A 57,671-nucleotide genomic window follows, 5' to 3' on the forward strand; every position below is an offset into this window, starting at 1 on the left:
ACGGCAGAAGCGCGTTCGTGTTCCGGGAACCAGCTGGTCACCATACGGTTATTGGTCGGAAAGGCGGGCGCTTCAAAAATCCCGGTGATGGCACGCAGGCCAATCAGCGACATTAATCCTGTCGCAAAGCCCTGGAACAGGGTCGCCACCGACCAGCCAAAGATGGCGATAAAATAGGTAAGACGAGAACCAACCCGGTCAAGAAACCAGCCGCCGGGGATCTGACATAACGTATAAAGCCAGGCAAAAGCGGAAAAGACATAGCCCATTTCCGCTTTAGTGATACCAAACTCTTGCTGAATATGTGCGGAGGCCACCGCGAGGTTGGCCCTGTCGACATAACAAATAACAACCGTAATAAAGATCATCACCAGCGTCAGATAACGCCGACGACCGACTTTTGCAGCAGTAACTGAAATATCCATCGCAATCTGTCTCCAGATTTTGGGCATAGCGAGGCCGCTCACCATGCCCGGTAAATTACAGAGGGTGTCTTTAAAATTTTTATTAATAACTTAATGGCATTGCGCTAAATAATTCGTGCTGGGGGACAAAACGCATTAGCGTTTTTGAACAGCGCATGCGCTGGTCCCAAAGGGGCGATAACGCGGCAAGTTTTCGCATTCCCGTGTGTATATAAAAATATGTGACCGGAATAAGAAAATGCAGCCAGCGCACCACCAGTGCGAACTATGACGCGCATTTACCACTCGGCGACGGTGCCATCTTCATTCCGCCAAACCGGATTACGCCAGTCCGGCGCATTCTTACTCAACTCAATAACCTTCTCTTCATCAATATCCACACCCAGCCCTGGCTTCATCAATGGCTTAAAGAAGCCGCCTTCCATATTGAAATCTTCTTTATTTTTCACGAAGTCGAGTAATTCGGCGCCTTTATTGTAATGAATGCCCATACTCTGCTCCTGGAATACCGCATTGTGGGAAACGAAATCCACGTGCAGACAGGCCGCCAGCGCCACCGGGCCAAGCGGACAATGCGGGGCCAGCGCCACGTCATAGGCTTCGGCCATTCCGGCAATTTTGTAGCACTCGGTAATTCCGCCAGCGTGGGATAAATCCGGCTGTAATATAGAAATCCCCCCCGCTTCCAGTATGCGTTTAAATTCAAAACGCGAGAACATACGTTCGCCAGCGGCAATCGGAATATGCGTTTGCGCCGCCAGACGCGGATAATATTCCGCCTGCTCCGCCAGTACCGGCTCTTCAATAAATAACGGGCGATACGGCTCAAGTTCTTTAATTAATACTTTTGCCATCGGCGCACTGACGCGCCCATGGAAATCGAGGCCAAATTCAATTTCATTGCCAAAGGCTTCACGGATTTGCGCCACGGTATTCACGGCGGCATCTACCGCCCGGGAATTATCAATCACCCCCATCTCTTCACAGCCGTTCAGCTTGAAAGTATCGAAGCCGATGTTGCGCAGGGTTTTAATGCCGTCAATGACCTCAGCCGGACGATCACCGCCGACCCAGCTGTACGCTTTGATTTTGTCACGTACCAGGCCGCCCATCAGTTGCCAGACCGGCGCATTATGGACTTTCCCTTTGATATCCCACAGCGCCTGGTCAATGCCGGCAATGGCGCTCATCAGAATCGGGCCGCCACGGTAAAAACCAGCACGATACATCACCTGCCATAAGTCATTGATACGTGAAGGGTCCTGGCCAATAAGATAATCACTCAGCTCATGTACCGCCGCCTCAACCGTGCGGGCGCGCCCTTCAATGACCGGCTCCCCCCAGCCAACAACGCCTTCATCGGTTTCGATTTTCAGGAACATCCAACGCGGGGGTAAACGGTAAGTGGTGAGTTTGGTTATTTTCATTGCACTGCCTCTCGATACGCGTTAACAAAAGCGGTTGCCTGTTGCGCGGTGCGTTCCACGGGCTGCCCGGCACGATACAGATCGCTGCCCAGCCCGGCGCCCATGCAGCCAGCCTTAATCCATTGCGCCAGGTTTTCTGGCGTTACCCCACCCACGGCAAAGACCGGTACGTCCGACGGTAAGACCGCTTTCAATGCTTTGATGTAGTCCGGGCCAAAGGCCGAAGAGGGGAAAATTTTCAGTGCCTGCGCCCCCGCATCAAGCGCGGTAAACGCTTCGCTGGCGGTCGCGCAACCCGGGCAGATCGTCATGCCGTAGCTCACCGCGCGGCGAATGACGTCGGGCTGAATATTGGGGGTGACGATCAGTTTGCAGCCCATCTCAGCCAGTTGGTCAACCTGCTCCGGCCTGAGAACGGTGCCCGCGCCGATAAGTGCTTTGTCGCCATACGCCGCGACGATAGCCGGTATGCTTTTTTCCCACTGGGGTGAATTAAGCGGGATCTCTACCGCATCAAAACCAGCGTCAATGACCGCGCCGACGTGCGCCAGCGCTTCATCAGGGGTAACGCCTCGTAATATTGCGATAAGCGGAAGGTTAGTTTGCCACTGCATGAGCGATGCTCCTTATTCCTGTCTTAAATGCGGTGTCGCCGGAGATGACCATAGCCTTGCGGCCAACTGCCTCCAGCGCCTGTTGATAGCGGCCGGATAGAGTGTTTCCCGCAACGATGGTGACCTGATGCTCGGGATAGTGCTCAGCCATGCTGGCTACTTCGGCGCCAATCAGCAGGCCTGATAAAAACTCGCTAACCTGTTCACGCGGCAATTTACCGAGCACATGGGCGGCACGGACTTCGAACAGTTGCGGCAGAATAGCGGGCGTAGCGAGGCCGCGTTCGAGCCCGGATGTAAATGCCGCAGGTGACACCTCCTGCTCCGGCAGCCCCGCGCCCACCAGCGAATGGTGGAGCAACAAATGATGCAATTCACCCGTCATCACGGTGCGAAAATCATGAATCTGGTAGGCATCTGCACGCACCCATTTGCAGTGGGTGCCCGGCATCACATAAACAGAAGAGGGAGAAAGTTCGCGTGCGCCCAGGAGTTGCGTCTCTTCGCCACGCATTACGTTGTGGTTATCGTCGCGAGAAATGCACAGGCCGGGAATAATCCAGACATTGTCGCCAACGGCGGTTAACTGCTCGCCAATAGCAGAGAAAAAGGCAGGAACGGGTAAGTAAGGAGCCACTTTCCAGCCGACATTGCTGCCAATCATCCCTGCCATCACTACCGGCGTTTGCTCATTGCGCCAGCCGTGGGTAATTTCTGCTAACACCGCTTGTGGGGATTTGCCATTCAGGCGCGTAACACCTGCTTCTGATTGTCTGCTCTCCAGGCATTCTGCCTCCTGATAAAGCCAGGCGCGTAAGTTGGTCGACCCCCAGTCAATTGCGATGTAGCGAGATGTCATGTGATTTCCTTAAGCCTTCGGGTAGAGCTGGCGATCATGGTGAGCGCCGCCTGCTCTGCTGCATCACCGTCCTGATGCCGTATCGCATCGAACAGCGCCTTATGTTCCTGGAGCGTTTTTGGCATGTTGGCTTCATCGCACATCCAGGTTCGTTCAAATACCGCCCGCTGAAGCGAACTGATCGCCACGGTTAATTGCTGTAAGACCGGATTATGTACCGACGCCAGCACCGCTTCGTGGTAACGAATGTCCGCCTCATTGAACGCATCGCGATTCTGGTTATTCGCAATCATGTCGTTGAGCGCCGCCTCGATTTGCGCCAAATCGCTTGAGGTCGCGCGCTCTGCCGCCCAGCGAGCAATGGCCGGCTCCACGAGGTTTCGCACCTCGCTCATCGCACTGATGAGTCGCGGGTCATAGTCGTTTTCCAGTACCCATTGCAGTACTTCGGTATCGAGGTAATTCCACTGATTGCGCGGCGCCACAAATGCACCGCGATATCGTTTTATCTCGATGAGCCTCTTCGCCATTAATGAACGAAAGACTTCGCGAATGATGTTGCGCGAGGTTTCAAATTCCTCGCAGAGCTCTGCTTCTGCCGGAAGTGCTGAGCCGGGGACATATTTCCCGGCCACAATCTGGTGCCCTAACGTGATGACGATGCGGTCAGTTTTGGTGAGTGTCATGGCATGCCCTTATTTGCTGTGTATGCATGCCTACTTTACCTCGACCGGCGATTTTCACCTCATCCTTGCAGTACAAACAGCGCTTACTTTTCTTTCGATGAAATCGAATGTAGTACAATGAATTATTGTTGTACTACAATTTAGATCGCAAAATGAACGATAGATCACAAAATTAACCGCCTTTACTTCACCTTCACTTCACCCGAGCCGCTTATCGTCCTAATCAACATGAGGAGGGGATATGCAGCATTTTGATGTGGCGATTATTGGTCTGGGGCCTGCGGGAGCAGCGCTGGCGCGGCAGTTAGCAGGCAGAATGAGCGTGCTGGCATTAGACAAAAAGCAACAATGCGGGACGGGCGGATTTATGAAACCATGTGGCGGATTGCTGGCCCCGGACGCGCAACGTTCATTTATCCGTGCGGGTATTACGCTGCCGGTGCAGGTGCTGGCCGATCCGCAAATTTTCAGCGTACAGACGCTGGATGTGCAAACGGGAATTGAGCGGAATTATCAACGCAGTTACGTCAATATTGACAGACATGCCTTTGATTTATGGATGAAATCGTTAATCCCTGCGTCGGTCACTGTTCACCACGATGCTTTGTGTAAAAAGATCAGCCGACAGGACAGCCTCTGGCATCTGACATACGTGGTTGACGGTGAAACACAGGAAGCGACGGCAGATTATCTGGTGGGCGGCGATGGTGCGAACTCCATGGTGCGGCGTTTTCTGTATCCCGATCATGAGATCCGCAAGTACGTCTCGCTACAGCAGTGGTTCAAAGACCGTCACTCGTCACCGTTTTATTCCTGCGTGTTTGATAATGAGACAACGGATTGTTATGCATGGAGTATTTGCAAAGATGGTTATTTCATTTTCGGTGGGGCATTTGCCATGAAGGATGGCAGAGAGAGTTTTAACCGCCTCAAACAGCGCCTTGAACCCTTTGATTTCCGCTTTGGCGACGCGGTGAAAACAGAGAAATGCACAGTGCTGTGCCCGTCCCGCTGGGCGGATTTTGTCTGCGGTAAAGAGAATGCGTTTCTGATTGGCGAAGCGGCTGGATTTATCAGCGCCAGTTCGCTGGAAGGGATCAGCTATGCACTGGATAGCGCGGAAATTCTGGCAGAAGTATTATGCGGAGAAACAAAAAACCGCAACGCAGAATACTGGAAGAAAACGCGAAAATTACGCGTGAAATTGCTGGGAAAAGTCATCAAAAATCGTTGTCTGACGACACCATGGATACGCGCTCTGATCATGAAAAGTGGGGCTGGTCATATCCCGATGCAGAAAGCGACGCATACGCAGGCAAGGGCCTGATCGCCCCTGCCTGGCGGCAGATTAATTCAGCACAAACTTCTCAATGGCATACGCTACGCCATCTTCGAGGTTGGATTTGGTGACAAAATTGGCCACCTCTTTCACCGACGGAATGGCGTTATCCATTGCCACACCCACGCCAGCATACTCGATCATGGCGATGTCGTTTTCCTGATCGCCGATGGTCATGATCTCTTCCGGCTTGATGCCCAGAACCTCGGCCAGAGATTTCACCCCGGTACCTTTATTGACGCGCTTATCAAGCATTTCGAGGAAGTACGGCGCGCTTTTCAGTACGGTATATTTCTCTTTCACCTCTGCCGGAATGCGGGCAATCGCTTTATCGAGGATTTCCGGTTCATCAATCATCATCACCTTGAGAAACTGTGTGTTCGGATCCATGTTTTCCGGCTCACAGAACACCAGCGGGATAGTGGCGACGTAGGATTCGTGCACCGTGTAGAAGCTGATATCGCGGTTGGCGGTGTACAGCGTATTGCGATCGAGCGCGTGGAAGTGCGAACCGACTTCGCGGGACAGTTTTTCCAGATAGCGGTAATCGTCATAGCTCAGTGCCGTTTGTGTCACCGTGCTGCCATCATGGGCGTTTTGCACCAGCGCGCCGTTGTAAGTGATGCAGTAATCACCTTCCCGTTCCATATGCAGCTCTTTGACGTAGGCATGAACCCCGGCATAAGGGCGGCCTGTCGTCAGCACCACTTTCACTCCTTTTTCACGCGCCGCGGCGATCGCGTTTTTTACAGCAGGTGAAATTGTGTGGTCAGGCAGCAGTAAGGTGCCGTCCATATCGATTGCAATAAGTTTGATAGCCATGAGATCCCCGGGATAAATGAGTACTGCCTCATGCTAACGCGATTAAGCACACAAAAATAGAGCTACATTGCGCAACAGAAACACCCCTTTTACACCAATCCCGGGGAACGAAGGCTCACTCGCGGGTAAGAACTATTTTGCCGAACGCGCCGCGGTCAAGATGTTCAAATGCCTGTGCAAGCTCGTTGAAGTGGTAGCGATGCTCAATCACAGGTTTCAGCCCATTGACATCAACAGCACGCACCAGATCTTCAAGCGCACGGCGGTGACCGACACCAATCCCCTGGATCACCGGCGATTTCAGCAACAGTTCGCTGGCAGGCAGCGAGATTTCACTCCCGGCCAGCACGCCAATGACTGAGATTCGCCCATGAACCGCCACGGCTCGCAGGGAATGTTTCAGATTTTCCCCGCCCACGGTTTCAATAATATGGTCAATGCCGCGATCTTCAGTCAGCGTCAGTATCTCCTCCACCCAGTCGCCTTTTAGCCGGTTAATACCCTGAACAGCCCCCAGTTTTTTTGCCTGCGCCAGTTTTTCATCACTGCCGGACGTGACAAACACTTGCGCCCCCTGCGCTTTGGCGATTTGTAGCGCGAATATCGCCACCCCACCCGTCCCTTGTACCAGCACCGACTGACCGGCGCGTAAATTGCCCCGCTCCACCAGCGCGAACCAGGCCGTCAGCCCTGCACAAGGCAAGGTGCTGGCCTCTGCGTCATCCAGGGTTTCCGGGGCGGCAACCAGCCAGTTTTCATTCATAATCACGTATTCAGCCAGCATTCCCTGGAAATAACCTCCGAGGGTTCTGTAGGGCAAAATGCGTGCGTCCGCTTTTGGCTTGCCGTCGATCCACTCCGGGAAGAAGTTCGAAATAACGCGTGCTCCGGCTTTGAAACGCGTTACACCCTCGCCAGCACTGTCCACGACACCCGCCATGTCAGAAGCCGGTGTAAAGGGGAAGGTGCGGGAAATTGGCATGTTGCCTTCAATAACCATTTTGTCGCGATAGTTGAGCGCAACGGCATTCACCCGCACACGTACTTCACCCGGGCCAGGCTGAGGGAGGGGCTCCCGGATAAGTCTGAGGTTGTCGCGCCCGAGGGCGTCCATTGACCAGCGTTGCATCGTCTCTGCCATCCTATTTCTCCTGCCATCAAATGAGGTTCACTATCGATAGTCTAACGTTGACTAAGAGTCGCCAGTGGCGATAAGTTTTCTCTTTATTGATGCAAAAATGGATACAATTCATGAGCGATACGCTGAAAGATATTCCCGTTTTTGTGGCTGCCGTTGAAGCGGGCAGTTTTGCTCAGGCCGCGGTCCGCCTGCATTTGTCACGTTCGGCAGTGGGAAAAAGCATCGCCCGGCTTGAACAACGACTGGGGGTACGCCTGTTCCAGCGCACCACCCGCAGTCAGCGGCTGACCGATAACGGCGCGCTTTTTTATGAGCGTTGTCTGCGCGCGCTGGAGGAGATCCGCAGCGCAGAATCGCTGCTGGAGACAGGGAAGCAACAGGTGAGCGGCCGCCTGCGCGTGGCTATGCCAGTACTATTTGGTCGTCAGTGCGTCGCCCCGCTGCTGATAGCGCTGGCGCAGGAACACCCCGGGCTTGAGCTGGAAATGTCATTCAGCGACAGGGTAGTGGATCTCGTGGAGGAAGGGTTTGATATGGCGGTACGTAACGGCGCTCTGGCAGACAGCACCGTGTTGGCCGCCAGAAAACTGGGTGAGCATCAAATGGTTCTGTGCGCCGCGCCGGATTATCTGATGAAAAAAGGCCATCCAGAAACCGTTGCCGATTTACGTCAGCATACGGCCATTAACTATCTGCAAGCAGGCAGAATTTTACCCTGGCAACTTGCGGATAACGAAGGAAAGCCGCAAACTCTGGTTCTTCGCTCATCACTCAATATGGATGATTTACAGGCAATCTGCGACGCAGCGATAGCCGGACACGGCATTGCATGGTTGCCCTGCTGGATGGCAAGCAAAGAGATTCAGAATGGGAAACTCGTCCTGCTCTTCAGGCAGGCGCCGGATGTGCGCTTTGACGTTCATGCGGTCTGGCAGAAGACGCCACATCTGCCGTTGAGGATGAGAATTGCCATAGACACGCTGGTGAGCCGCTTACCGACGGCGATGTCGCTGGATTTTCCTGACCCCATAAAAAAGCCGCGCTAAAAGCGCGGCCCAGGTATGGCTGTAAAGCGACGATTAAATATCAATGTTCGCTGCTTTCAGGGCGTTCTCTTCGATAAAGGCACGGCGCGGCTCAACGGCATCACCCATCAGGGTGGTAAACAATTGGTCTGCGGCAATTGCATCTTTAACGGTCACGCGCAGCATGCGGCGGCTTTCTGGATCCATAGTGGTTTCCCACAGCTGGTCCGGGTTCATTTCACCCAGACCTTTATAACGCTGGATCGCAAGGCCACGACGGGACTCTTTTACCAGCCAGTCCAGCGCCTGTTCAAAGCTGGCGATAGGCTGCTTACGCTCACCACGTTCGATAAATGCATCGTCTTCAATCAGACCACGCAGTTTTTCACCCAGCGTGCACAGACGGCGATATTCACCACCGGCGATAAACTCATTATCCAGCGGATAGTCCGTATCAACACCGTGGGTACGCACACGAATAATCGGCTCGAAATGGTTCAGTTCCGCATTTTCGCGAATGTCGAACTTCCAGACGCTACCGTGCTGCTCTTTCTCGTTCAGCTCGGTGACCAGCGCATTCACCCAGCGGGTGACTGACTGCTCGTTGCCCAGGTCAGCTTCGGTTAGCGTCGGCTGATATACCAACTCTTTCAGCAGCGCGCGCGGGAAGCGACGTTCCATACGACCAATCATCTTCTGCGCGGCATTGTATTCAGAGACCAGTTTTTCCAGCGCTTCACCGGCCAGCGCAGGCGCGCCTTCGGTGGTGTGCAGGGTAGCACCGTCCAGAGCGATGGCGATCTGGTACTGATCCATCGCCTCATCGTCTTTAATGTACTGTTCCTGCTTGCCTTTTTTCACTTTGTACAGCGGCGGCTGGGCAATATAGACATGACCGCGCTCAATGATTTCCGGCATCTGACGATAGAAGAAGGTCAACAGCAGCGTACGGATGTGCGAGCCGTCGACGTCCGCATCGGTCATGATAATAATGCTGTGATAACGCAGTTTGTCCGGGTTGTACTCGTCGCGACCAATGCCGCAGCCAAGCGCAGTGATGAGCGTCGCCACTTCCTGAGAAGAGAGCATCTTGTCAAAGCGCGCCTTCTCAACGTTAAGGATTTTACCTTTCAGTGGCAGAATCGCCTGGTTCTTACGGTTACGCCCCTGTTTTGCAGAGCCGCCCGCAGAGTCCCCTTCCACAAGGTACAGTTCAGACAGTGCCGGGTCGCGTTCCTGACAGTCGGCCAGTTTGCCCGGCAGGCCCGCTAAGTCCAGCGCCCCTTTGCGACGTGTCATTTCACGGGCTTTACGCGCCGCTTCACGGGCACGCGCCGCATCGATAATTTTGCCAACCACGATTTTCGCGTCAGATGGGTTTTCCAGCAGATATTCCGCCAGCAGTTCGTTCATCTGCTGTTCTACGGCCGATTTCACCTCGGAGGAGACCAGTTTGTCTTTGGTCTGTGAGGAGAATTTAGGGTCCGGCACTTTCACGGAAACTACTGCAATCAGGCCTTCACGGGCGTCGTCACCGGTGGCGCTGACTTTCGCTTTTTTGCTGTAGCCTTCTTTATCCATGTAGGCGTTCAGAGTACGGGTCATCGCCGCACGGAAGCCTGCAAGGTGGGTACCGCCATCGCGCTGCGGAATGTTGTTGGTGAAGCAGTAGATATTTTCCTGGAAACCATCGTTCCACTGCAGCGCCACTTCTACGCCGATACCGTCTTTTTCGGTGGAGAAGTAGAAGATATTCGGATGGATCGGCGTTTTGTTCTTGTTGAGATACTCAACAAATGCCTTTATCCCGCCTTCGTAGTGGAAATGGTCTTCTTTACCGTCGCGCTTGTCTTTCAGGCGGATGGATACGCCAGAGTTCAGGAAGGAGAGCTCGCGCAGACGTTTCGCCAGAATTTCATACTCAAATTCGGTGACGTTAGTGAAGGTTTCATAGCTCGGCCAGAAACGCACCATGGTACCGGTTTTTTCTGTCTCGCCCGTCACAGCCAGCGGTGCCTGCGGCACACCGTGTTCGTAGATCTGACGGTGAACTTTATTATCACGCTGGATAACCAGTTCCAGTTTCTGCGACAGGGCGTTTACAACCGAAACGCCTACGCCGTGCAGACCACCGGAGACTTTATAAGAGTTATCATCGAATTTACCGCCCGCGTGCAGCACGGTCATGATGACTTCGGCTGCTGAGACACCTTCTTCCGGGTGAATACCGGTTGGGATCCCACGACCATCATCCTGTACGGAGACGGAGTTATCGCTGTGGATCGTGACAACAATGTCTTTACAGTAACCTGCGAGCGCTTCGTCGATAGCGTTATCTACCACCTCGAATACCATGTGGTGCAGACCGGTGCCGTCATCCGTATCGCCGATATACATACCCGGGCGCTTACGCACCGCATCCAGCCCTTTCAGGACTTTGATACTGGAGGAGTCATAAGAATTCGACATCAACGTTTCTCGCTCATTTTGTCTTGGGTTAATCCGTTATTTTACCCTTTTCCACGGTGAACATCTTCGAATTTTTGTCCGACATGTCCAGTACGTGTTCAGCGCTTATCGCGCTGACGAAAACCTGTGATTGCGTGGCTTTTAAGCGGCTGGCAAGCAGCCCGCGACGCGCATCATCCAGCTCCGAGGCAAAATCATCTATCAGGTACAAACAGCGGCGACCACTCTCGCGGGTTAAAAACTCCCCCTGCGCCAGGCGCAGCGCACACATCAGGAGTTTTAGCTGCCCACGGGAAAGCGTATCTTCCACCGGCGCACCGTCAGCACGTATACGGAAATCCGCCTTGTGCGGGCCATGTGCGGTGTAAGTCAGCAGGCGATCGCGTTCGAAGTTCTTCTCCAGCACTTCGGCATAATCCGTCTCTTTTTCCCAGCCGCGCTGGAAAGAAAAGGTCAGAGAGAACTCCGGTAAAAATTGTTTGCAGGTGTCGGCCATATCTTCGGCGATACCGGCACTGTATTCGGCACGCCACAGGCTGATTTGTTCCGCCAAAGGGATCAGTTCTTTATCCCACGGGCGCAACTGGCCGTAGTGGCTTACCTGCCGTAGCGCGGCATTACGCTGTTTAAGCAGCCGCTTAAGGTTGCTCCAGGCATTAAAGAAGCCGGCTTCATTGTGAAAACATCCCCAGTCGAGGAACGCTCTTCTGTATTTGGGGCCGCCGTTGAGTAAAGTAAACCCCTCCGGGGTAATCAACTGCATGGGCATCAGTAGCGCCAGTTCTGCCACCTTGTGGCCATCGGTTCCATCGATACGCACGGTGCTGTCGCCCTGTTTGTCTTTCGTCAGACCAATGGCAATTTCACGCTCCGCCTCCTGCAAACGCCCGTGCAGAATAAATGACTCCTGCTCATGGCGAATGACGCGGCCAATTTGCAAACTGCGAAACGCCCGACCATGGCCGAGCGTATAGATGGCTTCCAGCACGCTGGTTTTGCCGCTGCCGTTAGCGCCAACCAGGAAGTTAAAGCCGGGAGATAAAGCGAGATCCGCATTTTCGATATTGCGGAAGTCTTTGATTAGGAGGCGTGTCAGTGACATATCCGGGTTTCTTCAGGCCAGGGCGTAATCGGCGCAGCCAGTTTCAACTCGGACTGCGCGCAAACCCTGGAGCGTACACGAAGTACGTGACAGGGGCGAGCACTGTCCAGGTTGAAAATGGCAAGTAAGATAGCCCGATATTCTCTACAACCTCATAGGCATGACGACGTAAGCTGCGGATTGTGATGCCGCATCCTCAATCTGCACGCTCGAAACGGAATCCGTCAGCATAATGCGCACATTTTCGCACTTCAGCGCATTAAGTACGTCCAGCACATAACTGACGTTGAAACCAATCTCCATTTCGCTACCGGAATAGGTCACATCCAGAATCTCTTCCGCTTCTTCCTGCTCCGGGTTGTTAGCAGTAATTTTCAACTGGTTTTCGCTGACATACAGACGCACACCGCGGAATTTCTCATTCGAGAGAATGGCCGCGCGCGCAAACGCCTGTTTGAGGATGTCGCAACCGGCATCCAGGTGTTTGTCCGGATTTTTCGGTAATACGCGGCGATAATCCGGGAAACGGCCATCGACCAGCTTCGATGTGAAGATAAAGTCGCCGACATGTGCCCGGATGTTGTTGCTGCCAATCTGCACGGTCAGCGGATTGTCGCCGCCGTCGAGCATACGCATCAGTTCAATCACCCCTTTACGCGGCACGATCACCGAATGGTTGGGCAGGGGCTGACCGACAGGCATAGAACATACCGCCAGGCGGTGACCGTCAGTTGCCACGGTACGCAGCTCTTCGCCTTCGGTTTCAAACAGCATGCCGTTTAAGTAATAACGCACATCCTGATGCGCCATCGAGAACTGAGTGGCTTCAATCAAACGTTTCATTGTGGCCTGCGGCAGAGTGAACTCCACCTCGCTTTGCCAGTCATCCAGATTCGGGAAATCGGCGGCAGGTAGCGTGGAAAGGGAGAAACGGCTGCGGCCAGAACGCACCAGCATACGCTCGCCTTCAAGCTGGACGGCGATTTCCGCGCCCTCCGGCAAACCACGGCAGATATCAAAGAATTTCCGCGCCGGGACGGTAGTCGCGCCGGGCTCATGTGGCTGGACGAGCGCAACACGGGCCACCATTTCCATTTCAAGATCGGTACCGGTCAGCGAAAGCGTACCGTCTGCAACCTGAAGCAGCAGATTACCGAGAATGGGTAACGTCGGGCGACCGCCCAGCGGGCCGCTAACTTGTTGCAGCGGCTTTAAGAGATGTTCACGTTCAACGGTAAATTTCATAGCGTCACGATGATAATGTTCTGATTAAATTGGAAAAATCTTCTTTGATATCGTGGCTCTCTTCACGCAACTGCTCAATCTTGCGGCAGGCGTGTAGCACGGTAGTATGGTCACGACCACCAAACGCATCGCCAATTTCCGGCAGACTGTGGTTGGTGAGCTCTTTCGCCAGCGCCATCGCCATCTGACGCGGACGCGCGACAGAACGCGAGCGACGCTTCGACAGCAGGTCCGCGACCTTAATCTTGTAATACTCCGCCACAGTCTTCTGAATATTGTCGATGGTGACGAGTTTTTCCTGCAGCGCCAGCAAATCACGCAGCGCTTCACGCACGAAATCAATGGTAATCGCACGGCCGGTAAAGTTGGCGTTGGCAATCACGCGGTTCAGTGCCCCTTCCAGCTCACGCACGTTAGAGCGCAGACGCTTGGCAATAAAGAAGGCCACTTCACCTGGCAGACGAATATCATTCTCGTCGGCCTTTTTCATCAGGATCGCGACGCGGGTTTCCAGTTCAGGCGGCTCGATCGCGACCGTCAGACCCCAACCGAAGCGGGATTTAAGACGATCTTCAACGCCGTTGATCTCTTTAGGATAACGATCTGAGGTCAGGATGATCTGTTGATTACCTTCCAGCAGCGCGTTAAAGGTGTGGAAAAACTCTTCCTGAGATCGTTCTTTATTGGCAAAGAACTGGATGTCATCGATAAGCAGGGCGTCAACGGAGCGGTAGTAGCGTTTAAACTCTTCGATCGCATTGTTTTGCAGGGCTTTTACCATGTCCTGGACAAAACGTTCGGAGTGCATATACACCACTTTGGCATTGGGTTTACGCGCCATAATGCCATTGCCCACCGCATGCAACAGGTGCGTTTTACCCAAACCCGTACCGCCATAAAGGAACAGTGGATTGTAGGCGCCGCCCGGGTTATCCGCCACCTGACGCGCCGCCGCGCGCGCCAGCTGGTTTGACTTACCCTCAACGAAGTTATCAAAGGTATGTTTCAGGTTGACGTTGGAGCGGTATGTTGGCTCAGCCGGCGCAGGAACGTTGTCCCAGCCAGGACGTACCGCCGGCGCAACGCGCTGTGGCTGTACGTGAGTCGTCTGTACAGGCGCAGCGACATGGGCCGGTTCCCGGTGAACCTGAGTGACGGGCTTCGTACCGACTTCAAAGCGCAGCTGCGGAGCGTCCGCACCGCAGAAATCATTCAGCAGCCCATTGATATTATTGAGATATTTATCTCTTACCCAATCGAGCACAAAACGGTTTGGCGCATACAAAGCCAGCGTGTTATCGCTCAGTTCCGCCTGCAACGGGCGGATCCACATGCTGAATTCTGTGGCTGGTAACTCATCCTGCAATCGGGCAAGACACTGCTGCCAAAGCGAAAGTGACACGGCGGACTCCACTCGAACAAAAATCGATAAATAAAAGGCAGAAACATTAATGATTGTTGACACACGTCGATCAGACCCAACGAGGGTGACGTGCGAACCGCTATCTGCGGTTTTACACGCTTCCTTCTGGCTGCATCATTGCACCTTTAAGGAAAGTGTACTTTGCCCTGTTCACGATCCACGGATCGCGATCGGGACCGCGGATCATAGCCTAAACTGCGTCAGAGATCTTCTGTTTATCACAGATTCTTCACGATTTATCCACAGGGGGATTCGGAATCGGGTAAGTGTAATCGATCCCAGGTGCAGTGCGGGACGATTTACGCCGCATATTGGAAAATTTAATGAGTAATGCCGATTTCCTGCTTAATCGATCTAATGAAGATCCAGGCGGATCCTTGCGCTTTGCCCGCCAGGCCGTATAATCCTCCACCCGGCGTGCTTTGCTCGTTTTAGTCGTCGAGCACTGCTTATTTTTTACGCGAAACTGTGCAAAAATAAGCGTGTTATAAGGAAAGAGAATTGACTCCGGAGTGTACAATTATTACAATCCGGCCTCTTTAATCACCCATGGCTTCGGCGTCCGTCGTGCGATATTCGTTCGGATATCCAAAAAAGCCATTGAATTTATTCAAGTTTAGGTAGAAATCGCCATGAAACGCACTTTTCAACCGTCCGTACTGAAGCGCAACCGTTCTCACGGCTTCCGTGCTCGTATGGCTACTAAAAATGGTCGCCAGGTTCTGGCTCGTCGTCGCGCTAAAGGCCGCGCACGTCTGACCGTTTCCAAGTAATAAAAGCTAACCCCTGAGTGGTTAAGCTCGCTTTTCCCAGGGAGTTACGTTTGTTAACTCCCAATCATTTCACTTTCGTCTTCCAGCAGCCACAACGGGCTGGCACGCCGCAAATCACCATTCTCGGCCGCCTGAATTCGCTGGGGCATCCCCGTATCGGTCTTACCGTCGCTAAGAAAAATGTCAAACGTGCACATGAACGCAATCGGATTAAACGTCTGACGCGTGAAAGTTTTCGTTTGCGTCAACACGAACTCCCGGCAATGGATTTCGTGGTAGTGGCGAAAAAGGGGGTTGCTGACCTCGATAACCGTGCTCTTTCGGAAGCGTTGGAAAAATTATGGCGCCGCCATTGTCGCCTGGCACTCGGCTCCTGATAGGCCTGATCCGGGTCTATCAAATCCTGATTAGTCCGCTACTCGGGCCGCGTTGCCGTTTCAACCCGACATGCTCTCGCTATGGAATTGAGGCATTGCGCAGGTTTGGAGTGATAAAAGGCAGTTGGTTGACAGTGAAACGCGTATTAAAATGCCACCCTTTACACCCGGGTGGAGACGACCCCGTCCCGCCAGGACCCTTTAATACCAGAGAACACTAACGATGGATTCGCAACGCAATCTTTTTGTCATCGCTTTGTTGTTCGTGTCTTTCATGATCTGGCAAGCCTGGGAGCAGGATAAAAATCCTCAGCCTCAGCAACAGACCACGCAGACTACGACCACCGCAGCGGGTAACGCAGCCGACCAGGGCGTACCAGCCAGTGGCCAGGGGAAACTGATTACGGTTAAAACCGACGTGCTGGAATTGACTATCAACACTCGTGGTGGTGATGTCGAACAAGCACAGCTTTTAGGTTATCCAAAAGAGCTGGGTTCCAGTGAGCCGTTCCAGTTACTGGAAACGACGCCGCAGTTTATCTATCAGGCGCAGAGCGGTCTGACCGGTCGCGACGGCCCGGATAATCCGGCAAACGGCCCACGTCCTCTGTACAACAGCGAAAAAGATGCGTTTGTGCTGGCCGATGGTCAGAACGAACTGGCAATCCCGCTGACCTATACCGATGCTGCTGGTAACACCTTCACCAAAACCTTCACCCTGAAACGCGGTGAATACGCGGTGAATGTGGGCTACAACGTGCAGAACGCCGGCGAAAAACCGCTGGAAGTCGCCACCTTCGGCCAGCTCAAGCAGTCCATCAATCTGCCGTCGCACCGCGACACGGGCAGCAGCAACTTTGCATTGCATACTTTCCGCGGCGCTGCGTACTCCACGCCGGACGCGAAGTATGAAAAATACAAATTTGACACCATCGCCGATAACGAAAACCTGAACGTCAGCGCAAAAGGCGGTTGGGTAGCAATGCTGCAGCAGTATTTCGCTACTGCATGGGTTCCGCGTAACGAAGGCACCAATAACTTCTATACGACGAACCTGGGCAATGGTATTGCCGCTATTGGTTATAAGTCTGAGCCGGTTCTGGTTCAGCCGGGTCAAACCAGTACGCTGGGCAGCACCCTGTGGGTCGGCCCGGAAATTCAGGACAAAATGGCTGCCGTTGCGCCGCACCTGGATCTGACTGTGGATTACGGCTGGTTGTGGTTTATCTCTCAGCCGTTGTTCAAACTGCTGAAATGGATCCACAGCTTCCTGGGTAACTGGGGCTTCTCCATTATCGCAATCACCTTTATCGTTCGTGGCATCATGTACCCGCTGACTAAAGCGCAGTACACCTCCATGGCGAAAATGCGTATGCTGCAGCCGAAGATTCAGGCAATGCGTGAGCGTCTGGGTGATGACAAGCAGCGTCAAAGTCAGGAAATGATGGCGCTGTACAAGGCAGAGAAAGTAAACCCACTGGGTGGTTGCTTCCCTCTGGTTATCCAGATGCCAATCTTCCTTGCACTGTACTACATGCTGATGGGTTCCGTTGAGCTGCGCCATGCGCCGTTTGCCCTGTGGATCCATGACCTGTCTGCACAAGACCCGTACTACATCCTGCCGATCCTGATGGGCGTGACGATGTTCTTCATTCAGAAGATGTCTCCGACCACTGTGGCCGACCCGATGCAGCAGAAGATTATGACCTTTATGCCGGTCATCTTCACGGTGTTCTTCCTGTGGTTCCCGTCAGGTCTGGTGCTGTACTATATCGTCAGTAACCTGGTGACCATTATTCAGCAGCAGCTGATTTACCGTGGTCTGGAGAAACGTGGGCTGCATAGCCGCGAGAAGAAAAGCTCCTGATATTCTTCATGCTTCAAGCCGCAGATGCGTTGGCCTCGCCCCTTAGGGCCAGCGCAGGTGCAGTTCAAAACGGCTAGCCGTTTTGTCCGGCGACTTGAATTATTTCGAGTATCTAAGGTAAATTTAGCCAGAAGGCGGTCAATAGACCGCCTTTTTTACATCTACATAGAGAGTCACCATGAGCCATAACGACACAATCGTCGCCCAGGCTACCCCACCGGGACGCGGTGGCGTCGGTATCCTGCGTATTTCCGGTCTCAAGGCGCGTGACGTCGCGCAAGCCGTGCTGGGTAAACTGCCAAAACCCCGCTACGCCGACTATCTGCCGTTTAAGGACGCCGACGGCACCGCGTTAGATCAGGGTATTGCGCTGTGGTTTCCGGGCCCGAATTCATTTACTGGCGAAGACGTACTGGAACTGCAGGGCCACGGCGGCCCGGTGATTCTTGATCTGCTGCTCAAACGTATTCTCATGCTCCCTGGCATACGCATTGCGAAACCAGGCGAGTTCTCCGAGCGGGCATTCCTCAATGACAAGCTCGATTTAGCCCAGGCGGAAGCCATTGCCGATCTGATTGACGCCAGTTCAGAGCAGGCGGCACGCTCGGCGCTGAACTCACTGCAGGGGGCCTTTTCCGCCCGCATTAATCACCTTGTGGAAGCACTCACTCACCTGCGCATCTACGTGGAAGCAGCAATTGATTTCCCGGATGAGGAAATCGACTTTCTGTCTGACGGCAAAATTGAAGCTCAGCTCAACAGCGTGATGGGCGATTTAGATGCCGTGCGCGCCGAAGCACGCCAGGGCAGCCTGCTGCGCGAAGGGATGAAGGTAGTCATTGCCGGGCGTCCAAATGCCGGGAAATCGAGCCTGCTGAACGCGCTGGCGGGCCGTGAGGCTGCGATCGTGACAGATATCGCCGGGACCACGCGCGATGTATTGCGTGAGCATATCCACATTGATGGCATGCCGTTGCATATTATCGACACCGCCGGGTTGCGCGATGCCAGTGATGAAGTGGAACGCATCGGCATTGAGCGTGCCTGGCAGGAGATTGAGCAGGCAGACCGCGTACTGTTTATGGTGGATGGCACCACCACCAGCGCCGTTGACCCGGCGGAAATCTGGCCCGACTTTATCGCCCGTCTGCCAGCTAAACTGCCGATCACCGTGGTGCGTAATAAGGCCGATGTGACCGGCGAAACGCCGGGTATCAGCAATGTGAATGGTCACTCACTGATCCGTCTGTCGGCACGTACTGGCGAAGGCGTGGATGAGTTACGTAACCATCTCAAGCAGAGCATGGGTTTTGATACCAACATGGAAGGCGGCTTTCTGGCGCGTCGTCGTCATCTACAGGCGCTGGCAGACGCCGCCAGTCACCTTGAACAGGGCAAAGCGCAGCTGTTGGGCGCATGGGCTGGTGAACTACTGGCAGAAGAACTGAGACTGGCGCAGCAGGCATTGAGTGAGATCACCGGTGAGTTTACCTCCGACGATCTGCTGGGCCGTATTTTCTCCAGCTTCTGTATCGGTAAATGAGCCAGATGGCCGATGCTCTGTCCGCGCTCTACGAAGCGACCAGTGAACGTTCGCTGGTCGCCTGGCAGAAAGCGCCTGATTGCGGCGCGATCATGCAGCAAGACTATTACGACCCGCACAAACTGGCGCTGGCCAGCGGTATTCAGCCACCACTATCAGATGCCGTCGCCTCGTTGCGCCAGCAACTGGCAATAGAGGCAAACGGCGATATGCTGGCCGATGTTATGCCCGCCGACGGCCTTCACTTTACCTTCCTGCCTGTTACTTTGCCGCTTTATACCACCGCAGAGCCGCCGGATAGCATAACCACTTTACTGACGCTCTGGCAGCGCTGGCGACACCATACCGTCCGCATAAGTGAACTGCGGCTGGTTGCACTACCGGGCCAGATTTTACTGGCGGGCATGCCTGATGAGAAAAGCCAACAGGCGCGCCAGCAATTTTGTGAAGCGCTACTGGCATCCCCCTGGCGCAATCATCTGCTTGACCGCCATGCACACACTCCTCTGCCACCGCCATTCTGGCACACCACGCTATTACGTTATCGTGCACAATACCTGCCCCCATCATTACGATGCTTTTTCCTCGCTAATCGCCAGCAACGCTACGGCAGCGTAGAAGGGACGCTGAAACTGGCTCAGGTGAATTACAACTGGACACGTGTGTTGCCGATTGAATGAATTGTGAAGGAAATATGTAGATGGGCACATATTGACTAAAAATATTGTAAATGTGGCCAGATTGGTCTTTTCAGCGGCGTTTTTCCGCATTAAAACCTATGCGGTATGCGCGATAATGTTGATTATCGTTTCCTGCATCAGACCATTATCACGGAGGGAAAATGGCAACGCATTTTGCACGAGGGATCCTCTCAGAGGGAAGTTTAGTTTCAACGCGACTCTCCCAGGCCTGTCATAACAGCGCCCGGCAACTTCCTGAACACCAGCAGTCGCGCTATCTGGCTTCACGGGCACTGCTCGCCGAAATGATGTTTATGCTTTATGGCATCAGCGAACTCCCGGACATCATAATTGAGTCCAGCGGACGCCCGAAATTTTCTGATCCTGGTCTGCCACATTTCTCTCTGGCGTACGCTGGAAATATGGTTGGCGTGGCGATCACCACTGAAGGCGAGTGTGGTCTGGACATGGAGTTACAGCGCGCTACCCGCAGTTTTCACAGCCCCCATGCACAAAAACCCTGGCAGTTCAGCAGTAACGAACTGCTGTGGATCAATAATCAGAACGATCCCAACGAAGCGCAGGCACAGCTCTCAACCCTGAGACAAAGCGTGCTTAAGCTTCTTAATCAGATGCAGGATTCCCCTGCCATGCTGCAACTGCTGCCTGGTGCCGGGCGACTGCGCGTTCCCAATCTGGCTCAGGTCGAAGTGTTATGTGATGCTGAGGACATTTTGATCTGGTCGGTTGCGGTCACGCCGGCTATCGAGAGCCTCAAGATCTGGGAGTTTGATTGTAAAAATGGGTGGCGCTTTCTGCCGGACGTGCAGACACGCGCTAACGATCCCGCCTCCTGCCTGATGCGCTTCACCAGCTTACCAGCAGAAAAAGCCCTTATTATTAACTGATCCGATCGCAAGGAGTCATTATGTCTGCATCACTTAAGGTTGTGACGTTACTGGGTAGTTTGCGTAAAGGATCGTTTAACGCGATGGTTGCGCGGACGCTACCCAAACTGGCCCCTGCGGGGATGGACATTTTACCATTACCATCCATCGGCGATATTCCGCTTTATGATGCCGATCTGCAGCAGGAAGAGGGTTTTCCCGCACGCATCGAAGAGATTGCACAACAAATTCACGAGGCGGATGGCGTGGTCATTGTGACCCCGGAATATAACTATTCCGTACCAGGCGGGTTGAAAAACGCCATCGACTGGCTCTCACGTCTTCCTGAACAACCGCTGTCCGGCAAACCGGTGCTGATCCAGACCAGTTCAATGGGCGCGATAGGCGGCGCGCGTTGTCAATACCATCTGCGGCAAATTCTGGTCTTTCTTGATGCCATGGTGATGAACAAGCCGGAATTTATGGGCGGCGTGATTCAAAGCAAAGTGGATCAACAAACAGGAGAGGTGGTCGATCAGAGTACGCTCGATCATCTGAGCGGGCAGTTGACGGCCTTTGGCGACTACATTCAGCGCGTAAGACGCTGACAAAAAAGCCCGGTAAGCACAGAGGCTACCGGGCTTTTTCTTTCGATGGCAATTAATGCGCGTCGATAAAGACGATTTTCAGCACGAACAGCACCGCAACCACAACCACACACGGGCTGAGGTCGCGCAGGCGACCGGTGAACAGCTTCATCACACAGTAAGAGATAAAGCCCAGCGCGATACCTTCGGTAATTGAGAAGCTGAAAGGCATCATTACGGCGGTGATAAACGCCGGCACTGCTTCGGTCAGATCATCCCACTTCACGCGAGAAAGGCTGGAGGTCATCAGGACACCAACATAAATCAGCGCGCCCGCAGCAGCATACGCAGGAACCATTCCGGCCAGCGGTGACAGGAAGATAACCAGCAGGAACAGGATGCCAACGACAACAGCTGTCAGACCTGTACGGCCCCCCACAGAGACCCCGGAAGATGATTCAATGTACGCGGTCACCGAAGAGGTACCGATGAACGAACCCGCCACGGAAGAGATACTGTCGACATACAGCGCCTGCTTCATACGCGGGAATTTACCGTTCTCATCAACCAGACCCGCTTTATCGGTCACACCGAGCAGAGTGCCGGAGGAGTCAAAGAGGTTAACCAGCATAAAGGAGAAGATAACGCCTGCCAGGCCAATGTTGAACGATCCGGCCAGGTCAACGTTACCCACTACGCTCGCCACGCTCGGCGGCGCAGAAATAATCCCGTGATACTGCACATCGCCCATCATCCAGCCCAGCAGGGTGGTCACGACAATAGAAATCAGTACCGCAGCGTGAATATTGCGGGAAGCCAGAATAGCAATAATGAAGAAGCCCAGAATACCCAGCAGAACGCTGTGAGACGTCAGGTTACCAATGGCCACCAGCGTATCTTTGTTCGGGACAATCACACCGGCGTTTTTCAGGCCCATCATACCGATAAACAGACCAATACCGCTGGTAATCCCTACACGCAGGCTGACCGGAATGTTAGCAATCATCCAGTAACGCACACGGAAGATAGTCAGCAACAGCAGACCGACTGCGCCCCAGAAAATCGCGCCCATCCCGACTTGCCAGGACAGCCCCATCGCACCAACAACCACAAACGCGAAGAAGGCGTTCAGGCCCATTGCGGGTGCCAGCGCAACCGGCAGGTTAGCAAACAGCCCCATCAGGATACTGCCGAACGCGGCAATCAGACAGGTGGTGACGAATACCGCACTGGTGTCCATCCCGGCGACACCCAAAATCTGCGGGTTAACAAAAACGATGTAAACCATCGTCAAAAAAGTGGTGAAACCGGCGATCACTTCGGTGCGTGCCGACGTGCCATGTTCACGCAGTTTAAACACGCGCTCAAGCAACCCTTGGCTCGACGCCTGGGTAGTGTGTTGTTGGCTCATTATCAATTTCCGAACAAGGAGGGAAAATTCGTCGCTATCCTATACCAAAATGAGACAATGTTGACGGTTATCACACACTTTTTTTCATTGAATTTGCTTATACGGCAACGATTGCGTGGGCTAATTAGCCTTAAGTAAACGATAAACTTGCAATATACAGGAAATGGCATGTCCCAAATTGAAGCACTGTTTTTCGACTGTGACGGCACCCTGGTTGACAGTGAAGTCATCTGTTCGCGCGCATATGTGCATATGTTTAAAGAGTCTGGCATTACCCTCGACCTTGAAGAGGTGTTCAAGCGTTTCAAAGGCATGAAACTTTACGAGATCATCGAGGTGACAGGTGAAGAACACGGCGTGACACTGGATAAGACGAAGCTGGAGCCGGTTTTTCGCAGCGAAGTCGCGCGGCTGTTTGATTCCGAGCTGGAAATCATTCCGGGGGCGAAGGAGCTACTTGATGCGGTCAGCGTGCCAGTCTGCGTAGTCTCTAACGGCCCGGTAAGTAAAATGGAACACTCTCTTGGCAAAACCGGTCTTCTGCACCATTTCCCGGAGCGCCTGTTCAGCGGTTACGATATTCAACGCTGGAAGCCCGACCCGGAACTGATGTTCCATGCGGCAAAAGCGCTGCATGTGAATACGACACGCTGCATTCTGGTTGACGATTCGGTGGCCGGTGTGCAATCGGGTATCGCTGCGGGCATGGAAGTGTTTTATTTCTGTGCCGATCAGCACAACAAACCGATTGACCATCCTCAGGTGACCACGTTCACCGAACTTTCGCAACTTCCGGCATTGTGGAAAGCGCGCGGCTGGAACATTACGCGCTAACGGTAAACGCCTCCCCCGATGCGGGAGAGGCGTAATGCATCACTTAAACAATTTCTGCACAAACTCGGCATAGGCTGGACGCCAGACATCCATTTCGTGATTCAGACCCGGGTACATCTTGTAGTCGAATTTAATGCCTTGTTTCTCAAGATCGCTTTTCAGACCGGCGATGTCTTTACCCGTGACGGAATCTTTTTCACCCACCACCACCGTAAAGTTATGCAGCTGTTTATTGATCTCCTGAGGTTTGTTGAGCTGCGCGGTAACACCAGCATCCGGAACGGTAGTGGTCGTTACGCCACTCAAGGTCGCCAGCCAGCCAAAGCTATCAAGATGGTTCATACCTGATACCAGCGCCTGATAACCGCCCTGCGATAAGCCAGCCAGCGCGCGCCCGCTTGCATCTTTACGCACATTGAATCGCCCATCGACCATCGGGATAATGTCATGCATCAGTTCACGATCGGCTGCTTTGGCATTCAACGGATAGAAGGTCTTGCGGCGCTCTTTCGGCGGATAGTTTTCCGCAATCGCCTGCACAATATCCGTTTCCGTATCCGGCACCACCACCAGCATCGGTTTGATTTTTCCTTCGGCCAGCAGATTATCCATGATCTGCGGCAGGCGTCCCTGATCGATAGCGGAAAGCCCTGTGTCACCAAAACCATGATAGAAGTAGAGTACCGGGAGCGGTTCACCTTTGCCGTTATAGCCAGGCGGTGTCCAGATATAGACGCGACGCTCTGAACCTAACTCTTTCGAGTGATAGGTCACGGTCAACAGATCGCCATGCGGAACGGCGCGATCGTCAAGTATGCTTCCCGGCACCAGGATAAGGCTGGTATTGACCTGACGCTGCGGCTTCTGAAAACGGCTTCCCGTGTCCACCGAGCGGAAGCCATCCACATCAAAGTAGTATTCGTACAAATTCGGCGCCAGAGATTCGCTTTTCCAGGACCAGACGCCGCTCTCATCTTTGCTCATATCATGGGAGACAGAGTTATCCGGGGTGGAACCGGTAACCACTGACACCCGTTTTGCTGATGGCGCAAACAGGCGATAGGTAATGCTTTTATCGGCATTTACCTGGGTCACATATTGACTAACCGGCACCGACAAATCCGGGGTTGCAGGAAAAGGCGCAGCAATGGCGGGAATGGCAGCGCTGCCAAGCAGTGCGGTGATGGCGAGTGTCAGACAGGCGATGTTTCTTTTCATATCAAATCCCTCATATTATTTTGTCGTTCACGCAGTGATATTGTGCGGGCATTACCACCAGACCTCAGCCTGAATGCCTGCGGCAAACTGGTTGTTTTTCTCATCAGCGAAGCTGAAATTATCCAGTTCGTTGTCCAGCGCATGGATGTAGGTACCATAAAAACGAATTTCCGGGCGTGACGTCAGCATGCTGGTGTTGACCTTAAGCGTATGGTAAAGCGTGGTTTTATACCCAGCCTCTTTGAACTTCGTACCGTACTGATTTTTGTTCTGCTGATTGAAATAGGCCAGTTCGACGCCCGTCTGGTTGTATTTGTCCCAGATATACGCCGGACGCACGACCGCGCGATAGCTGGTGAAATCACTGTGGGCACCAGTCTCATAGCTATAGACATCTTCGCCTCGTGAATAAACCAGCGCGTTGGCTACGATCACATCGTCACGCAGATAGGTTTCACCCTGCGAGACCAGGCGAATCGCCGTACCGTTGGTGTGATCGCCATAGTAACGTCCATTGAATGCGATGTACGGGCTGGAACCGCTGTAGCGGGCAAAGCTGCTTGCCAGTGAGTTATTGGCCATCAGGAAGCTGAATTCGTTATAACCACCGCTTTTGAATTTTTGCGTTAACGCCGTACCAAACATCCAGGTATCTTTCCATTTGTAATACCCGTTGTCGTTCACGTTCTCTTTCTGCGTATCCGTTGAGTTCGCCATCGCGTAACGGCCATTGACCATCAGCTCGGCTTTATCCCACAACGGAATGGCTTTGTAGCGGACATCAACGGTGTTGGTATTGAGTTTCTGTGAGTGGCTGAGTGAACGGTCGTACTGGTCAATATCCTCACGCAACAGCGCAATATCGAGCTTACCGCTGCCAAGCTTCATGTTCTCAATCCCGGCGCCGCCAGAGGAGTCAGTACGCTGCGTTTTCCAGTCGAGCATCTGTACTTCATATTTCGGAAGCTGGTGCTTACCCACCCACATATCCGCTTCCGGAGCGAATGGCAGGAAACCACTGGTGGTGAGGTAAATATCGGAAAATTGCAGGTAGTTTTCGTTGGTGCTGTTATCACCAAACCAGCCAGCAGAATAGGACTGCCCAACGTTACCATCGAGCATGACGACCGCTTTTGCGCTCTTTCCATTTTCGTTATAAACGCGCTGGGAGAACTGCAAATCAAACCAGCTGGTGTATTCATTGCCAAAACGCCCAAGCGAGCCGATAGCCCAGGATTTCGGTGATCCATTCGTGGTAGTCGCCCAACCGGAACGGAAATAGCCGTTGTAACTAAAGCCAATTTCATCTTTAACGAACTTGCTGAGATCTTTCATCGACATAGATGAAACATCGTCAGTTTTCGATGGTTGAGCGCCCGATGATGGCGCTGTCTGAACCAGCACAGCGGCAGGAGCCGGAGTCGCTTTCACCGTATTTGCCGCCGTTGATACAGGCGCAGAAGAGGTCCGGGCAAAGTAAACCGCCTGCTTATTCTTCTCTTCGTCTTTGTAGCGCTGTAGTTCCTTTTTCGTTTCGCTGAGATCCTTCTCCAGCGCCGCAAGACGCTGTTCGATGGTCATATTTCCGCTCGCGGCCATCGCAGGGGTAGCTGAGGATAAAAAAGATGATGCCAGAATTAAGGGTATTGTTTTTTTCATGGTTTCCATCCAACCATTTTTTGGATAAAAAAAAACCTGAACCCACCCGAGACGAATCAGGTATGGGTTCAGGTTTTGCCTGTCTAAAGCAGTAACAATCCTGTACTGGATACATCTTTGCGACTGACTGTTTTTTCATCAGCCCAAAAAACAAAAAACCTGGCACCTCCGAAAAGAGATGTCAGGTTTAGCCCGCAAAGCGGTAGCAATCCAGTTTAAGCCCACAACATAGCGATTTTTAACCCGCCAGCAACGAGCAAAAGAATAAATTGTGATTTACCGCGAATTTTTAATTCAGCATTTTATTCGTGGCTCATTTTTACGGGCCGGATACAGAAAGCGCATTGAGCATTCGTAATCTATTCCGGGATCAGAACTGCAGGTTTGCAGATGAGTGAAGGTGAAACGCTCGTCTGAGGGGACAGATAAACGGCGGTTCTGGTGAACAAACGCCAGCAGTTATGTCGCTGGCGTTATTTGTTAAGCGCGGGCATTACTCTTTCGGGTCTTTCCCGGCGAGCAATTTATCCAGTTCATCGCCGCCTACGTGACGGAAATCCTGGCCTTTAACGAAATAGAAAATGTATTCGCAGATATTCTGGCAACGATCGCCGATACGTTCGATAGAACGGGCACAGAACAGGGCGGTCAATACGCTCGGAATAGTACGCGGGTCTTCCATCATGTAGGTCATCAGCTGACGCACGATACCTTCATATTCCTGGTCGACTTTTTTATCTTCACGGTAAATACGCACCGCTTCGTCAATATCCATACGCGCGAAGGCATCCAGCACGTCGTGCAGCATCTGCACGGTATGGCGACCCAGAGATTCCAGGCTCACCAGCAGCGGCTGGTGCTGCGAAGAGAATTTCTCCAGCGCAGTACGGCAGATTTTATCGGCAACATCGCCAATACGTTCCAGCTCAGCGATCGTTTTGATGATCGCCATCACCAGACGCAGGTCGCTGGCGGTCGGCTGGCGCTTGGCAATAATGCGCACACAGGCTTCATCGATAGCCACTTCCATCATATTCACCTGCTTATCACCCTCAACAACGCGCTGAGCCAGCTCGCTGTCCTGGTTATGCATCGCAGTGATCGCATCAGAAAGTTGTTGCTCTACCATCCCACCCATGGTCATGACCTGAGTACGGATACTCTCCAGCTCAGCGTTGAACTGGCCCGAAATATGTTTGTTAAGATTGAGGTTGTCCATGGTGTCTCCTGATGCCCAACTATTTTTGGACTATAACAAGGCGGCAACTGAGCGAATCCCCGGGGTACATCACGCGGTACGACCGGGGTGAACAAAGGCAGCCAACACAGTTAGAGCCTGAAAGCTGTATGGCAAATCAACCGTAGCGGCCAGTAATATAATCTTCGGTTTGCTTTTTCTTCGGCTTGGTGAACAGGTCATCTGTGTTGCTGAACTCAATCAATTCGCCGAGATACATAAACGCCGTGTGATCGGAACAACGCGCAGCCTGCTGCATGTTGTGGGTGACGATTACCACGGTGTAATCCTGCTTCAACTCGGTGATCAATTCTTCGATACGACCAGTCGAAATGGGGTCCAGTGCCGAGCAAGGTTCGTCCAGCAATAAGACTTCCGGACGGATCGCAATCCCGCGGGCAATACACAGACGCTGCTGCTGACCACCGGAAAGAGAGTACCCGCTCTGGTGCAATTTATCCTTGGTTTCGTTCCATAATGCGGCCTTGGTCAAGGCCCATTGCACACGTTCGTCCATATCGGCGCGAGAGAGTTTTTCAAACAGACGCACACCGAAGGCGATGTTGTCGTAAATTGACATCGGGAACGGCGTTGGCTTCTGGAAAACCATCCCAACTTTTGCACGCAGCAGGGCGATGTCCTGGGTATTGGTGAGGATGTTATCCCCATCCAGCAGAATCTCGCCTTCTGCACGTTGCTCCGGATACAGTTCAAACATTTTATTGAATGTACGCAGCAGCGTAGACTTACCGCAGCCTGACGGCCCGATAAACGCCGTTACCTGGTTTTTAGCAATGTCCAGGCTGATGTTTTTCAGGGCATGGAATTTGCCGTAATAGAAGTTCAAATCGCGAACCTGAATTTTGCCCGGCGTTGTATCAACCATACTCATTTATCTCTTTCCTCACTCGGCACCGCGTTTCACCGCGCCGTAAAAATTAGTGTTTCTTCGCCGCGAAAATGACACGCGCCAGAATGTTCAGCAACAGCACACACAGCGTGATAATCAGAACACCGGCCCAGGCCAGTTGCTGCCATTCAGCAAACGGGCTCATCGCAAACTTGAAGATGGTGACCGGTAAGTTTGCAATCGGCCTCATCATGTCCGTGCTCCAGAACTGGTTCGATAACGCGGTAAACAGCAGCGGTGCGGTTTCACCCGCGATACGCGCAACCGCCAGCAGTACGCCAGTCATGATCCCGGAGACAGAAGCTTTCACGGTAATAGCGGAAATCATCTTCCACTTCGGTGTCCCCAGCGCGTAAGCCGCTTCGCGCAGACTATCCGGCACCAGTTTCAGCATGTTCTCGGTGGTACGAATTACAATCGGCACCTGCAGCAGCGCCAGCGCAATCACACCCGCCCAGCCAGAGAAGTGTTGCATCTGCGCCACCACAATGGTGTAAACGAACAGGCCAACAACAATAGACGGTGCGGAAAGCAGAATATCGTTAATGAAGCGGATAATTTCGGCCAGAATCGATTTACGACCATACTCAGCCAGATAGATCCCCGCCATGATACCCAGTGGCGTACCAACGGCGGTCGCCCAGAAGATGAGCAGCGCGCTTCCCGCCAGCGCATTCGCCAGCCCACCACCCGCCGTATTCGGCGGCGGCGTCATTTCGGTAAAGAGCGCCAGAGACATCCCATCAAAACCACGTCCGATGGTCGACAGCAGGATCCAGACCAGCCAGAACAGACCAAATGCCATGGTTGCCATCGACAGCGTCAGAGCGATACGGTTTTTGGTACGGCGCTTAGCCTGCATCTTGCGACGGGATTCAGCCAGCTCTGCGGTGGTTTGCATTTCAAGCGTAGCCATTATCGGGCCCCCTCATTTTTCGCCAGGCGCATAATCATGAACTTTGAAATTGCCAGCACGATAAAGGTAATAACGAAGAGGATCAGCCCCAGTTCCATCAGGGCTGCAACGTGCAGACCGGATTCAGCTTCAGCGAATTCGTTCGCCAGCGCGGAGGTAATACTGTTACCGGGCATATAGAGCGATGCGCTGTCGAGCTGGTAGGTGTTACCGATGATAAAGGTCACCGCCATGGTTTCGCCCAGTGCACGCCCCAGCCCCAGCATAATGCCGCCGATAACGCCATTTTTGGTGAACGGCAGGACAATGCGCCAGATAACTTCCCAGGTGGTGCAGCCGATGCCGTAGGCAGACTCTTTCATCATCACCGGGGTTTGTTCGAATACATCACGCATAACGGCGGCGATGTACGGAATGATCATAATGGCGAGGATAACCCCCGCAGCCAGGATACCAATACCAAATGCCGGGCCAGAGAAGAGGGCACCAACAAACGGAATAGAGGACATGACGTTACCGACCGGTTCCTGGAAATATTTGGCAAACAGCGGCGCGAAAATAAACAAGCCCCACATGCCGTAAACGATACTGGGAATAGCCGCCAGCAGTTCAATTGCAATCCCAAGAGGGCGTTTCAGCCAGCCGGGCGCCAGTTCCGTCAGGAACAATGCGATACCAAAACTTACCGGAACGGCGATCAGCAACGCGATAAGGGACGTTACGAGCGTGCCGTAAATCGGCACCAGAGCACCAAAGGTTTCATTCGGCGCATCCCATTCTTTGTTCCACAAGAAGGAAAAACCAAATTTCTGGATACTCGGCCATGAGGAGAAAATCAGAGACACGATAATGCCGCCGAGCAGCAATAGCACAATCAGCGCAGCCAGTTTTACCAGCGCGCTGAAAATCATGTCACCTTTTTTACCCGGTGGGTTAAAAGCCGGCTTGGTTGCAGCCATAAGATACTCTTTACGTTAGACATCATTTTGAACGACGCCCGGTGGCAATGACGCTTACCGGGCCTACGAAAACAGCATGTTACCGAATTTTGGTAGGGCGGATAATTATCTTATCCGCCATCGTTGAGAAAACCTTGATTAGTACAGTGCTTTACCGCTGCTGTCTTTCACGTTGGTTTTCCATGCAGCGCGAATCTGTGCAACAACGCTCTCAGGCAGGGTAGCGTAGTCCAGGTCATTAGCCTGTTTGCCACCGTTTTTGTATGCCCAGTCGAAGAATTTCAGTACTTCTGCGCCCTGCTCAGGGTTTTTCTGCTCTTTGTGAACCAGGATGAAGGTGGTGGACGTAATTGGCCACACATCAGCACCTTTTTGGTTGGTCAGGTCTTGCGCGAAAGATTTGCTCCAGTCGATGTTTTTCGTCGCATTGGAGAAGCTTTCTTCGGTCGGGCTAACCGGCTTGCCATCAGCAGACAGCAACTTTGTGTAAGTCAGGTTATTCTGCTTAGCATAAGCATATTCAACATAACCAATTGAGCCCGGCAGGCGTTGTACGAATGCCGCGATACCGTCGTTACCTTTACCGCCCAGACCGGTCGGCCAGTTAACAGTAGAGCCAGCGCCGACAGATGATTTCCACTCTTCGTTAACTTTTGCCAGGTAGCTGGTAAACACGAAAGAGGTACCAGAACCATCAGCGCGACGCACGACAGCGATGTTCTGAGAAGGCAGTTTTTTACCCGGGTTCAGCTTAGCAATTGCCGCGTCATCCCATTTTTTGATTTTGCCCAGGTAGATATCGCCCAGTGTTTTACCATCCAGCACCAGCTCGCCAGATTTGAAACCTTCCAGGTTAACAGCCAGGACAACGCCACCGATAACAGTCGGGAACTGGAACAGGCCTTCCTGAGCCAGTTTATCGTCAGCCAGCGGAGCATCAGAAGCGCCGAAGTCAACGGTATTTGCAGTGATCTGTTTTACGCCGCCAGAAGAACCGATACCCTGGTAGTTAACCTTGTTACCCGTTTCTTTTTGGTAGGTATCAGCCCATTTGGCATACACCGGCGCCGGGAAAGTTGCACCCGCACCTGTCAGGCTTGCAGCGGCGTTAACTGCAAATGCACTCAGTGAAAAGGTCGCGGCGACAACAGTTGCGACAGTGGTACGCATAACGTTCATAATGTCTCCTGCAAGAATCGTAAATCGTTGTTTAAGTGGCTACGACGAGCAAAATAGGACACTTTGATGACAGTTATATGCAATGATTGTTACTGTTTGATGACAACGACGGTTTTCACATTGATTAACCGTATCTTGTATGATTTATCAGCAAGATAACGTGTTTAATGACAGTGAGATGTCAGCAAGATTTTCGTTTTATGACATTAAGAAAGTAGTAGATGCCAGCGAGATGTCCCAGCAAAAAGCGACAAAAAATAGCCGTAGATCAATTCATTTGCGTCCGGGTTGCGTCAATGCCTGACGCCGATAATGCGCAATTCGGAGTGAAACTCGCCACTGTATCAGTTTCGTCAGTTCTGGCCCGTTCATGACCTGCCGTGCTAGCCATAAGAGAAGTAAACTCCCGCCCCAACAACCGACACTTAACCAGGAGAAAGAGGCAAACAACAGCCATCCTGCCACCAGCACATTGCAAACACATAACAGCGACCAGACGGCTAAAAATAATCTCAGCGATAGTGCTCTGCCTTTATCCGCACCTGATAACGCCACCACAAGCAGAACAAAGACAACAAGGCCTGCGATAACGCCCCAGCCACCGGTAACGGTTCTGAACGCAATCGCAAGACCGGCATAGCTCAACAGCAATGTATAAAACAACACCAATATGCTGCCGAAATAGGTCGTTCCACGGATGTAGTAAGCCTTCGGCATTTCCTGAAAGGCCTCCGCCAGCTGTTTTAACTGGGCAAGTTTACGGCCTGATATCCCTGCGTCGACCTTGTCGCAGTAGTCGACGAGCGCCAAAAATTTGAGCCCGATTATGCGTTTCAACAGATTCATCATCCTGAAAAAAAAGAGGCTGCCACCAGGCAACCTCTTTTATGCGTTATGACGTGCTTACGACTTTATTCCACGGTCACCGATTTTGCCAGGTTACGCGGCTGATCCACATCAGTGCCTTTAATCAGCGCAACGTGATAGGCCAGCAACTGTAGCGGAACAGTGTAGAAGATAGGGGCAATAACTTCATCAACATGCGGCATATCAATGATATGCATGGTATCGCTGCTGACAAAGCCTGCATCCTGATCGGCGAAAACATACAGGACACCGCCACGTGCGCGGACTTCTTCAATGTTGGATTTCAATTTTTCCAACAGTTCATTGTTCGGCGCAATGACGATAACCGGCATATCATCATCAATCAGGGCCAGTGGGCCATGTTTCAGTTCACCAGCGGCATATGCTTCTGCATGAATATAGGAGATCTCTTTGAGCTTCAGCGCGCCTTCCAGGGCGATTGGGTACTGATCGCCACGACCAAGGAACAAGGCGTGATGCTTGTCAGAGAAGTCCTCTGCCAACTGCGCGATGCGTTTATCCTGAGACAGCATCTGTTCAATACGGCTCGGCAGCGTCTGCAGACCATGGACAATACTATGTTCGACAGAGGCATCCAGCCCTTTCAGATGGCTCAGTTTTGCCACCAGCATCAGCAGCACGGTTAACTGAGTCGTGAAGGCTTTGGTTGAAGCCACGCCAATTTCCGTACCCGCATTGGTCATGATGGACAGATCGGATTCACGCACCAGCGAAGAGCCAGGAACGTTACAGATAGCCAGCGATCCCAGATAGCCCAGCTCTTTAGAGAGACGCAGCCCCGCCAGCGTGTCTGCCGTTTCACCAGACTGAGAAAGCGTGATCATAAGGCTATTGCGACGCACGGCAGATTTGCGGTAACGGAACTCGGAAGCGATTTCGACATCGCACGGGATACCGGCCAGCGATTCAAACCAATAACGAGACACCATGCCGGAGTTGTACGAGGTACCACAGGCGATGATCTGGATGTGCTCAACCTTGCTCAACAGATCATTAGCGTGTGAGCCCAGCTCGCTTAAATCTACTTCACCGTGGCTAATGCGCCCGGTCAGGGTGTTTTTAATCGCATTCGGCTGTTCGTAAATCTCTTTTTGCATATAGTGACGGTAAGCGCCTTTGTCGCCCGCGTCATATTGCAGATTGGATTCGATCTCCTGCCGCTTAACCAGCCCGCCCGTTTTATCAAACACCGTCACGCTACGGCGTGTTACCTCAGCAATATCCCCTTCTTCAAGGAAGATAAAGCGACGAGTTACCGGCAGCAGAGCCAGTTGATCGGAAGCGATAAAGTTTTCACCCATACCCAGCCCGATAACCATCGGACTGCCAGAACGTGCAGCCAGCAGAGTGCCTGGATCGCGGGAATCCATGATCACTGTGCCGTACGCGCCGCGCAGTTGCGGAATAGTACGCAGTACAGCATCACGCAGCGTACCGCCTTGTGCCAGCTCCCAGTGCACTAAATGAGCAATCACTTCTGTATCGGTCTCAGAAACAAAAGTGTAGCCACGCGCTTTCAACTCTTCGCGCAGCGGTTCGTGGTTTTCAATAATGCCGTTGTGTACTACAACGATGTGTTCAGACACATGCGGGTGTGCGTTGCCCTCGGAAGGTTCACCGTGAGTCGCCCAACGGGTGTGAGCGATACCGGTACCACCGTGTAACGGATGTTCTTCTGCGGCCTGAGCCAGCATCTGTACTTTACCGAGACGACGCAGACGGGTCATATGACCTTCTGCATCAACCACTGCCAGACCGGCAGAGTCATAGCCACGGTATTCCAGGCGACGTAAGCCTTCCAGAAGGATTTCAGCAATATCACGCTGCGCAACTGCGCCAACAATTCCACACATAATTAAATTTCCTGATTATGGCATTGTGCCATGCGTTGTCGCTGACCTGTTTTCACCCTTCTTCTTTCACGTTATAACTGCGTTGGCTGCATGTATTCGCCACGTTCACTTATCTCAGTAAGCGCCCATGACCTATACATTTACCGCCTTGCCACAACACGAAATCTGTTGGGTAATGCCCTTTACGGGCGCCCCGAGCCTTGTAGAGAGTGGGGTTATTTTTATGGTACTGCTTATCGGGCGGGGGATTATGTTATCCCCTCATCCCTGTTTGCCGGATTTCTCCGGCAGGAAAATTACTTTTTCTTCACCGGACGCTGCCAGCCCTTTTTATGGACCTGCGGCACACGGCTTAAAACCAGTTCGTTATCGGCGACATTGCGGGTAACTGTCGTGCCCGCTGCAATGGTCGCCCCTTTACCTACGCTCACCGGTGCCACCAGTTGGGTGTCGGACCCGACAAACACATCATCGCCAATAATAGTCTTGTGTTTGTTGGCGCCATCATAGTTGCAGGTTATGGTCCCTGCACCAATATTGACGTTGTCACCAATTTCCGCATCGCCAAGGTAAGTCAGATGACCCGCTTTTGAGCCTTTGCCCAGACGCGCTTTTTTCATCTCAACGAAGTTGCCTACGTGCGCGCCCTCCTGTAATTCAGCGCCCGGACGCAGACGAGCAAACGGGCCAATCGTACAGGCGGCTTCAAGCGTGGCGTTTTCCAGCACGCTGTAAGGGCTGATTTCACAGTCATCGCCAATTACGCTGTTTTTAATGACGCAACCCGCACCAATTTTTACGCGATTGCCGAGTTTGACGTCACCTTCAACAATCACGTTAGCATCAATCTCAACATCACGCCCATGCGTCAGGGTTCCGCGCAGATCGAAGCGTGCCGGATCGCGCAGCATTACACCTGCGAGAAGTAGTTTTTCAGCCTGCTCAGTTTGATAGACACGTTCGAGCCGGGAGAGCTGGAGGCGGTTGTTTACACCCTCTACTTCGCTCAGGCGCTGCGGATGGACGGCTGCGATTTCATGGCCTTCCTTATAAGCAAGAGCAATGATGTCGGTGATGTAATACTCACCCTGCGCATTATTATTGGTGAGCTGACTCAGCCAGCGTTTCATATCGCCGCCGTTAGCTATCAAAATACCGGTATTGATTTCCTGAATCTGACGTTGCTGCTCAGTCGCATCTTTATGTTCAACAATGCCGGTTACTTTACCGTTCTCACGCGTAATTCGACCGTAACCACTTGGATCGTCAAGCTTCACGGTGAGCAAACCAATACCGCCTTGCGGCTTCGCTTCACGCAGGCGGGTGAGGGTATCGATAGAGATCAGGGGCACATCGCCATAAAGCATCAGGATATCTTCGTCGTCGGCGAAGAAGGGCGCAGCCTGCTGCATTGCATGCCCGGTGCCCAGTTGCTCAGCCTGTAATACCCAGTTGAGTTTGTCGTCAGGCAGCGTTTGTTTTAACAGATCGCCGCCGTGCCCATAGACAAGGTGTACATGATCGGCGCCAAGATTATTCGCCACATCAATGACATGCTGAACCATCGCTTTCCCTGCAAGGGTATGCAGCACTTTCGGAAGATCGGAATACATGCGTGTGCCTTTGCCAGCGGCAAGGATCACCACACTCATTTTCGTGTTCAACATACGCGTCCTGACTTTAATTTGAGTGGAAGTTTTACTGTTTCACCTTGAAAATTCTACATTTTTTTCAACGCGAAATGGCAAGAAAGTAAAATGCACAACCTACCTTACCAGAGCCTAATTTAGGGCATTTTTTTTGCTTTTACATGGTACTTTATCTGCAAAAATGGCGCTTCCTGCGTGGGTATTGTGAGCATGGCGATGTTTTTGCTATTTTTTTTAGCGGTAAATAAAGTCTTGAGCAGTATATATTCATTAAAAGTACAGATTATGCCCATAAAAAAAGCCAGCCTGATAATCAGACTGGCTTTTTGACTTTAAGCCGGTGTTACATCGCTTTTTTGGTCAACTCGATAACGCGCAGTTTCGCAATAGCTTTCGCCAGTTCGGCAGACGCCTGAGCGTAATCCACGTCGCCGTGCGAGCTCTTAATGTGCTCTTCGGCTTTACGTTTCGATTCCAGCGCTCGTGCTTCGTCGAGATCCTGGCCACGAATAGCGGTATCAGCCAGTACGGTCACGTTGCCAGGCTGCACTTCAAGAATGCCGCCGGACAGATAGATAAACTCTTCATGACCGTGCTGTTTCACGATGCGGATCATACCAGGCTTAATGGCGGTGAGCAGCGGTGCGTGGCCCGGGTAAATACCCAGTTCACCTTCGCTACCCGTTACCTGGATTTTTTCGACCAGACCAGAGAACATTTGTTGCTCTGCGCTGACGACGTCCAGGTGGTAAGTCATTGCCATATCACCCTCCGATTAAGGCGTTAAAGTTTTTTGGCTTTTTCCACGGCTTCGTCAATGGAACCGACCATGTAGAACGCCTGCTCCGGCAGGTGATCGTATTCGCCTTCCATGATGCCTTTAAAGCCACGGATGGTGTCTTTAAGGGAGACGTATTTACCCGGAGAACCGGTGAATACTTCTGCCACGAAGAACGGCTGGGACAGGAAGCGCTGGATCTTACGTGCGCGTGCTACCACCAGTTTGTCTTCTTCCGACAGCTCATCCATACCCAGGATGGCGATGATGTCTTTCAGTTCCTGGTAACGTTGCAGGATAGACTGTACGCCACGCGCGGTGTCGTAGTGCTCCTGACCAACAACCAGAGGATCCAGCTGACGGCTGGTGGAGTCCAGCGGGTCAACGGCCGGGTAGATACCCAGAGACGCGATCTGACGGCTCAGTACCACGGTTGCATCCAGGTGCGCAAAGGTGGTGGCTGGTGACGGGTCAGTCAAGTCATCCGCAGGTACGTATACCGCCTGCACGGAGGTAATAGAACCGGTTTTGGTGGAGGTGATACGTTCCTGCAGAACACCCATCTCTTCCGCCAGAGTCGGCTGATAACCTACTGCTGATGGCATACGACCCAGCAGTGCAGATACCTCAGTACCGGCCAGGGTGTAACGATAGATGTTGTCAACGAACAGCAGTACGTCACGACCTTCGTCACGGAATTTCTCTGCCATGGTCAGACCGGTCAGTGCAACGCGCAGACGGTTTCCCGGCGGCTCGTTCATCTGGCCATACACCAGGGATACTTTGTCGATAACGTTGGAATCGGTCATTTCGTGGTAGAAGTCATTACCCTCACGAGTACGTTCACCTACGCCCGCAAACACAGAGTAACCGGAGTGCTCGATCGCGATGTTACGGATCAGCTCCATCATGTTTACGGTTTTACCTACACCCGCACCACCGAACAGACCAACTTTACCGCCCTTAGCGAACGGACACATCAGGTCGATAACTTTGATACCGGTTTCCAGCAGTTCCTGAGAGTTTGACAACTCTTCATAAGAAGGTGCTGCACGGTGGATCGCCCAACGCTCTTCTTCACCGATGTCGCCTTTCATGTCTACTGGTTCGCCCAGTACGTTCATGATACGACCCAGTGTTGCTTTACCTACCGGGACTTTGATCGGATGAGCCAGGTCCGTTACTTCCAGACCACGACGCAGACCATCAGAAGAACCCATTGCGATGGTACGTACAACGCCACCGCCGAGCTGCTGCTGAACTTCCAGCACCAGACGCTCTTCACCATTCTTTACCTCAAGTGCATCGTACACTCGTGGTACGGCATCCTGAGGGAACTCGACGTCCACCACGGCGCCGATTACCTGGATAATTTTTCCAGTAGCCATCTTGAATCCTCTACGAAATTCGTAAACCTGGTTAAACCGCGGCGGCCCCCGAGACAATCTCGGTGAGTTCCTGAGTAATGCTGGCCTGACGAGCTTTGTTGTAAACCAACTGCAGCTCTTTAATCAGGCTGCCGCCATTATCGGTCGCGGCTTTCATCGCCACCATACGTGCGGCCTGCTCGCTGGCCAGGTTTTCAACAACACCCTGATAAACCTGAGATTCCACATAACGACGCAGGAGAGTATCCAGCAGCGCCTTCGGATCAGGTTCATACAGATAATCCCAGGATTTACGCTTCAACTCTTCATCTTCTTCTGCCGGTAATGGCAGCAGTTGGGTGATGGTTGGAACCTGAGACATGGTGTTGATAAATTTGTTGCTGACAATATAAAGCTTATCCAGACGACCTTCGTCGTAGGCCTGCAACATCACTTTAACCGAGCCGATCAATTCGGACAGAGATGGGTTATCACCCATACCGGTCACCTGAGCGACAACGTTGCCACCAACGGAATTAAAGAAAGAGACCCCTTTAGAGCCGATCATCGCGAGGTCGCTCTGAACGCCTTTATCGGACCATGCTTTCATATCCGCCAGTACTTTCTTGAACAAGTTAATGTTCAAGCCGCCACACAGACCACGGTCGGTCGACACCACCAGGTAGCCCACGCGCTTAACGTCGCGTTCTTCCAGGTAAGGGTGCTTGTATTCCAGATTACCGTTCGCAAGGTGACCAATCACTTTGCGCATGGTATCTGCATAAGGACGGCTGGCCGCCATGCGATCCTGCGATTTACGCATTTTGGAAGCGGCGACCATTTCCATCGCTTTAGTGATCTTTTGCGTGTTCTGGACGCTTGCGATCTTACTACGTATCTCTTTTGCGCCGGCCATGAGCTTCTCCTCAATGCCTTGCGGCCCGCCCTAAGGCAGGCCACCAGACGTTACCAGGACTGGGTTGCTTTGAAGGAATCGAGGATGCCTTTCAGCTTGCCTTCGATTTCGTCGTTATAGCCACCGGACTGGTTGATCTCTTGCATCAACGGAGCGTGGTCACGGTCAACGTAAGCCAGCAGAGCGGCTTCGAAGCTACCGATTTTCGCCAGTTCTACATCCGCCAGATAACCACGTTCTGCTGCGAACAGAACCAGAGACTGCTGCGCAACGGACATCGGCGCATACTGTTTCTGTTTCAGCAGTTCGGTCACTTTCTGACCGTGGTCAAGCTGTTTACGGGTTGCATCGTCAAGGTCAGATGCAAACTGGGAGAACGCTGCCAGTTCACGATACTGCGCCAGCGCGGTACGAATACCACCGGACAGTTTCTTCATGATCTTGGTCTGCGCTGCGCCACCAACACGGGATACGGAGATACCCGGGTTAACCGCAGGACGAATACCGGCGTTAAACAGGTTGGTTTCCAGGAAGATCTGGCCATCAGTAATAGAAATTACGTTGGTCGGAACGAACGCGGAAACGTCACCTGCCTGCGTTTCGATAATCGGCAGAGCGGTCAGAGAGCCGGTTTTCCCTTTCACTTCACCTTTGGTGAAGGCTTCAACGTATTCGGCGTTAACACGCGCAGCACGCTCCAGCAGACGAGAGTGGAGGTAGAATACGTCGCCCGGGAATGCTTCACGTCCTGGCGGACGACGGAGCAGCAGGGAAATCTGACGGTAAGCAACGGCCTGTTTAGACAGGTCATCATAAATGATCAGTGCATCTTCACCGCGGTCGCGGAAGTATTCGCCCATGGCGCAACCGGCATATGGTGCCAGGTATTGCAGTGCGGCGGATTCAGATGCGGTTGCAACCACAACGATGGTGTTAGCCAGTGCACCGTGTTCTTCCAGTTTACGTACCACGTTAGAAATGGTGGACGCTTTCTGGCCGATTGCCACGTAGACGCACTTGATGCCGGAATCACGCTGGTTGATGATGGCGTCAATGGCCAGAGCGGTTTTACCGGTCTGACGGTCACCGATGATCAATTCACGCTGACCACGACCGATTGGGATCATGGCGTCAACGGATTTATAACCGGTCTGAACCGGCTGATCCACGGACTGACGTTCGATAACGCCCGGTGCGATAGCTTCAACAGCGGAGAAGCCGTCATGCTCCAGCGGACCTTTACCATCAATCGGTGCACCCAGGGTGTTCACAACGCGGCCCAGCAGACCACGGCCAACCGGAACTTCCAGGATACGACCCGTACATTTAACCTTCATGCCTTCGGCGAGGTCAGCATACGGCCCCATCACAACTGCACCTACGGAGTCGCGCTCCAGGTTCAGTGCGATAGCGTAACGGTTACCCGGCAGGGAAATCATCTCACCCTGCATACAATCGGCCAGGCCGTGAATGCGGATAACACCGTCACTTACAGAAACAATAGTACCTTCGTTGTGAGCTTCACTCACAACATTGAACTGAGCAATGCGCTGCTTGATCAGTTCGCTGATTTCGGTGGAATTCAGTTGCATGCTCCAGTCCCCTTAAGACTGCAAGACGTCTGCGAGGCGCTCAAGACGGCCGCGTACGCTGCCATCAATGACCATATCACCCGCACGGATGATAACACCTGCCATTACAGACTTATCGATTTTGCAATTCAGCTTAACTTTGCGTGACAGACGTTTTTCCATCGCGGCGCTGATTTTCGAAAGCTGTTCTTCACTCAGTGCGGTCGCAGAAGTCACTTCGACTTCTGCGATAGCCTCGCTGGCTGCACGCAATTGAACAAACTGCTCAAGAACATCAGGAAGCACTTTAAGACGACCATTTTCAGCCATCACCCGAATCAGGTTCTGACCATTGTCGTCAAGTTGCTCCCCACAGACTGCGATAAACGACTCGGCAAGCGTTTCCGGCGCAATAGCACCGGAGAGAAGCTCTGCCATATGTTCGTTTTTCGTCACCTCGGCCGCGAACGCCAGCATATCCTGCCAGCGATCGACACCCTGGTGTTCGACAGCAAAGTCAAAAGCTGCTTTGGCGTAGGGGCGAGCTACCGTTACAAATTCAGACATCGGCCCCTCCCTCCTTACAGTTCAGCGACCAGTTTATTCACGATGTCGCTGTTAGCAGCTTCATCCACGGAACGCTCGATGATCTTCTCGGCGCCGGCAACAGCCAGCAGAGCCACTTGTTTACGCAGCTCTTCGCGAGCACGTTTACGCTCGGCGTCAATTTCCGCCTGAGCCTGCGCCACGATTTTGTTACGTTCCTGCTCGGCTTCTGCTTTCGCTTCGTCCAGGATCTGAGCGCGACGTTTATTCGCCTGCTCAATGATGACCTGAGCTTCTGCTTTCGCTTTTTTCAGCTGGTCGGTCGCATTGGCCTGTGCAAGGTCCAAATCCTTCTTAGCTCGTTCCGCAGAAGCCAAACCGTCAGCGATTTCTTTCTGACGTTTTTCAATGGCTGCCATTAATGGCGGCCATACATACTTCATGCAGAACAGAACGAACAGGACAAACGCGATGGCCTGGCCGAGGATTGTTGCGTTTAGATTCACAGCACAATGCCTCTTATCTGGTTAACGTTCTAAATACTTGCTGTAAAAAGCAACCCTTACTACGCGACAGCAAACATCACGTACAGACCCAGACCTACAGCGATCATCGGGATTGCGTCCACCAGACCCATAACGATAAAGAACTGAGTACGCAGAAGAGGAATCAGATCAGGTTGACGCGCTGCGCCTTCCAGGAATTTACCCCCGAGGATGCCGATACCGATCGCAGCACCGATTGCCGCCAGACCCATCATAATAGCGGCAGCCATGTACAGCAGATCCATATTCAGGTTTTCCATGACAGTCTCCAGATTGTTTCAGTTAAAACGTAGTAGTGTTGTTAAAAATCAATGCTCTTCAGACGCCATCGACAGATAGACGATCGTCAGAACCATGAAAATGAAGGCTTGCAGCGTAATAATCAGGATGTGGAAAATGGCCCACGGCACATTCAACAACCACTGTGACCACCACGGCAACAGACCAGCAATCAGAATGAAAATCAACTCACCGGCATACATGTTGCCGAACAGTCGCAGACCGAGAGAAACCGGTTTGGACAGCAGGCTAACACCTTCCAGGATAAGGTTGACCGGGATAAACACCGGGTGGTTGAACGGCTGGAGTGTCAGCTCTTTAGCAAAACCACCCAGGCCTTTCATTTTGATGCTGTAGAACAGAATCAGGATAAATACGCCCAACGCCATCGACAGTGTGATGTTCACGTCTGCAGACGGCACTACGCGCAGCGCAGGCAGACCCAGTACATTCTCAGCGATGTACGGCAGCAGGTCGATAGGCAATAAATCCATCAAGTTCATCAGGAATACCCAGACGAAGATCGTCAGGGCCAGTGGCGCGATAAGCTTGCTTTTGCCGTGGTACATGTCTTTCACGCTACCGTGGACAAAACCAATAACCAGCTCAATCGCGGTCTGAAATTTCCCCGGGACGCCGCTGGTGGCCTTTTTGGCTACGCTACGGAACATCACCAGGAACAACAGACCCAGAACCACCGAGAAAAACATGGAGTCAATGTTGAGCGTCCAGAAGGTGGCCGGGGGGTTATGCGGATCCACCAGCGAAAGCGTACGAAGGTCAATCTGAAGGTTATTCAGATGGTGGCCTATGTACTCCTGCGGTGTTGAGATTTCTCCTGCAGACATGATGCCTCTTACCCTTTGTTGTTAATTACAGCGGGTGCCAGTATCTGAACAACCAGCACCGAAACCCACGTGACTATCAGCGGTAAAAACACCGCCTTTAAAACCGCCAGCGCCACCACCAGCAACACGAATGTTGCTAACACCTTGAACACTTCGCCGAAGGCAAAGGACCAGGCCACTCGGCCTTTAGCTGGTGTATGCGCCTGATGACGCCAGGCAAAAATCATAAACAACATATTTGGCAGAACGACTGCCATACCGCCGCACACGGCGGAAGTGCCCCAGAAGGGGTCTTTGAGGCTAAACAGCAATCCGCTTGCCATTACCGCCAGAAACTGAATAAGCAGAAGTCTGCGAGCAACGTTTCGACCCAAGAGCGACACAGACATCACTTTTAACTCCTGCTCACTTCGGGGTAGGCCGCGTGTCGTATAAAACGTTCTTTAAGGCCCAGAGTCAAGCATCAAAAAGCGGTCAAATTATACGGTGCGGCCTCGTGATTTCAAACAATAAGTAGCGAAAAGGTGAATAAATGTTTAAATAATTTTCCCGAGGGCTATTTTTCAACTTTTAGCGAAACTGTGAACCATTATGCAAAACGCCGAATAACGCGAAACACCTGCCACCAAAGCGTGCACCAGATCACAAATTAAACATTTATGCGCTCGCCAAAATATTGGCATCGGGAATTTGCACCTTTTCATCTTTTTGATATTGCAGATGATTACTGACAACTCTTTTTAAAACAGCTCGGTATACAATAAAAACCTTTCATTGACATTCATAATAATCTTTTAACATCCATCAATATGTACAATCGCCGATTTTTAGCAGGCTGATATTTTCACTGTTGACTATTTTCATGGTTAAGCAAAAAAGCAGCGTTAAATCTTAGAAAAAACGAGGTGAAATATGCGTTAAATGTAACCGAACGTATCACTGTTTTTTACGCCGTTTTTTAACATTCAGAAAACAGCACGAATTCTACATTTTTTGATAAAAATTAAATTTTGTTTGCCTTAATGACCACGAGATGACGGTCTCCCTCAAGGTGAGGGACATCTAATTTGATGACAGATTCCACTGAAAACTCCCCAGGCAAAGTGGCCATTTCATCATTCGGAATCAATCCTTTAAGTGCATAGAACTTGCCTTGAGTTCCAGGCAGATGCTGGCACCAGTCCACCATGTCATTCAATGATGCGAATGCCCGGCTGATGACTCCATCAAAAGGCGGCTCTGCCGGAAAATCTTCGACCCGGCTCTGAACCGGAGTGATGTTCGTTAAATGAAGCTCATGCTGAACCTGACGCAGAAAACGGACGCGTTTACCCAGGCTATCCAGCAGGGTGAAGTGTGCGTCAGGAAGAACAATAGACAACGGGATCCCCGGCAGGCCAGGTCCTGTACCGACGTCGATAAACCGCTCCCCCTGCAAGTGTGGCGCAACCACGATACTGTCCAGGATATGGCGAATCAGCATTTCGTTCGGGTCACGTACAGAAGTCAGGTTGTATGCTTTATTCCATTTGTGGAGCATTTCGACATAGGCCACCAGTTGGTTTTTCTGGTGATCGGTGAGCGAAATACCTGCTTCATTGAGCAGACGAGAAAGTTTATTGAGCACGGTGATTACCTGTCTGAAAATATGCCCGGCGGCGTTCACGCCTACCGGGCTTTAAATCTGCTGCGCTGCATGGCAGCGCGCTATCTGGTAGTAAGTTGATGTTTAGCTAAACCTGTCAGGCGCTACGACGCAGCATACCCTGCTTTTTCAACCAGACCAGCAGAATAGAGATCGCAGCTGGCGTGATCCCGGAAATACGGGACGCCTGTCCGATGGACGCTGGTTTGTGATCGTTTAGCTTCGCGATCACTTCATTCGACAGGCCACTGACCTGACGATAATCCAGCGATGCAGGTAACAGCGTATTCTCGTTACGCTGCTGTTTTTCAATTTCATCCTGCTGACGAGCGATATACCCTTCGTACTTCACCTGAATCTCAACCTGCTCAGCCGCCTGTTCATCGCTCAGCCCGGGAGCAAACGGCGCCAGCTGTACCAGCTGCTCGTAAGTCACTTCCGGACGACGCAGCAGATCTTCACCGCTGGCTTCGCGAGACAACGGCGCAGTCAGGTTTTTATTCACTTCCGGCGCGTTTTCCGACGTTGGGTTCACCCAGATAGATTTCAGGCGCTGACGTTCACGTTCGATATTTTTGAGTTTTTCGTTGTAGCGCGCCCATCGTTCATCGTCCACGAGGCCAAGCTCACGACCGATTTCGGTCAGACGCAGATCGGCGTTATCTTCGCGCAGCATCAGGCGATACTCAGCACGAGAAGTAAACATGCGGTACGGTTCTTTGGTACCCAGAGTACAAAGATCGTCCACCAGTACCCCCAGATAAGCCTGAGAACGAGCCGGTGCCCAGCCCTCTTTCTCAGCGGAGAAGCGGGCAGCGTTAAGACCGGCTAACAACCCCTGAGCCGCAGCTTCTTCGTAGCCAGTGGTGCCGTTGATTTGCCCGGCAAAAAATAGCCCGTGGATAAATTTGCTCTCAAGGGTTGGTTTCAGGTCACGGGGATCGAAGAAATCGTACTCAATGGCATAACCAGGGCGAACGATTTTTGCGTTTTCCATCCCCTGCATCGAGCGGACAATTTTCATCTGTACATCAAACGGCAGACTGGTGGAGATACCGTTCGGGTAAATTTCGTTAGAGGTCAACCCTTCCGGCTCCAGGAAGATCTGGTGCTGGTTGCGATCGGCAAAGCGCATCACTTTGTCTTCAATAGACGGGCAGTAACGCGGGCCGATCCCTTCGATCACGCCAGCATACATCGGGCTGCGATCGAGGTTATTGCGGATGACCTCGTGAGTTTTCTCGTTAGTGTGGGTGATGTAGCAAGGTACCTGACGCGGATGCTGCGCGGCATTACCCATAAACGAGAAAACCGGCATTGGGTTGTCGCCATGCTGCTGCGCCAGAACACTGAAATCAATGGTGCGTGCGTCAATGCGCGGCGGAGTACCGGTCTTCAGGCGGCTTACGCGCAGCGGCAATTCACGCAGACGGCGAGAAAGCGGAATGGAAGGCGGATCGCCCGCACGGCCACCACTGTAGTTATCCAGCCCGATATGAATTTTGCCGTCGAGAAATGTCCCTACGGTCAATACAACAGCTTTAGCACGGAATTTCAGGCCCATCTGGGTAACGGCACCCACGACGCGATCGTTTTCTACAATCAGATCTTCCACAGCCTGCTGGAAGATCATCAGATTTGGCTGGTTTTCCAGGGCGGTACGCACAGCCTGACGGTAGAGCACACGATCTGCCTGTGCTCGTGTGGCACGAACTGCCGGGCCTTTACTGCCGTTTAGTATCCTAAACTGGATACCTGCCTGATCGATCGCTTTCGCCATCAGACCGCCGAGTGCATCCACTTCTTTTACCAGGTGTCCTTTCCCAATACCGCCAATGGCCGGGTTGCAACTCATTTGCCCCAGCGTGTCGATATTGTGTGTCAAAAGCAGAGTCTGTTGACCCATACGCGCTGCGGCCATGGCGGCCTCAGTGCCTGCATGACCCCCGCCAATGATGATGACGTCAAAAGGATCCGGATAAAACATGGTGTATTGCCTCGCGTAAAGCGGTTAGAAAGTGGATTGATGCCTGGGCCGTGGATTCTACTCAACTTTAGCTCAGTGAGAAAGCATCAGGATCCCGGGTATTAAAAAGAAGATCTTTATATAGAGAGATCTGTTTTACTGTGATCTCTTATTAGGATCGCTCTGGCCTGTGGATAACCCGTATCCTGATATGAAGATCATGACGTTAGCCTGGATCATTAACTGTTAATGATCGGTGATCCTGGCCAGTATAAGCTGGGATCAGAATGGGTAGTTATGCACAACTCAAAAACTAAGCGATGATTATACTTTGGATAACTACCGGTTGATCAACGGTTTTAAGCATAGTTATCCACACTCGATCGCGCGATCTTTAATCGTTTTTGAGTAAAATAATCCAGGATCCGAGCCAAATTTCAGCCGGATCTTCAGGAATGTCGTGCTCAAGGATGTTGATCTTCGCGGTTTCACCTAACTGTTTTGCTCCACAGGCCTTCAATGAAACCTCGAGTTTTTCAATCGCGCCGCAAAACGTGTCATATTCGCGGCTGCCAATACCAATCGCGCCGAAACGTATGGCGGAAAGGTCAGGTTTTTGTTCATTAAGATCGTCATAAAACGGCTGGAGGTTATCTGGCAAATCGCCTGCGCCATGGGTAGAACTCACCACCAGCCAGGTTCCTTCCTGCGGCAGATCTTCCAGTAACGGGCCGTGCAGGGTTTCGGTTGTAAAACCTGCATCTTCCAGTTTTTCCGCCAGGTGTTCTGCTACATATTCTGCGCCACCCAGGGTACTGCCACTAATAAGCGTAATATCTGCCATGAAGTCCACTCCGGTTATGAGTTGCGTATTGTACGCTCTGAATGGGCTGGGATCTACCTGTGGACAATATGGGTATTAGCGGTGGGGAAAAACGCCCTGTTACGGGCGGATCGTACGCATGATGGGGTTTTGCAGAGAGATCAGCGTTTCCGTGGACTGGATTTCATCAATTGTTTGGATCTTGTTGATAAGCACCTGTTGCAGTGCATCGATCGAGCGGCACATGACCTTAATAAAGATACTGTAGTGACCAGTGGTGTAGTAGGCCTCGGTGACCTCTTCCAGACTTTCCAGCCGGGCCAGCGCGGAAGGGTAATCTTTGGCGCTTTTGAGGATAATGCCGATAAAACAGCAGACGTCATAACCTAATTGTTTAGGGCTGACGTCAATTCGCGCGCCGGTAATAATCCCTGCCTGTTTCATTTTCTCTACGCGAACGTGAATCGTACCCGGGCTGACACCAAATTGTTTGGCAAGCTCTGCATAAGCGGTACGCGCATTCGCCATTAAGGCGTCAAGGATGCCGCGGTCCAGATTGTCGATCTGATAATTTTCCATAGGTTTTTCTTATGATGAATAAACATTCTTTCTATTTTAGCGGTGTATTTTGACGAATAAAAACTATGAAGGGCTTTTTTATTGTTGATTATTGAATAAAGGCCTGACTTTGTTGCTTAATCGTTTGCAACAGAGCAAAGGAGTTAAAAGATGAAATCCGCTTACATCAGCAAACAACGTCAGATCGTATTCGTGAAGTCGCATTTTTCCCGCCAGCTGGAAGAAAAACTGGGGCTAATTGAAGTTCAGGCACCGATTCTAAGCCGTGTAGGAGATGGGACTCAGGATAACCTGTCGGGCTGTGAAAAAGCGGTACAGGTAAAAGTCAAAAATCTGCCGGATGCGCAATTTGAAGTGGTTCACTCTCTGGCCAAATGGAAACGTCAAACGCTGGGGCAACATGATTTCAGCGCGGGTGAAGGGCTGTACACGCATATGAAAGCCCTGCGACCAGATGAAGATCGCCTCTCTCCAGTCCATTCCGTATATGTTGATCAATGGGACTGGGAACGCGTACTGGGTGAAGGCGAACGCCACACCGGCACACTGAGATCGACTGTTGAAGCTATCTATGCCGGGATCAAAGCAACCGAAGCAGCGGTGAGCAAAGAGTTTGGCCTGACCCCCTTTCTGCCCGAGCAGATCCACTTCGTGCACAGCGAAGAGCTGCTGAGTCGTTATCCGGCACTGGATGCAAAAGGGCGCGAACGCGCAATAGCTAAAGATCTGGGCGCAGTATTTCTGATGGGTATTGGCGGGAAGCTCAGCGATGGTCAGCGCCATGATGTACGAGCACCAGATTACGATGACTGGAGCACACCCGGTGAGAAGGGGTTACACGGTCTGAACGGCGATATCCTGGTATGGAACCCGGTACTGGAAGATGCGCTTGAGCTCTCTTCTATGGGGATCCGCGTTGATGCTGACGCACTGAAACGCCAGCTTAAAATCACCGACGATGAAGATCGGCTGCGTCTCGACTGGCACCAGGCGTTGTTGCGCGGTGATATGCCGCAAACTATTGGTGGTGGTATTGGCCAGTCGCGTTTGACGATGCTGTTGCTGCAGCTGCCGCACATCGGGCAGGTTCAATGCGGCGTATGGCCTGCACAGGTTCGTGAGAAGGTCGACGCGTTACTGTAATTAACGACGCCACCGCCTGAGCAGACGGCTACGCATCCCGGTATCAAAGCGCCAGATATGATCGAAGATACGCATGATGCCGGGTTTTCCGTGCGCTGACATCGCCACCGCATGAAAACGATGCTGGTGCACCGCCTGCAGTTCCTTGACCTTGCCAATCACATCATCCGGCAGACGCTGGGCGATAAAGTCAGAGATAACTACCGCATCGGCGTCATACCACTCTCCACCCTGCATGCGTTCGATAATGGCGCGAAAACAGCTCGCTAAGTCCGTACCGCCGCGAAAGCGCTGGCTCAGAAAGCGGATTGCATGTTCCAGTCCCTGCTGACAGGTTAGTTCGTAGCGTACGACCTCGCTGGAAAACAGCATAATGAAACAACGCCGTTTATCTGCCAGCGCCACGCGCATCAGCGCCAGACAGAAGGCTTTTGCGCACTGTTCATTGAATCCACCCATCGAACCGGATGTGTCTACACAGACAATGAACGGCCCGCGCGGCTGTTCATCAAAATCCTGATGAATAACCGGGCGCTCTACCACTCTTTCCCGCCAGGCATCACCGTGAAGGCGGTAGGTCAGGAGCTGTTTTTCAACCAGCCGACGATAGAACTCATATTCCAGTTCAGTAATGCCCAGCGTCGCCAGTTCAGGCGGTAACAGACGCAGGATATCGTCACTTTGATGTAGCCCGTCAACCTGCTCTGGCACGGTTGATGGTTCACGCACCAGCATACGAAAGGTTTCCATTGGCGCATCTTTACGCGGAACAGATTTTGCCTCGCGGGAGCGCCCAAGTTGTTCCGCCAGTTGCTTGAGTTCCGGCTGTTCCGTCAGAAAATCACCGTATTTCACGATGAGCTGGTAGTCACCGCGCTTAATTTGCCCGGCGCTCATATCCCATAACCGCCCGGCTGCATTTTCGTTTTCAATCAGTATCGGTTCAAGCTGGCCGCTTAGCGTCATGCGTTCCTGTACTTCACTGAGTAATTGCTCGCGCTCTTCTTCCAGTAGTTGCTGATTAAAGGCGGTTGTCTGCACCACCAGACTTAATCGCCAGCGCTGTAAGAAAAGCGTTTGCAATGCCGGGGTAAAGGTCGGATTGTCCTTCGCCATTGCGCTTGCCTGAGCGGCGAAAGGCGAGCGAAGCTTATCCAGAAGCGTCAGAATTTGCGGCAACTGAACGATGAATTGTGAAGTGGAAAGTAACTGGCTCTGCTGATAGCAAAGCACTTCTTCGGTAAGTTCTGGCGGTACCTGTGTCTCTTTCAGGTGATTTTTCAGCGCTTCGCGCCAGCGCGGCACATCTTCGGTAATAACGTTCCGGAGTTTGGGAAACTTCTCGAAGAGAACAGCCAGCTGGGGTGAGGCCAGTAAGGCGACGATAAGCTCTTCAACTATCGTCTCCTCACTGATGGCCAGCAGGGCATTCAGCGCGTCCAGCGTTAGCATTGAAGTGCCTGTTGTATCTGTACACGGACGTCCTGCAGGCTGGCTTCAATGCGGCCTAACCAGTCGGCGGGGATGAACAGACATTTTTGCTGTTCGCTAAAACGGGTGTGCTGCTGGTGCCAGAGTGTGTCCAGCGCTTCCAGTTGCTGCTTTATTTCTTCTGGTACATGGGTTGCCGCTCCGCCCGGTAAAGCGAGACGGGAACCCTGCAGGCTGATATCACGGATCAACAGATGCAGGCTGGTGTCGACTTCAAGATTAAGGATCTGCGCGAAACCAATGCCGTTAAGTTTGCCACGGATCTCGCCGCCTTTTGCCAGCCACTGGGCCAGCGCGGCTCGTTCGATAGTCACATGATTGACCTGCATGTCATGCAACTTTAATGACTGCTGGAGCAATAACGTCAGTGTGCTGTCTTGCAGATCTTCCGGTAGATCGTAATGCGGACGACGACTGAACATGCCGCCCTGCCGCGAAACTTTGAGAGCCGTTTTATCACTTTGCTGCTGCTGGAGCTGAATGTTGCGCTGTGCGATAGCGCCCAGTTGCGTCAGCATGGATTGCTGCTGCCACGCATGCCCGGTCATCAATATTTCCAGTTGATTTTGCATCAGGCGCATACTTTCAGCGTCATGCCACAGGCAGTCTTTCAGCAAAATTAAATCCACAGGGGCAACCGCATCGCGTCCGCTGAAAAAGGCGCTGGCCTGGAGCAGGCGAATGGCTTTTTTCCAGCGGCGGTCAGAAACATAAGGTGCTGTAGGTAAGTTATCAAGCTGCTGGCGTAACATGAAAATCAGATCGAAAACGGCGTCGGGTAATTTCACCTGCACGATTTCCTGCTGCCAGCGCGTATACTCCTCATCGCTGATTTGCAGGTCAGCCGAAACCGGGTTGCCGCTTTCATCCTGCTGGCTGATGAGCATGGAGCGGAAATTACTTTTCTCCTGCACTTTATCGAGCCACAGACGAATCAACATGCGGTCATAAAGTGCTTCGAGGCTGCTGTCAGCCTCGGGCAGTTCGTTAGACGCCGCCACCAGCAAACGCATGGGGATTTTCTCTTCCAGCGCGCCGTTGCGAAAGCGACGCTCATTAATGGCGGTTAATAACGTATTAAGGATAGCCGGGCCGGCTTTCCAGATTTCGTCCAGAAACACAATCTCAGCTTCCGGCAGATAGCCGTGCGTTAAACGTTCATAACGCCCTTCATCTTTTAGCGCCTGAATTGAAAGAGGACCAAACACCTCTTCGGGTGTGGAGAAGCGGGTCATAAGGTATTCAAAGGCGCGGGCATTTTTAAAGGCGAATTTCAGGCGGCGGGCGATCAGGCTTTTAGCGATGCCCGGCGGGCCGAGCAGAAAAACGCTTTCACCACTTAACGCGGCCAGCAGGCACAGGCGAATAGCGTGGCTACGCTCAAAAAGACCTTTTTCCAGCGCGCTGCTCAGGCGGGAAATTCTTTCTGCTAATAAATGTGAGTGAGCCATAATTGATTTGCATCCTTTCGCCGCGATTCCGGCTTGCAATTGCGAGTATAGACGTTTCGATAAAGGCTTGTAATAGACTGAACAACAGCATCATTTTCTTTGCGCCAGGTTAATACGGTCGCAATTAGGGGGTACGATTTCATAAATAATCGTGCATACTGTGCGCTTTTTGTGGGCCAAGGGACTAAGCACACATTTGTCATTCAAACAAAAGATTAGTCTATGAGCACTGATAATAAGCAATCGTTGCCCGCGATAACACTCGCGGCTATTGGGGTTGTCTACGGTGATATTGGGACCAGCCCGCTTTATACACTTCGTGAATGTTTGTCCGGTCAATTTGGTTTTGGGGTTGAACGCGACGCCGTCTTCGGCTTTTTGTCGCTCATCTTCTGGCTGCTGATACTGGTCGTCTCGGTTAAATACCTTACCTTTGTCATGCGTGCAGATAACGCGGGTGAAGGTGGGATCTTAACGCTGATGTCGCTGGCAGGACGGAATACCTCCGCCAGAATGACCTCAACGCTTGTTATCATGGGGCTTATTGGTGGCAGTTTCTTCTATGGAGAAGTGGTCATTACCCCCGCCATCTCAGTGATGTCGGCAATAGAGGGGCTGGAGATCGTCGCACCATCGCTGGATTCGTGGATTGTTCCGCTTTCCATTCTGGTGCTCACGCTGCTTTTTATGATCCAAAAGCATGGCACAGGGCTGGTGGGGAAACTCTTTGCCCCCATTATGCTGGCCTGGTTTTTGATTCTGGCGGTGCTGGGCGCGCGCGGTATTATCAACAACCCTGAGGTGTTACAGGCGCTCAACCCTGCATGGGCGGTCAATTTCTTCCTTAAATACAAAGCGGTCTCGTTTGTTGCGCTGGGTGCGGTGGTACTTTCTATCACTGGGGTAGAAGCCTTGTATGCGGATATGGGCCATTTCGGTAAGCTGCCCATTCGCCTTGCGTGGTTTATCGTGGTATTGCCATCACTGGCGCTGAATTACTTCGGTCAGGGGGCGTTACTGCTGGAAACACCGGAAGCTATCAAAAACCCGTTCTTTTTGCTGGCTCCTGAATGGGCGCTGATTCCGATGTTGATCATCGCGACACTGGCGACGGTTATTGCGTCTCAGGCGGTCATCTCGGGCGTATTCTCTCTGACGCGTCAGGCAGTGCGTCTGGGCTATCTCTCGCCAATGCGCATTATCCATACATCTGAGATGGAGTCCGGGCAGATCTACATTCCCTTTATTAACTGGCTGCTCTACTTCGCGGTCGTTATCGTGATTGTGAGTTTTGAACACTCCAGTAACCTGGCGGCGGCGTATGGTATTGCGGTGACCGGTACGATGGTGCTGACGTCGATACTTTCTATGACTGTGGCGCGCAAGAACTGGCACTGGAATAAAATGGTTGTGGGTCTGTTGCTTACGATGTTCCTGTGTATAGATGTGCCGCTTTTCTCGGCAAACCTTGATAAATTGCTATCTGGCGGCTGGTTACCGTTGAGTTTAGGTCTGGTTATGTTCATCGTGATGACCACATGGAAGAGTGAACGTTTCCGTCTGCTGCGCCGTATGCATGAACATGGTAACTCACTGGAAGCGATGATTGCCTCGCTGGAAAAATCACCACCGGTGCGAGTACCGGGTACTGCGGTATATATGTCCCGCGCGCTGAATGTAATCCCGTTTGCTATGTTGCATAACCTGAAACATAACAAGGTACTGCATGAACGTGTGATCCTGCTGACGCTGCGTACAGAAGATGCGCCCTATGTACACAACGTGCGTCGTGTGCAGATTGAGCAACTCTCACCGACATTCTGGCGCGTGGTGGCCAGCTATGGCTGGCGCGAAACGCCAAATGTGGAAGAGGTGTTCCACCGCTGTGGCCTGGAAGGGCTCAGTTGCCGCATGATGGAGACATCCTTCTTTATGTCTCATGAGTCGCTGATTGTAGGTAAACGGCCCTGGTATTTACGGCTGCGTGGCAAGCTATACCTCCTGTTGCAACGCAATGCGCTGCGCGCTCCGGACCAGTTTGAAATTCCACCCAACCGGGTTATTGAACTCGGTACGCAGGTCGAAATTTAATGCCTTTTAAAACCCCTCATTAAGAGGGGTTTTTGTTATTTCTTCCCCACAATTTTATTTAAGTTAGATAACTTATGTTTTCTTTCTGCAACGCGCGCGAAACGTTTCGATTTCGATCACACTTCTGTAATGCCATGGTGGTTTTCTGAACATTCTCAGATCTACACTGAGATCAGCGAAACGTTTCGCTAATGGAGCATAAAAATGAAAAAAGGTACTGTTCTCAACGCTGAAATCTCGTCGGTTATCTCCCGTCTTGGGCATACCGATACGCTGGTGGTTTGTGATGCAGGCTTGCCTGTGCCGAAAAGCACTGCGCGTATTGATATGGCGTTAACCCAGGGGGTTCCGTCCTTTATGCAGGTACTGGAAGTGGTTACCACCGAGATGCAGGTTGAAGCAGCTATCCTCGCGTCGGAAATTGAACAGCATAATCCACAGCTCCACGAAACGTTGCTCAGACATATTGAGCAGCTGCAGCAACACCAGGGGAATACCATAGAGGTTCGTTACGTTTCACACGAACAATTTAAAAAACACACCGCGGACAGTCAGGCGGTGATTCGCAGCGGGGAATGTTCCCCGTATGCGAATATTATTCTCTGTGCTGGCGTCACCTTCTGAGGCCATCATGGACGCATTACTGCAACTCAAAGGGATCGATAAAGCATTCCCGGGCGTTAAAGCCTTATCCGGCGCCGCGTTAAATGTTTATCCAGGTCGCGTCATGGCGCTGGTGGGCGAAAATGGCGCGGGCAAATCTACGATGATGAAAGTCCTGACCGGGATCTATACCCGTGATGCCGGTTCATTACTGTGGCTGGGTAAAGAGACCACCTTTACCGGACCGAAATCCTCTCAGGAAGCCGGCATCGGTATTATTCACCAGGAACTCAACCTGATCCCGCAACTCTCCATTGCCGAGAACATCTTTATAGGTCGTGAATTCGTTAACCGCTTTGGCAAAATCGACTGGAAAAAGATGTATGCCGAAGCCGATAAGCTGCTGCTTAAACTGAATCTCCGCTTTAAAAGCGACAGGCTGGTGGGGGAACTTTCCATTGGCGATCAACAGATGGTTGAGATTGCGAAGGTCCTGAGCTACGAGTCGCAGGTCATCATTATGGATGAACCGACCGACGCCCTGACCGATACCGAAACTGAGTCTCTCTTCCGCGTTATTCGGGAACTGAAAGCGCAGGGGCGCGGGATTGTCTATATCTCTCACCGCATGAAAGAGATCTTCGAGATTTGCGATGACGTGACCGTGTTTCGCGACGGCCAGTTTATCGCCGAGCGTGAAGTTGCAACGCTGACCGAAGATTCACTTATTGAAATGATGGTTGGGCGCAAACTGGAAGATCAGTACCCACGCCTCGATAAAGCGCCGGGTGATATCCGCCTGAAAGTCGATAATTTGTGCGGCCCGGGTGTGAATAATGTGAGCTTTACCCTGCGCAAAGGGGAAATTCTGGGCGTGGCGGGTCTGATGGGCGCCGGGCGCACCGAGTTAATGAAAGTGCTTTATGGCGCGCTGCCGCGCACCAGTGGGAGCGTCACGCTGGATGGCCATGAAGTTGTGACCCGTTCACCGCAGGATGGTCTGGCGAACGGAATCGTCTACATCTCCGAAGATCGTAAGCGCGATGGTTTAGTACTCGGCATGTCAGTTAAAGAGAACATGTCTTTGACAGCGCTGGGTTATTTCAGCCGTCCGGGGGGCAATTTAAAACATAAAGAAGAGCAGCAGGCGGTAAACGATTTCATTCGTCTGTTCAATGTTAAAACCCCATCAATGGAACAGGCTATTGGCCTGCTTTCCGGCGGTAACCAGCAAAAAGTGGCTATCGCTCGGGGTTTGATGACGCGCCCGAAAGTACTCATCCTTGATGAGCCGACCCGCGGTGTTGACGTTGGTGCAAAAAAAGAAATTTATCAGCTTATTAATCAGTTTAAGGCCGACGGCCTGAGTATCATTCTGGTGTCATCGGAGATGCCAGAAGTACTGGGCATGAGTGATCGCATCATGGTGATGCATGAAGGGCATCTCGGCGGCGAATTCACGCGCGAGCAGGCCACTCAGGAAGTGTTGATGGCTGCCGCAGTGGGCAAGCTTAATCGTGTGAATCAGGAGTAAAAAAGATGACTACCCAGGCTGTTTCTGGTCGCCGCTATTTCACCAAAGCGTGGTTGATGGAACAAAAATCGCTGATCGCTTTGCTGGTGTTGATTGCCATTGTGTCGACCATGAGTCCGAACTTTTTTACCGTCAACAACATGCTGAATATCCTGCAGCAGACCTCCGTTAACGCCATTATGGCGGTTGGCATGACGCTGGTCATTTTAACTTCCGGGATCGATCTGTCCGTCGGTTCTCTGCTGGCGTTGACCGGTGCGGTTGCCGCGTCGCTCGTAGGTATGGAAGTGAATGCGCTGGTAGCTGTCGCCGCCGCTCTGGCGCTGGGAGCTGCGATTGGCGCGGTAACCGGTACTATCGTGGCGAAAGGGCGTGTTCAGGCGTTTATCGCAACTCTGGTCATGATGCTGTTACTGCGTGGTGTGACGCTGGTTTATACCAACGGAAGTCCGATCAACACCGGTTTTACTGATAACGCAGATGTTTTTGGCTGGTTCGGTATTGGTCGCCCGCTGGGTATCCCGACGCCGGTATGGATCATGGCGCTTGTCTTTATCGCCACCTGGTACTTACTGCATCACACTCGTCTGGGGCGCTATATCTATGCTCTCGGGGGAAATGAAGCGGCAACCCGCTTGTCTGGTATCAGCGTCGATAAAGTTAAAGTAATTGTCTACTCTTTGTGTGGTCTTTTGGCATCGCTGGCGGGCATTATTGAAGTTGCGCGCCTCTCCTCAGGACAACCGACAGCAGGCACTGGCTATGAGCTGGATGCTATCGCTGCGGTAGTGTTGGGTGGTACCAGTCTGGCAGGCGGTAAAGGGCGTATTGTTGGGACATTGATCGGCGCATTAATTCTCGGCTTTCTGAATAATGGATTGAATTTGTTAAGCGTTTCCTCCTATTACCAGATGATCGTTAAAGCAGTGGTGATTCTGCTGGCGGTGCTGGTAGACAACAAAAAACAGTAATTACCTACACTACAGGACATCATGATATGAACATGAAAAAACTGGCCACTCTGGTTTCTGCTGTTGCACTGAGCGCCACCGTAAGCGCGAACGCGATGGCGAAAGATACGATTGCATTGGTTATTTCCACACTGAACAACCCGTTCTTCGTCAGCCTTAAAGATGGCGCGCAGAAAGAAGCGGATAAACTGGGTTACGATCTGGTTGTGCTGGATTCACAAAATAACCCGGCAAAAGAGCTGGCTAACGTGCAGGATTTAACGGTTCGCGGTACCAAACTGCTGCTCATCAACCCGACTGATTCCGACGCTGTAGGTAACGCCGTGAAGATGGCGAATCAGGCAAAAATCCCGGTTATCACTCTTGACCGCGCTGCTGCGAAAGGCGAAGTGGTAAGCCATATCGCTTCTGATAACGTGCTGGGCGGTAAAATTGCTGGCGACTACATTGCCAAGAAAGCAGGTGAAGGCGCGAAAGTTATCGAACTGCAAGGTATTGCCGGTACTTCTGCTGCCCGTGA

At 52.2% G+C, this 57,671-nt stretch carries 55 protein-coding genes (2 of these 55 only partly in view); 18 read left to right on the forward strand and 37 right to left on the reverse strand.

Translation table 11 applies throughout. The annotated features are described in order from the left end of the window. The 5 genes from AAIG39_RS04830 to dgoR form a co-directional block, all read right to left on the reverse strand. Positions 1-470, reverse strand: the beginning of a protein-coding gene (locus AAIG39_RS04830; RefSeq protein WP_343193297.1) for an MFS transporter. It extends 868 nt beyond the left edge of the window; 470 of the gene's 1,338 nt are visible here — the first part of the coding sequence; the start codon lies at positions 468-470; its stop codon lies beyond the left edge, outside the window. A 233-nt stretch (positions 471-703) separates the two neighbouring features. Then, a complete protein-coding gene (dgoD, locus tag AAIG39_RS04835) occupies positions 704-1,852 on the reverse strand; it encodes a galactonate dehydratase (RefSeq protein WP_343193298.1) in 1,149 nt (382 codons plus the stop codon). Continuing rightward, positions 1,849-2,466, reverse strand: coding sequence for a 2-dehydro-3-deoxy-6-phosphogalactonate aldolase (locus AAIG39_RS04840; RefSeq protein ID WP_090088078.1), 618 nt, complete (start codon positions 2,464-2,466; stop codon positions 1,849-1,851). Before AAIG39_RS04840 ends, dgoD begins: the two co-directional genes overlap by 4 nt. Next, a complete protein-coding gene (locus AAIG39_RS04845; protein WP_343193299.1) occupies positions 2,450-3,325 on the reverse strand; it encodes a 2-dehydro-3-deoxygalactonokinase in 876 nt (291 codons plus the stop codon). The genes AAIG39_RS04840 and AAIG39_RS04845 overlap by 17 nt, the downstream gene beginning before the upstream one ends. Continuing rightward, entirely contained in the window at positions 3,322-4,011 is a 690-nt protein-coding gene (gene dgoR, locus AAIG39_RS04850; protein ID WP_343193300.1) for a D-galactonate utilization transcriptional regulator DgoR, read from the reverse strand. The genes AAIG39_RS04845 and dgoR overlap by 4 nt, the downstream gene beginning before the upstream one ends. A 241-nt stretch (positions 4,012-4,252) precedes the next feature. On the opposite strand from dgoR, the gene AAIG39_RS04855 reads away from it, so the two are divergent. Further along, positions 4,253-5,338: an FAD-binding protein gene (locus AAIG39_RS04855; RefSeq protein ID WP_343193301.1), complete on the forward strand. Its 1,086-nt coding sequence runs from the start codon at positions 4,253-4,255 to the stop codon at positions 5,336-5,338. 21 nt (positions 5,339-5,359) lie between these two features. Here the strand turns inward: AAIG39_RS04855 and yidA are convergent, their stop codons facing one another. Together yidA and AAIG39_RS04865 are read right to left on the reverse strand one after the other, a co-directional pair. Continuing rightward, positions 5,360-6,172, reverse strand: coding sequence for a sugar-phosphatase (gene yidA / locus AAIG39_RS04860; protein WP_249572131.1), 813 nt, complete (start codon positions 6,170-6,172; stop codon positions 5,360-5,362). 115 nt (positions 6,173-6,287) lie between these two features. Beyond that, positions 6,288-7,313, reverse strand: coding sequence for a zinc-dependent alcohol dehydrogenase family protein (locus tag AAIG39_RS04865; protein ID WP_343193302.1), 1,026 nt, complete (start codon positions 7,311-7,313; stop codon positions 6,288-6,290). 110 nt (positions 7,314-7,423) lie between these two features. Between AAIG39_RS04865 and AAIG39_RS04870 the strand changes: the two genes are divergently transcribed. Continuing rightward, positions 7,424-8,359, forward strand: coding sequence for a LysR family transcriptional regulator (locus AAIG39_RS04870; protein WP_249572133.1), 936 nt, complete (start codon positions 7,424-7,426; stop codon positions 8,357-8,359). 33 nt (positions 8,360-8,392) lie between these two features. Here the strand turns inward: AAIG39_RS04870 and gyrB are convergent, their stop codons facing one another. The 4 genes from gyrB to dnaA all read right to left on the reverse strand — a co-directional run bounded on the left by gyrB (position 8,393) and on the right by dnaA (position 14,556). Then, positions 8,393-10,807, reverse strand: coding sequence for a DNA topoisomerase (ATP-hydrolyzing) subunit B (gyrB, locus tag AAIG39_RS04875; protein WP_090088065.1), 2,415 nt, complete (start codon positions 10,805-10,807; stop codon positions 8,393-8,395). A gap of 28 nt (positions 10,808-10,835) precedes the next feature. Next, positions 10,836-11,909 (reverse strand): DNA replication/repair protein RecF, encoded by a 1,074-nt coding sequence (recF, locus tag AAIG39_RS04880; RefSeq protein ID WP_249572135.1) that lies wholly within the window; start codon positions 11,907-11,909, stop codon positions 10,836-10,838. Between the two features lie 144 nt (positions 11,910-12,053). Continuing rightward, positions 12,054-13,154 (reverse strand): DNA polymerase III subunit beta, encoded by a 1,101-nt coding sequence (gene dnaN / locus AAIG39_RS04885; RefSeq protein ID WP_047372466.1) that lies wholly within the window; start codon positions 13,152-13,154, stop codon positions 12,054-12,056. A gap of 4 nt (positions 13,155-13,158) precedes the next feature. Then, positions 13,159-14,556, reverse strand: a complete 1,398-nt coding sequence (gene dnaA / locus AAIG39_RS04890) for a chromosomal replication initiator protein DnaA (RefSeq protein WP_090088062.1) — start codon at positions 14,554-14,556, stop codon at positions 13,159-13,161. A gap of 344 nt (positions 14,557-14,900) precedes the next feature. Between dnaA and AAIG39_RS25660 the strand changes: the two genes are divergently transcribed. The 9 genes from AAIG39_RS25660 to AAIG39_RS04930 all read left to right on the forward strand — a co-directional run bounded on the left by AAIG39_RS25660 (position 14,901) and on the right by AAIG39_RS04930 (position 21,312). Further along, the gene (locus AAIG39_RS25660; protein WP_425503254.1) at positions 14,901-14,981 is read left to right on the forward strand and encodes a hypothetical protein; all 81 of its coding nucleotides are present in this window, start codon (positions 14,901-14,903) and stop codon (positions 14,979-14,981) included. 228 nt (positions 14,982-15,209) lie between these two features. Further along, entirely contained in the window at positions 15,210-15,350 is a 141-nt protein-coding gene (rpmH, locus tag AAIG39_RS04895) for a 50S ribosomal protein L34 (RefSeq protein WP_000831330.1), read from the forward strand. 17 nt (positions 15,351-15,367) lie between these two features. Further along, complete coding sequence (rnpA, locus tag AAIG39_RS04900) at positions 15,368-15,727, forward strand: ribonuclease P protein component (RefSeq protein WP_090088061.1); 360 nt, start codon at positions 15,368-15,370, stop codon at positions 15,725-15,727. Beyond that, positions 15,691-15,948, forward strand: a complete 258-nt coding sequence (gene yidD, locus AAIG39_RS04905) for a membrane protein insertion efficiency factor YidD (protein WP_071845955.1) — start codon at positions 15,691-15,693, stop codon at positions 15,946-15,948. Before rnpA ends, yidD begins: the two co-directional genes overlap by 37 nt. A gap of 2 nt (positions 15,949-15,950) precedes the next feature. Continuing rightward, the gene (yidC, locus tag AAIG39_RS04910) at positions 15,951-17,594 is read left to right on the forward strand and encodes a membrane protein insertase YidC (protein WP_090088059.1); all 1,644 of its coding nucleotides are present in this window, start codon (positions 15,951-15,953) and stop codon (positions 17,592-17,594) included. A 178-nt stretch (positions 17,595-17,772) separates the two neighbouring features. Next, entirely contained in the window at positions 17,773-19,137 is a 1,365-nt protein-coding gene (mnmE, locus tag AAIG39_RS04915; protein WP_343193303.1) for a tRNA uridine-5-carboxymethylaminomethyl(34) synthesis GTPase MnmE, read from the forward strand. A gap of 5 nt (positions 19,138-19,142) precedes the next feature. Then, positions 19,143-19,817 carry a hypothetical protein gene (locus AAIG39_RS04920; protein WP_343193304.1) on the forward strand — a complete coding sequence of 225 codons (675 nt, stop codon included), beginning with the start codon at positions 19,143-19,145 and terminating at the stop codon, positions 19,815-19,817. Positions 19,818-19,978: 161 nt separating this feature from the next. Next, positions 19,979-20,725 (forward strand): 4'-phosphopantetheinyl transferase family protein, encoded by a 747-nt coding sequence (locus AAIG39_RS04925; protein WP_090088054.1) that lies wholly within the window; start codon positions 19,979-19,981, stop codon positions 20,723-20,725. Positions 20,726-20,745: 20 nt separating this feature from the next. After that, positions 20,746-21,312 (forward strand): NADPH-dependent FMN reductase, encoded by a 567-nt coding sequence (locus tag AAIG39_RS04930; protein WP_343193305.1) that lies wholly within the window; start codon positions 20,746-20,748, stop codon positions 21,310-21,312. A gap of 52 nt (positions 21,313-21,364) precedes the next feature. Here the strand turns inward: AAIG39_RS04930 and AAIG39_RS04935 are convergent, their stop codons facing one another. Beyond that, positions 21,365-22,702: an NCS2 family permease gene (locus AAIG39_RS04935; protein ID WP_090088050.1), complete on the reverse strand. Its 1,338-nt coding sequence runs from the start codon at positions 22,700-22,702 to the stop codon at positions 21,365-21,367. Between the two features lie 168 nt (positions 22,703-22,870). Here AAIG39_RS04935 and yieH point away from each other — a divergent pair, with 168 nt between their 5' ends. After that, positions 22,871-23,536, forward strand: coding sequence for a 6-phosphogluconate phosphatase (yieH, locus tag AAIG39_RS04940; RefSeq protein ID WP_090088048.1), 666 nt, complete (start codon positions 22,871-22,873; stop codon positions 23,534-23,536). A 39-nt stretch (positions 23,537-23,575) separates the two neighbouring features. Here yieH and AAIG39_RS04945 read toward each other — a convergent pair whose 3' ends face one another. The 23 genes from AAIG39_RS04945 to asnC form a co-directional block, all read right to left on the reverse strand. Continuing rightward, positions 23,576-24,754 (reverse strand): esterase, encoded by a 1,179-nt coding sequence (locus tag AAIG39_RS04945; RefSeq protein WP_343193306.1) that lies wholly within the window; start codon positions 24,752-24,754, stop codon positions 23,576-23,578. Positions 24,755-24,805: 51 nt separating this feature from the next. Further along, positions 24,806-26,413 carry a carbohydrate porin gene (locus AAIG39_RS04950; protein WP_425503251.1) on the reverse strand — a complete coding sequence of 536 codons (1,608 nt, stop codon included), beginning with the start codon at positions 26,411-26,413 and terminating at the stop codon, positions 24,806-24,808. Positions 26,414-26,906: 493 nt separating this feature from the next. Next, positions 26,907-27,632 carry a phosphate signaling complex protein PhoU gene (gene phoU, locus AAIG39_RS04955; protein WP_039080015.1) on the reverse strand — a complete coding sequence of 242 codons (726 nt, stop codon included), beginning with the start codon at positions 27,630-27,632 and terminating at the stop codon, positions 26,907-26,909. Positions 27,633-27,768: 136 nt separating this feature from the next. Then, positions 27,769-28,542 (reverse strand): phosphate ABC transporter ATP-binding protein PstB, encoded by a 774-nt coding sequence (gene pstB / locus AAIG39_RS04960; protein WP_039080014.1) that lies wholly within the window; start codon positions 28,540-28,542, stop codon positions 27,769-27,771. A 46-nt stretch (positions 28,543-28,588) separates the two neighbouring features. Next, positions 28,589-29,476, reverse strand: a complete 888-nt coding sequence (gene pstA / locus AAIG39_RS04965) for a phosphate ABC transporter permease PstA (RefSeq protein WP_090088046.1) — start codon at positions 29,474-29,476, stop codon at positions 28,589-28,591. Next, on the reverse strand, positions 29,476-30,435 hold the full coding sequence (pstC, locus tag AAIG39_RS04970; protein WP_090088044.1) for a phosphate ABC transporter permease PstC: 960 nt from the start codon (positions 30,433-30,435) through the stop codon (positions 29,476-29,478). Before pstC ends, pstA begins: the two co-directional genes overlap by 1 nt. Positions 30,436-30,573: 138 nt before the next feature. Further along, on the reverse strand, positions 30,574-31,614 hold the full coding sequence (pstS, locus tag AAIG39_RS04975) for a phosphate ABC transporter substrate-binding protein PstS (RefSeq protein ID WP_090088042.1): 1,041 nt from the start codon (positions 31,612-31,614) through the stop codon (positions 30,574-30,576). A 273-nt stretch (positions 31,615-31,887) separates the two neighbouring features. Then, positions 31,888-32,460 carry a hypothetical protein gene (locus tag AAIG39_RS04980; protein ID WP_249572144.1) on the reverse strand — a complete coding sequence of 191 codons (573 nt, stop codon included), beginning with the start codon at positions 32,458-32,460 and terminating at the stop codon, positions 31,888-31,890. A 65-nt stretch (positions 32,461-32,525) separates the two neighbouring features. Then, positions 32,526-34,355: a glutamine--fructose-6-phosphate transaminase (isomerizing) gene (gene glmS, locus AAIG39_RS04985; RefSeq protein ID WP_090088039.1), complete on the reverse strand. Its 1,830-nt coding sequence runs from the start codon at positions 34,353-34,355 to the stop codon at positions 32,526-32,528. Between the two features lie 296 nt (positions 34,356-34,651). Beyond that, positions 34,652-36,022, reverse strand: a complete 1,371-nt coding sequence (gene glmU, locus AAIG39_RS04990) for a bifunctional UDP-N-acetylglucosamine diphosphorylase/glucosamine-1-phosphate N-acetyltransferase GlmU (protein ID WP_090088037.1) — start codon at positions 36,020-36,022, stop codon at positions 34,652-34,654. Positions 36,023-36,347: 325 nt separating this feature from the next. Then, positions 36,348-36,767: a F0F1 ATP synthase subunit epsilon gene (locus AAIG39_RS04995; protein WP_039080007.1), complete on the reverse strand. Its 420-nt coding sequence runs from the start codon at positions 36,765-36,767 to the stop codon at positions 36,348-36,350. 20 nt (positions 36,768-36,787) lie between these two features. Continuing rightward, on the reverse strand, positions 36,788-38,170 hold the full coding sequence (atpD, locus tag AAIG39_RS05000; protein ID WP_343193307.1) for a F0F1 ATP synthase subunit beta: 1,383 nt from the start codon (positions 38,168-38,170) through the stop codon (positions 36,788-36,790). Between the two features lie 31 nt (positions 38,171-38,201). Then, positions 38,202-39,065: a F0F1 ATP synthase subunit gamma gene (atpG, locus tag AAIG39_RS05005; RefSeq protein WP_039080005.1), complete on the reverse strand. Its 864-nt coding sequence runs from the start codon at positions 39,063-39,065 to the stop codon at positions 38,202-38,204. Positions 39,066-39,115: 50 nt separating this feature from the next. Further along, entirely contained in the window at positions 39,116-40,657 is a 1,542-nt protein-coding gene (gene atpA, locus AAIG39_RS05010; protein ID WP_090088035.1) for a F0F1 ATP synthase subunit alpha, read from the reverse strand. A gap of 12 nt (positions 40,658-40,669) precedes the next feature. After that, positions 40,670-41,203 carry a F0F1 ATP synthase subunit delta gene (gene atpH / locus AAIG39_RS05015; protein WP_039080003.1) on the reverse strand — a complete coding sequence of 178 codons (534 nt, stop codon included), beginning with the start codon at positions 41,201-41,203 and terminating at the stop codon, positions 40,670-40,672. 14 nt (positions 41,204-41,217) lie between these two features. Further along, complete coding sequence (gene atpF, locus AAIG39_RS05020; protein WP_007369369.1) at positions 41,218-41,688, reverse strand: F0F1 ATP synthase subunit B; 471 nt, start codon at positions 41,686-41,688, stop codon at positions 41,218-41,220. Between the two features lie 59 nt (positions 41,689-41,747). Further along, positions 41,748-41,987: a F0F1 ATP synthase subunit C gene (gene atpE, locus AAIG39_RS05025; RefSeq protein WP_004393045.1), complete on the reverse strand. Its 240-nt coding sequence runs from the start codon at positions 41,985-41,987 to the stop codon at positions 41,748-41,750. A gap of 48 nt (positions 41,988-42,035) precedes the next feature. After that, positions 42,036-42,854 (reverse strand): F0F1 ATP synthase subunit A, encoded by an 819-nt coding sequence (atpB, locus tag AAIG39_RS05030; RefSeq protein WP_090088033.1) that lies wholly within the window; start codon positions 42,852-42,854, stop codon positions 42,036-42,038. An 8-nt stretch (positions 42,855-42,862) separates the two neighbouring features. Beyond that, positions 42,863-43,243: a F0F1 ATP synthase subunit I gene (gene atpI / locus AAIG39_RS05035; protein WP_090088031.1), complete on the reverse strand. Its 381-nt coding sequence runs from the start codon at positions 43,241-43,243 to the stop codon at positions 42,863-42,865. 614 nt (positions 43,244-43,857) lie between these two features. Then, entirely contained in the window at positions 43,858-44,481 is a 624-nt protein-coding gene (gene rsmG, locus AAIG39_RS05040; protein WP_343193312.1) for a 16S rRNA (guanine(527)-N(7))-methyltransferase RsmG, read from the reverse strand. Positions 44,482-44,596: 115 nt separating this feature from the next. Continuing rightward, entirely contained in the window at positions 44,597-46,486 is a 1,890-nt protein-coding gene (gene mnmG / locus AAIG39_RS05045; protein ID WP_343193313.1) for a tRNA uridine-5-carboxymethylaminomethyl(34) synthesis enzyme MnmG, read from the reverse strand. Between the two features lie 373 nt (positions 46,487-46,859). Beyond that, entirely contained in the window at positions 46,860-47,309 is a 450-nt protein-coding gene (gene mioC / locus AAIG39_RS05050; protein WP_249572147.1) for an FMN-binding protein MioC, read from the reverse strand. A gap of 99 nt (positions 47,310-47,408) precedes the next feature. Continuing rightward, positions 47,409-47,867, reverse strand: a complete 459-nt coding sequence (gene asnC / locus AAIG39_RS05055) for a transcriptional regulator AsnC (RefSeq protein ID WP_039079997.1) — start codon at positions 47,865-47,867, stop codon at positions 47,409-47,411. Between the two features lie 150 nt (positions 47,868-48,017). On the opposite strand from asnC, the gene asnA reads away from it, so the two are divergent. Continuing rightward, positions 48,018-49,010, forward strand: a complete 993-nt coding sequence (gene asnA, locus AAIG39_RS05060; protein ID WP_343193314.1) for an aspartate--ammonia ligase — start codon at positions 48,018-48,020, stop codon at positions 49,008-49,010. On the opposite strand, the gene viaA is transcribed toward asnA, so the two are convergent. After that, complete coding sequence (gene viaA / locus AAIG39_RS05065; RefSeq protein ID WP_343193315.1) at positions 49,011-50,462, reverse strand: ATPase RavA stimulator ViaA; 1,452 nt, start codon at positions 50,460-50,462, stop codon at positions 49,011-49,013. Then, positions 50,456-51,952: an ATPase RavA gene (gene ravA, locus AAIG39_RS05070; RefSeq protein WP_343193316.1), complete on the reverse strand. Its 1,497-nt coding sequence runs from the start codon at positions 51,950-51,952 to the stop codon at positions 50,456-50,458. Before ravA ends, viaA begins: the two co-directional genes overlap by 7 nt. 222 nt (positions 51,953-52,174) lie before the next feature. Here ravA and kup point away from each other — a divergent pair, with 222 nt between their 5' ends. The 5 genes from kup to rbsB all read left to right on the forward strand — a co-directional run. After that, positions 52,175-54,043, forward strand: a complete 1,869-nt coding sequence (gene kup, locus AAIG39_RS05075; RefSeq protein WP_090088022.1) for a low affinity potassium transporter Kup — start codon at positions 52,175-52,177, stop codon at positions 54,041-54,043. Between the two features lie 204 nt (positions 54,044-54,247). Then, complete coding sequence (gene rbsD / locus AAIG39_RS05080) at positions 54,248-54,667, forward strand: D-ribose pyranase (RefSeq protein ID WP_090088020.1); 420 nt, start codon at positions 54,248-54,250, stop codon at positions 54,665-54,667. Positions 54,668-54,674: 7 nt separating this feature from the next. Beyond that, positions 54,675-56,180 carry a ribose ABC transporter ATP-binding protein RbsA gene (gene rbsA, locus AAIG39_RS05085; protein WP_090088018.1) on the forward strand — a complete coding sequence of 502 codons (1,506 nt, stop codon included), beginning with the start codon at positions 54,675-54,677 and terminating at the stop codon, positions 56,178-56,180. A 5-nt stretch (positions 56,181-56,185) separates the two neighbouring features. Continuing rightward, the gene (gene rbsC / locus AAIG39_RS05090) at positions 56,186-57,151 is read left to right on the forward strand and encodes a ribose ABC transporter permease (RefSeq protein WP_343193317.1); all 966 of its coding nucleotides are present in this window, start codon (positions 56,186-56,188) and stop codon (positions 57,149-57,151) included. Between the two features lie 26 nt (positions 57,152-57,177). Beyond that, positions 57,178-57,671, forward strand: the 5' portion of a protein-coding gene (gene rbsB / locus AAIG39_RS05095) for a ribose ABC transporter substrate-binding protein RbsB (RefSeq protein ID WP_090088016.1). 397 nt of this gene lie beyond the right edge of the window; the window shows 494 of its 891 coding nt (coding positions 1-494); it begins with the start codon at positions 57,178-57,180; its stop codon lies beyond the right edge, outside the window.

Source organism: Phytobacter palmae, assembly GCF_039409775.1.
Classification (GTDB): domain Bacteria; phylum Pseudomonadota; class Gammaproteobacteria; order Enterobacterales; family Enterobacteriaceae; genus Phytobacter; species Phytobacter palmae.

Bases quoted from the DNA above. Each gene is read 5' to 3' on its own strand.
- AAIG39_RS25660 (WP_425503254.1), top strand. From the start codon at position 14,901: ATGAGTAATGCCGATTTCCTGCTTAATCGATCTAATGAAGATCCAGGC.
- AAIG39_RS04925 (WP_090088054.1), top strand. From the start codon at position 19,979: ATGGCAACGCATTTTGCACGAGGGATCCTCTCAGAGGGAAGTTTAGTT.
- AAIG39_RS04980 (WP_249572144.1), bottom strand. From the start codon at position 32,460: ATGAATCTGTTGAAACGCATAATCGGGCTCAAATTTTTGGCGCTCGTC.
- AAIG39_RS04995 (WP_039080007.1), bottom strand. From the start codon at position 36,767: ATGGCAATGACTTACCACCTGGACGTCGTCAGCGCAGAGCAACAAATG.
- atpG (WP_039080005.1), bottom strand. From the start codon at position 39,065: ATGGCCGGCGCAAAAGAGATACGTAGTAAGATCGCAAGCGTCCAGAAC.
- yidC (WP_090088059.1), top strand. From the start codon at position 15,951: ATGGATTCGCAACGCAATCTTTTTGTCATCGCTTTGTTGTTCGTGTCT.
- atpB (WP_090088033.1), bottom strand. From the start codon at position 42,854: ATGTCTGCAGGAGAAATCTCAACACCGCAGGAGTACATAGGCCACCAT.
- yieH (WP_090088048.1), top strand. From the start codon at position 22,871: ATGTCCCAAATTGAAGCACTGTTTTTCGACTGTGACGGCACCCTGGTT.
- dnaN (WP_047372466.1), bottom strand. From the start codon at position 13,154: ATGAAATTTACCGTTGAACGTGAACATCTCTTAAAGCCGCTGCAACAA.
- AAIG39_RS04935 (WP_090088050.1), bottom strand. From the start codon at position 22,702: ATGAGCCAACAACACACTACCCAGGCGTCGAGCCAAGGGTTGCTTGAG.
- atpA (WP_090088035.1), bottom strand. From the start codon at position 40,657: ATGCAACTGAATTCCACCGAAATCAGCGAACTGATCAAGCAGCGCATT.
- AAIG39_RS04930 (WP_343193305.1), top strand. From the start codon at position 20,746: ATGTCTGCATCACTTAAGGTTGTGACGTTACTGGGTAGTTTGCGTAAA.
- asnA (WP_343193314.1), top strand. From the start codon at position 48,018: ATGAAATCCGCTTACATCAGCAAACAACGTCAGATCGTATTCGTGAAG.
- ravA (WP_343193316.1), bottom strand. From the start codon at position 51,952: ATGGCTCACTCACATTTATTAGCAGAAAGAATTTCCCGCCTGAGCAGC.
- pstA (WP_090088046.1), bottom strand. From the start codon at position 29,476: ATGGCTACGCTTGAAATGCAAACCACCGCAGAGCTGGCTGAATCCCGT.
- rbsA (WP_090088018.1), top strand. From the start codon at position 54,675: ATGGACGCATTACTGCAACTCAAAGGGATCGATAAAGCATTCCCGGGC.
- recF (WP_249572135.1), bottom strand. From the start codon at position 11,909: ATGTCACTGACACGCCTCCTAATCAAAGACTTCCGCAATATCGAAAAT.
- atpE (WP_004393045.1), bottom strand. From the start codon at position 41,987: ATGGAAAACCTGAATATGGATCTGCTGTACATGGCTGCCGCTATTATG.
- atpI (WP_090088031.1), bottom strand. From the start codon at position 43,243: ATGTCTGTGTCGCTCTTGGGTCGAAACGTTGCTCGCAGACTTCTGCTT.
- AAIG39_RS04845 (WP_343193299.1), bottom strand. From the start codon at position 3,325: ATGACATCTCGCTACATCGCAATTGACTGGGGGTCGACCAACTTACGC.
- asnC (WP_039079997.1), bottom strand. From the start codon at position 47,867: ATGGAAAATTATCAGATCGACAATCTGGACCGCGGCATCCTTGACGCC.
- mioC (WP_249572147.1), bottom strand. From the start codon at position 47,309: ATGGCAGATATTACGCTTATTAGTGGCAGTACCCTGGGTGGCGCAGAA.
- AAIG39_RS04865 (WP_343193302.1), bottom strand. From the start codon at position 7,313: ATGGCAGAGACGATGCAACGCTGGTCAATGGACGCCCTCGGGCGCGAC.
- glmU (WP_090088037.1), bottom strand. From the start codon at position 36,022: ATGTTGAACACGAAAATGAGTGTGGTGATCCTTGCCGCTGGCAAAGGC.
- glmS (WP_090088039.1), bottom strand. From the start codon at position 34,355: ATGTGTGGAATTGTTGGCGCAGTTGCGCAGCGTGATATTGCTGAAATC.
- atpD (WP_343193307.1), bottom strand. From the start codon at position 38,170: ATGGCTACTGGAAAAATTATCCAGGTAATCGGCGCCGTGGTGGACGTC.
- yidD (WP_071845955.1), top strand. From the start codon at position 15,691: ATGGCGCCGCCATTGTCGCCTGGCACTCGGCTCCTGATAGGCCTGATC.
- AAIG39_RS04950 (WP_425503251.1), bottom strand. From the start codon at position 26,413: ATGAAAAAAACAATACCCTTAATTCTGGCATCATCTTTTTTATCCTCA.
- mnmE (WP_343193303.1), top strand. From the start codon at position 17,773: ATGAGCCATAACGACACAATCGTCGCCCAGGCTACCCCACCGGGACGC.
- phoU (WP_039080015.1), bottom strand. From the start codon at position 27,632: ATGGACAACCTCAATCTTAACAAACATATTTCGGGCCAGTTCAACGCT.
- pstC (WP_090088044.1), bottom strand. From the start codon at position 30,435: ATGGCTGCAACCAAGCCGGCTTTTAACCCACCGGGTAAAAAAGGTGAC.
- rbsD (WP_090088020.1), top strand. From the start codon at position 54,248: ATGAAAAAAGGTACTGTTCTCAACGCTGAAATCTCGTCGGTTATCTCC.
- dgoR (WP_343193300.1), bottom strand. From the start codon at position 4,011: ATGACACTCACCAAAACTGACCGCATCGTCATCACGTTAGGGCACCAG.
- pstS (WP_090088042.1), bottom strand. From the start codon at position 31,614: ATGAACGTTATGCGTACCACTGTCGCAACTGTTGTCGCCGCGACCTTT.
- kup (WP_090088022.1), top strand. From the start codon at position 52,175: ATGAGCACTGATAATAAGCAATCGTTGCCCGCGATAACACTCGCGGCT.
- atpH (WP_039080003.1), bottom strand. From the start codon at position 41,203: ATGTCTGAATTTGTAACGGTAGCTCGCCCCTACGCCAAAGCAGCTTTT.
- AAIG39_RS04855 (WP_343193301.1), top strand. From the start codon at position 4,253: ATGCAGCATTTTGATGTGGCGATTATTGGTCTGGGGCCTGCGGGAGCA.
- rpmH (WP_000831330.1), top strand. From the start codon at position 15,210: ATGAAACGCACTTTTCAACCGTCCGTACTGAAGCGCAACCGTTCTCAC.
- pstB (WP_039080014.1), bottom strand. From the start codon at position 28,542: ATGAGTATGGTTGATACAACGCCGGGCAAAATTCAGGTTCGCGATTTG.
- rbsC (WP_343193317.1), top strand. From the start codon at position 56,186: ATGACTACCCAGGCTGTTTCTGGTCGCCGCTATTTCACCAAAGCGTGG.
- AAIG39_RS04920 (WP_343193304.1), top strand. From the start codon at position 19,143: ATGGCCGATGCTCTGTCCGCGCTCTACGAAGCGACCAGTGAACGTTCG.
- AAIG39_RS04945 (WP_343193306.1), bottom strand. From the start codon at position 24,754: ATGAAAAGAAACATCGCCTGTCTGACACTCGCCATCACCGCACTGCTT.
- viaA (WP_343193315.1), bottom strand. From the start codon at position 50,462: ATGCTAACGCTGGACGCGCTGAATGCCCTGCTGGCCATCAGTGAGGAG.
- dgoD (WP_343193298.1), bottom strand. From the start codon at position 1,852: ATGAAAATAACCAAACTCACCACTTACCGTTTACCCCCGCGTTGGATG.
- yidA (WP_249572131.1), bottom strand. From the start codon at position 6,172: ATGGCTATCAAACTTATTGCAATCGATATGGACGGCACCTTACTGCTG.
- mnmG (WP_343193313.1), bottom strand. From the start codon at position 46,486: ATGTTTTATCCGGATCCTTTTGACGTCATCATCATTGGCGGGGGTCAT.
- gyrB (WP_090088065.1), bottom strand. From the start codon at position 10,807: ATGTCGAATTCTTATGACTCCTCCAGTATCAAAGTCCTGAAAGGGCTG.
- AAIG39_RS04870 (WP_249572133.1), top strand. From the start codon at position 7,424: ATGAGCGATACGCTGAAAGATATTCCCGTTTTTGTGGCTGCCGTTGAA.
- AAIG39_RS04840 (WP_090088078.1), bottom strand. From the start codon at position 2,466: ATGCAGTGGCAAACTAACCTTCCGCTTATCGCAATATTACGAGGCGTT.